This is a genomic window from Bradyrhizobium sp. HKCCYLRH2047 (assembly GCF_051168175.1).
GTDB lineage: Bacteria > Pseudomonadota > Alphaproteobacteria > Rhizobiales > Xanthobacteraceae > Bradyrhizobium.
In genome coordinates, this window is record NZ_JBNPUM010000006.1 from 397,642 (window position 1) to 445,499 (window position 47,858).

The following is a 47,858-nucleotide window of genomic DNA, read 5'->3' on the forward strand; positions in this document are numbered from 1 at the left end:
GCCGGCTGCCCGAACATCGGCGAGTGCTGGGACAAGAAGCACGCCACCTTCATGATCATGGGCGACACCTGCACGCGGGCCTGCGCCTTCTGCAACGTCAAGACCGGCCTTCCCGCCGCCCTCGACGCCGGCGAGCCCGAGCACGTCGCGGAGGCGACCTTCAAGCTCGGCCTGACCCATGTCGTGGTCACCTCGGTCGATCGCGACGATCTCGCCGACGGCGGCGCCGCCCATATCGCCGCGACCATCCGCGCCATCCGCGCGAAATGCCTGACCACCACGATCGAGGTGCTCACCCCCGACTTCCTGCGCAAAGAGGGAGCGCTGGAGCAGGTCGTCGCGGCCAAGCCCGACGTCTTCAACCACAATCTCGAGACCGTGCCGTCGCGCTACCTCTCGGTCCGCCCCGGCGCGCGCTACTTCCACTCGATCCGGCTGCTGCAGCGGGTCAAGGAGATCGATCCCACCATCTTCACCAAGTCCGGCATCATGGTCGGCCTCGGCGAGGAGCGCCACGAGGTGCTGCAGGTGATGGACGATCTGCGCTCGGCCGAGGTCGATTTCCTCACCATCGGGCAGTATCTGCAGCCGACCAGGAAGCATCACGCCGTGATGCGCTTCGTCACGCCGGAGGAATTCTCCGGCTATGAGACCGTCGCCTACACCAAGGGTTTCCTGATGGTGTCGGCGAGCCCGCTCACGCGCTCCTCGCACCATGCCGGTGAGGATTTCGCCAGACTGAAGGCCGCGCGCGACGCGCTCGCGCGCTGATCGAGACCAGATGCCGAGATTTTCCAACAAGCGCCGCGTCGCGCACACGGCCGACCAGATGTTCGACCTCGTCGCCGATGTCGAGCGCTATCCGGAGTTCGTGCCGCTGTGCGAGAAGCTGGTGGTGCGCCAGCGCAATCCGAAGCCTGACGGCACCGAGGTCGTCGTCGCCGACATGACGGTCTCGTTCAAGCTGGTCAAGGAGACCTTCACCAGCCGCGTCACGCTCGACCGCGCCGGGCGCAAGATCCTGGTCGAATATGTCAGCGGACCGTTCTCAAGCCTGGAGAACCGCTGGAGCTTCGAGCCAACAGAGCAGGGCGCCTGCGAGGTGACGTTCTTCATCGCCTACGAGTTCAAGAGCCGCATGCTGGCGATGCTGATGGGCTCGATGTTCGACACGATCTTCGCGCGCATGTCGGCGGCGTTCGAGAAGCGCGCCGACGCGATCTACGGCCGCAAGCCCGCGGTGTCGTCGACCTAAGTCTTTCTCGAGGCCTACCGGTGGTAGACGACAGAGGGCGCCTCACCCTCAGTCGTCATCCCCGCGAAAGCGGGGATCCATAACCACAGGATCGCGTGTGGCGGCAGGCAGGTAACTCCGAGCCCGTCTCACCCCATCTGCTGCGGCGTATGGATCCCGGGTCGGCGCCTCCGCGGCGCTTTGCGCCGCTGCGGCTTGCCCGGGATGACAGCGGGGGGAGGCTGGCGGTATGCCAACCATACAGGGACGGCGCCGTGCCGATCGCGTCGTTCCAAAAATCCTATCCACGTTTCAAACAGCCGCTCCGCGACATCGTCGCGGAGCCCATCTGATCGCGGACCGTCAGCCTGCGATCGTTCCTACGCCGCCTGCACGGCGGTCAAGAAGTCCTTCACCTTGCCGCGCAGCTCGTCGGCATGCTTGGCGAGCTGGCCGGCTGCACCCAGCATCTGCCGCGCGGCGCCGCCGGCCGATTCCACCGTCTGGCTGACGGAGCCGATGTTGGTGGCGACCTCGCGGGTGCCGCTGGCGGCCTGGCTGACCGAGCGGGCGATCTCCTGCGTGGCATGGCCCTGCTGGTCGACCGCGGTGGCGATCGTCTTGGCGATCTCGCTGATCTGGCCGATGGTGCCGCCGATGCCCTGGATCGCCGCCACCGTATCGCTGGTGGCGCGCTGCATCGCGCTGATGTGGGCGCTGATCTCGTCGGTCGCCTTTGCGGTCTGGCTCGACAGGCTCTTCACCTCCGAGGCGACGACCGCGAAGCCGCGGCCGGCATCGCCGGCGCGGGCGGCCTCGATGGTCGCGTTCAGCGCCAGCAGGTTGGTCTGGCTCGCGATCGCGTTGATCATGTCGGTGACGGCGCCGATCTTGGCCGCAGCGTCCGCCAGGCTGTTGACGAGGTCGTTGGTGCGCGAGGACGCCTCGACCGCCTCGGCGGCGATGGTCGAGGAGGTCGCGACCTGGCGGTTGATCTCGCTGACCGAGGTCGACAGCTCCTCGGTGGCGCCGGCCACCGACTGGACGTTGGACGAGGCGGAGTTGGACGCCGACGCCACCAGCGCCACGCGCTGCGCGGCCTGATCCGCGGTCGTCGTCAGCGAGGCCGCCGTGGTCTCGACCTCGCGCGAGGCGCCGGAGATGGCGTTGGCAATGGCGCCGACGCTGGTCTCGAAATCCTTGGCGATCCGGTCGAGCGCGCGCTTCTTCTCCTCGCGTGCGGCGATGAGGTCGGAAAGGTCGCGGCGGAAGCTGATGACGTAGGTCTGGCCCTCGACCTGGGTCGGCACCAGCGTGATCTGCACCAGCGCCGGGCTGCCGTCCGCGCGCTTGGTGGTCCACTCGAATGTCGCGTGGCCCTCGCGCCTCGCCTTGGCGTCCATCTCCTTCACCACATCGGCGGAGCGCTTGCCGCTGGGCTGGAACTCCGGCGCCATGGTCGCCGGTGAACGCGACAGCAGGTCCTGCTTGCTGCGGAAGCCGCCGAAGCGGACCGCGGTCTCGTTGCAGGCGATGATCTTGCCGTCGGACATCACCAGGATGGCGTCGCGATGGCGTTCGAACAGCTCGGTCATCAACAGGTTATGCGTGCGATCAGCCGACTTGCCGGAGAAGAAAGCCATGGGGTCCCGAATCCACTGTCAGAGAAGAATGCGCGAGACGTAGCAGGACAAAATTAACCAAAACCTTTAGGCTAGGACGGTGCGTACGATAATCGTCGGCGATCCGGATGACGGGGACGGCATCGAGCGGACAGGCAGCCGCATCCTCCGCGGCGCGATCGCGCCCGGGCTGTGCCTGTCGATGGACCCTCTGAAATCACGAGGGCGCAGGGAATGCCGGGAGCTCGCCGCCCCCATGGCCCGCCTGCGGAAAAAAATGCAGGCGGCAGGTACCACAGGTGCAGCCGAGACATCCCGGCATTCCCCGCGCGACGGTCTTCACGCTTATACGCAGTCTCCCCGGGGACCGGCTGTCTTGCCCCCGTGACCGGCGGGTCATCATCACCACCGGCGTGACACCAGCTTCGGGGTGTCAGGACGCCGCGACTTCACGTCCGCCCACTGCCGTTCGTCGGCACGTCTCAAGACGCGTTGCGGCTTCTCGGCGGCCATCGCCTCCCCACCTCGCGTGTCGTGACGATCGCGATACGCCCCTCGTGTCGAGGCGGGATGAGGGATAGGAAACATGAATTCTGCAAAAACGAAAGACAAATATTTTCGCAAGAAGGACTGGACAGTGAGTCGGACATTGAAAGCATTGAAGAAGTTCGTAGCGCGGCGCATGGGCTGGAGTGCGCTTTCGGCGGTTGGAAGGACTGGGCAACCCGCCGGGCGCAAACCCGCAAGAGGGCTGATTTGCCCGACGGGTCAGCTATCATGATGCTCAAGGGACAATCTGAAGAAGAAAGCAGGCTGATGTCACTCTCTCAACGCTACGACAGCGCGCTGGTCTATGCGGCGCAGCTGCACCGCACCCAAGTCCGCAAGGGCAGCAACGTGCCCTACATCGCGCATCTGCTGGGCGTCTCCAGCCGCGTGCTGTCGGCGGGCGGCAGCGAGGTGCAGGCCATCGCCGGCCTGCTGCACGACGCCGCCGAGGATCAGGGCGGACAGGCCACGCTGGACGAGATCCGGCGGCGATTCGGTGATGGCGTCGCAGAGATCGTCGCGGACTGCACGGACTCCTGGGTCGATCCGAAGCCTGAATGGCGGCCGCGGAAGGAAGCCTATCTCGCCAAGCTGCCGCACAAGCCGGCGTCATCGCTCTTGGTGTCGCTCGCCGACAAGGTCGACAATGCCGAAGCGATCGCGCGCGACCTTGATGAGGTCGGCGACGCGGTGTGGCAGCGCTTCACCGGCGGAAAGGATGGGACGATCTGGTACTACCGCACGCTGAGCAGCATCTTCGATCAGGCGTTGCCGGGATCGTTGGCGCGGCAGCTAGCGCAGACGGTGGGCGCTTTTCCGTCCTGACACTTTGGACAGCGCGGGCGCTGATCTTTCACCGGATTGGCAGATGACAACTTCAGATCTATCAGCTATAGACCAGCCATGATCACCGTCGCCACCCATCGTTTTGGTCGTTGGACGCACCGTAGCTTGCGGGCGGCGGGAGGATCACGCGCAATCTGATGATGTGCAGTCTTTGATCCGAACAGCCGCCAGGAACCTGGCGGCTTTTTTATTGCCGGCAGGTTCTTTCTTTTCAAGGGAGCCCGCCATGCCGAGCACGACCGACGAGCAGAGTGTCAGCGCCATCGGGGCGCGTGGATTGCGTGGTGTCGCGCATGCGCCGCGGATCTTCGAGCGCGGTCGCGATCACTCGGCGCGACGTCCTGCTCCGCCGAAGCCTGGGGCAAACGTCTACTACTTGCCGCAGTCAATTACCGAGCGCGGCGGCGTTGCGCCCGAATCAAAATCGCTGCTTCGGCTCTGGTGGGCGCGCTGGCGCGAGCGGCGCAGCTTCGCCAGGGAGCTGCCCTGGCTCGCCGACGAAGTGCTGGAGGACTACGGCCTCACGCGCGACGAAGCGCGACGGTCGTGCCGGCGGCCGTTCTGGCGGGCATGAAGACTATTGGGACCGAGGCGTCGGCCCACCCACAACTGTCATCCCGGGCAAGCCGGAACGGCGCAAGGCGCCGTGGAGGCGCCGACCCGGGATCCATACTCCGCAGCAGGTGTGGTGGAATGAGATCCGAGCCACCGACGTGCCGCTACACGACGTGCTGTGGCTATGGATCCCCGCTTTCGCGGGGATGACGACTGAGGGTGAGGCGGCGAGGGAGCTTGAAAATGCTCTCGACTATATCGCCGCTCAGTCTCCAAGTGGCGCTCGGCGGGGTGACGTTCGGATCAGATCCGTTCTTGGATTTGCCGCGTAGTATTGTCTGGCGTTGAGCAGTGCCCGCCGCTCATCAGCCGTCATCCGACCCGCCTCAGAATCCGCGGACGTGCGGCAGCGTCGATCGTAGCTGAGCAACGTGTCGCAAATGCTCTCCGGAAGCGGTGCGACCGAGTCGATCGTGCAGACGGCGCCATCGGCTTCAGGAGGGATGCTCACACCGCTGCTCCGGTCGAAGCGGAATACTTCCTGGGTCGTCAGCGCTCGTGCTGTCAGGCTGCTGTCATCCAGCGATGTCACGATGCAAATGCGGACAGCGTCGTTCGGAAACGCTGCGTGGAATAAATCGTTGACCACCAGGTCGGAGACAGATGTCCTGCGCTCTTTCACTACGATTAGGCCGGGACGTTCATTTGAATGAGATCTACCACTTTATCTCAGACTGGATCCATTCGCTCGCGGTGTGGTGAGAGCAGAAGCATCGAGATCAATTAAGTCGGCGGCCGGCGTGGCGGCCTTTTCACCGGATGCAGCCTTGGCGCCCGTACCGCGCGCCGGCGCAATCGCGTCGCCGCCGCGCGCTTCGGCTTGGCCGGCACTTGCGGCCTTGCCAGCTCCATCAGCATTCGCAACGCCTCCAGCACCGAACGTGTCCGCACCGTGCTGCGGCCGATGGCGCCGAAGCGGTGTTCGCGATGGGTGATGCGGCCGTCGCGAGCGGCGACGGCGAAATGGACCAGGCCGACCGGCTTGCCGGGGGTGGCGCCGCCGGGGCCGGCGATGCCGGTGATGGCCACCGCGAGATCGACGTCGGCGCGTTCGAGTGCGCCGACCGCCATCTGGATCGCGGTCTCCTTGGAGACGGCGCCGAAGGTCTGAAGCGTCGAGGCCTCGACGCCGAGCATCGCGCGCTTGGCCTCGTTGGAGTAGGTGACGAAGCCGCGGTCGATGACATCGGAGGAGCCGGGGATGTCGGTCAGGGCCGCGGCGACCAGGCCGCCGGTGCAGGACTCCGCAGTCGCGATCATCAGCTTGCGCGACCGGCAGAGGTCGAGCAGCGAGCGGGCCAGCGCGCTGGTAGAGCCGATTTGACGTTCGCTCGCCATGGCTGCGTTGTCCTCATCCGACCGTCAGATCGAAAGCTCCATGAGCGGTGACAGGGTGGTGCGCCTCTAGGCGTTCCACGGCAGCCGGATCGTCGCGCTTGCGGTGGCCGCGATGCCTTCCTCGCGGCCGGTGAAGCCGAGCCGCTCGCTGGTGGTGGCCTTCACGGCGATGCGCGAGATGTCGACGCCGGTGATCTCGGCGATGCGGGCGCGCATCTGGTCGCGCAGCGGGCCGATCTTCGGCCGCTCGCAGATCATCGTCACTTCGAGATTGGCGATGCGGCCGCCGCGCGCGGTGACGCGCTCGATGGCGTATTTGAGGAACTGGTCGGAGGCCGCGCCCTTCCACTTCATTTCCGAGGGCGGGAAGTGCGAGCCGATGTCGCCATCGGCCAGGGCGCCCAAAATTGCATCAACCAGAGCGTGCAAACCGACGTCGCCGTCGGAGTGGGCCAGGAAGCCCTTGCTATGCGGCACACGCAGGCCGCACAGCCAGACATGGTCGCCTTCGCCGAAGGCGTGCACGTCGTAGCCGGTGCCGGTCCGGATGTCGCCGAGCTGCGCGGCAAGGCGCGCTTCCTCGCGCACGAAATCTTCCGGTGTGGTGAGCTTCATGTTGGCAACATCGCCCTCAAAGGTCGCGACGGTCAATCCCGCCCATTCCGCAATCGCCGCATCATCTGTGAACTCGGTGAGGCCCTCGCGCGCGGCGCGGCGATGCGCCTCGAGGATCGTCTCGAACTTGAAGGTCTGTGGCGTCTGCGCGATGCGCAGCTTCGCGCGCTCCGGCGTCGCGGTGATGTCGCCGCCCGTTCCGACCTCCTTGATGGTGTCGGTCACCGGCACGACGGGAATCGCCGCACCGGTCTTGCCGGCCGCGACAATCGCGCGCGAGATCACGGCCGGCGTGACGAACGGACGCGCGGCATCGTGGATCAGCACGATGTCGGGCTTGTGCGGCGCCAGCGCTTCCAGGCCTGCCAGCACCGAGGCCTGGCGCGTTGCGCCACCATGTGCGGGGACCTCGTGGCGCAGGCCTGATACGGCAGCATTGAAGATGTCGATGTCATCGGGATTCACCACCGGCTGGACCACCGCCACCTCGGGATGATCGGCGAAGGCGGCGAGCGCGCGATGGATGACGGTACGGCCGCCAATCGTGCGGTACTGCTTCGGACCACCGGCGCCGGCGCGCAGGCCGCGTCCGGCCGCGACGAGGATGGCTGCAGTCCGCTGAGAAGTCGTCATGGGAACAGGATATCGATGCTGATGAATGACCAGGGTGAGGAGATTTGCCGGCTTCTTACATCTGCAGAGGATGTTAAGCGAGCGGGATCACACATGACTCGAGCGGCGACTGCGACCGCGACGCGTTCGTAAGGCGCCGTGAGGCACTTGAAGGCCGATCCGCTGCTGCGAACCGCCGTGGAGCCATGCAAAAATCCGGCGGCTCAAGGGTTTACCATGACTGCCGAACAAGCATATTTTGCTGCACTGCACTTGAAATACTGATCGTTTTGGCTAAAGTGTAGGCATGACGCTTGACTGCCCAAGATTTGTGCTTGAGAGTGCAGCGCAGACGCGATGATGCGTCCAAAGAGCTTTAAGAGTCGTTCGTGACCGGTCCGGCCAAACCACCAGCCAAAGCCTTGAAGATAGGCGACGTTTCGCTCGCCAACCGGGCCATTCTGGCGCCGATGTCGGGCATCACCGACGCGCCGTTCCGCCGACTCGCGGCCGAGCTCGGCGCCGGTCTGGTGGTGTCCGAGATGACCGCGAGCGACGATCTCGTGCGCGGGCGGTGGATATCCCGGTTGCGCTGCGAGGCCAGCGGCATCGGGCCACATGTCGTGCAGCTCGCCGGCTGCCAGGCGCATTGGATGGCGGAGGGCGCCAGGGTCGCCGAGGACGGCGGCGCCGATATCATCGACATCAACATGGGTTGCCCGGCGCGGCATGTCACCGGCGGCCAGTCCGGCTCGGCCCTGATGCGCGATCTCGATCATGCGCTGACCTTGATCGAGGCGACGGTCGAGGCCGTCGATGTGCCCGTGACCCTGAAGATGCGGCTCGGCTGGGACGAGCGCAGCCTGAACGCGCCGGAGCTGGCGCGCCGCGCGCAGGCCGCGGGCGTGCAGCTGATCACGGTGCATGGCCGCACCCGGCAGCAGTTCTACAAGGGCGAGGCCGACTGGAGCGCGGTGCGCGCGGTGAAGGACGCCGTCGATCTGCCGGTCGTCGTCAACGGCGACATCACCACCTACGAAGACGCGCGCAAGGCGCTCGACGCCTCCGGCGCGGATGCCGTGATGATCGGCCGCGGCGCGCAGGGTCAGCCCTGGCTGCCGGGCCAGATCGGCCGCCGGCTCGACGGCGGTGCCGAAGAGGGTGCGCCCGAGCTGGCGCAGCAGCTCGCACTGCTCACGGCGCTCTATGACGAGATCTGCCGCCACTATGGCGCGCGTGTCGGCCTGCGCCACGCCCGCAAGCATCTCAGTTGGGGGCTCGACGTCGCCGCCGAGCATGCCCGCGCGCCGGCCGAAAAACTGAAGGCCTGGCGCGACCGTATCCTGACGTCCGAGCAGCCGTCTTTGGTGCATCGGGCGCTGCGTGACGCTTTCGACGATTTTGCCTGGAGTGCAGCCGCATGAGCTCAGCCGCAGAACAGCGCAAGCGACTTCCGTCGGATGGCGACGCCATCCTCAACGCCTTGCCCAATCCGGTTCTCGTCATCGGCCCGGACGGCATGATCATGGACGCCAACATGGCGGCGGAATCGTTCTTCGATTCCTCGACGCAGTTTTTGCAGCGGCAATCGCTGAAGAAGCTGGTGCCGTTCGGCAGCCCCTTGCTGGCGCTGATCGACCAGGTCCGAACCACGAGCGCGCCGGTCAACGAGTACAAGGTCGATCTGGGCACGCCGCGCACCGGCGCCGATCGCCTCGTCGACCTCCACGTCGCGCCGCTGCCGGAGCGGCCCGGCCACATCGTGGTGATGCTGCAGGAGCGCACCATCGCCGACAAGATGGACCGCCAGCTTACCCATCGCAGCGCCGCGCGCTCGGTGATCGCGCTGGCCGCGATGCTGGCGCACGAGATCAAGAATCCGCTGTCGGGCATCCGCGGCGCCGCGCAGCTCCTGGAGCAGCAGGCCTCCTCGGAGGACCGCATGCTGACCCGGCTGATCTGCGACGAGGCCGACCGCATCGTCACTTTGGTCGACCGCATGGAGGTGTTCGGCGACGACCGCCCGGTGGCGCGCGGGCCGGTGAACATCCACTCCGTGCTCGACCACGTGAAGCGGCTGGCGCAATCCGGCTTTGCCCGCAACATCCGCTTCGTCGAGGATTACGATCCATCGCTGCCGCCGGTGCTCGCCAACCAGGACCAGTTGATCCAGGTGTTTCTCAACCTGGTCAAGAATGCCGCCGAAGCGGTCGTCGACCTCGGCTCGGATGCGGAGATCCAGCTCACCACCGCGTTCCGCCCGGGCGTGCGACTGTCGGTGCCCGGCAAGAAGTCGCGGGTGTCGCTGCCGCTGGAGTTCTGCGTCAGGGACAACGGCCCCGGCGTGCCGGAAGACCTGATGCCCAACCTGTTCGATCCGTTCGTGACCACCAAGCCGACCGGAAGCGGCCTCGGACTTGCATTGGTCGCGAAGATCGTCGGCGACCATGGCGGGATCATCGAGTGCGAGTCGCAGCCGCGCAAGACGACCTTCCGGGTGCTGATGCCGATGTACAGCGCAACCAAACAACCAGACCAAAGCAATCGCGATGACGTTTCGGGGACGCCGTTGCATGCCTCACAGGGATCAAATTGAGGACCACCTATGCCTGCAGGTAGCATTCTCGTTGCCGATGACGATACGGCCATCCGCACGGTCCTGAACCAGGCGCTGTCACGCGCCGGCTATGAGGTGCGGCTGACCGGCAATGCCGCCACCTTGTGGCGCTGGGTGAGCCAGGGCGAGGGCGATCTCGTCATCACCGACGTGGTGATGCCGGACGAGAACGCGTTCGACCTCTTGCCGCGCATCAAGAAGATGCGGCCGAACCTGCCGGTCATCGTGATGAGCGCGCAGAACACCTTCATGACCGCGATCAAGGCCTCGGAGCGCGGCGCCTATGAGTATCTGCCGAAGCCGTTCGACCTGAAGGAGCTGATCGCGATCGTCGGCCGCGCCCTGGCCGAGCCGAAGGAGCGGGCGGCGAGCCAGCCCGACGACGGCGAGTTCGAATCGATCCCGCTGGTCGGCCGCTCGCCGGCAATGCAGGACATCTACCGCGTGCTGGCGCGGCTGATGCAGACCGATCTGACCGTGATGATCTCTGGCGAGAGCGGCACCGGCAAGGAGCTGGTGGCGCGCGCGCTGCACGACTACGGCAAGCGCCGCAACGGCCCGTTCGTCGCGGTCAACATGGCGGCGATCCCGCGCGACCTCATCGAGTCCGAGTTGTTCGGCCATGAGCGCGGCGCCTTCACCGGCGCCAACACCCGCGCCTCGGGCCGCTTCGAGCAGGCCGAGGGCGGCACCTTGTTCCTCGACGAAATCGGCGACATGCCGATGGAGGCGCAGACGCGGCTTTTGCGCGTGCTGCAGCAGGGCGAGTACACCACCGTCGGCGGCCGTACCCCGATCAAGACCGACGTGCGCATCGTCGCGGCCTCCAACAAGGATCTGCGCATCCTGATCCAGCAGGGGCTGTTCCGGGAAGACCTGTTCTTCCGCCTCAACGTCGTGCCGCTGCGGCTGCCGCCATTGCGCGAGCGCATTGAGGACCTGCCGGATCTGGTCCGGCACTTCTTCGCGCTGGCTGAGAAGGACGGGCTGCCGCCGAAGAAGCTCGATGCCGCCGCGTTGGAGCGGCTCAAGCAGCACCGCTGGCCGGGCAACGTCCGCGAGCTGGAGAACCTCGCGCGGCGCCTGGCGGCGCTGTATCCGCAGGACGTCATCACCGCCTCGGTCATCGACGGCGAGCTGGCCCCGCCCGCGGTGACCACCGGCTCCAACGCGCCGACCTCAATCGACAATCTGGGTGGTGCCGTGGAGGCCTATCTGTCCTCGCACTTCCAGGGCTTTCCAAACGGCGTGCCGCCGCCGGGCCTCTATCACCGCATTCTCAAGGAGATCGAGATTCCGCTGCTGACGGCAGCGCTCGCAGCGACGCGCGGCAACCAGATCCGCGCCGCCGATCTGCTCGGTCTCAACCGCAACACGCTGCGGAAGAAGATTCGCGACCTCGACATCCAGGTGTACCGCAGCGGCGGCTGACGGTGCTTTGATACCTTCGCGGCTGGCTCAAGCCCGCCTCAGGTGAGAATTATTGTAGACAAATCCGCGTCGCGCTTCCGCGCCGCGGATTTGTCGCAATTTGGCAACAGCGTGGTAGGAATGCATCAGTCCGATTCCCGGACGTGCCGCGTTCAGCATCACCCACCTTGCCGGAATGACCAGCGCAGAGACCTCGGCCACCCCCTTCGATTCCTCGTCCGCCGACGGCCGGCGCTGGACCTGGCGCACCTGGCTCGCGCCGGTCGCGGTTGCGCTGGCGCTGCTGTCGGCCTTCCTCACCTTCATTGTGCTGGTCGGGCTGACCCCGGTTGAGCCGACGACGGACGTCGTCAAGACCTTCTACTTGATCGATGCCGGAACGATCCTGGTCCTGGTCGGGATCATCATCCGCGAGGTCTGGCAGGTGGTGCAGGCCCGCCGCCGCGGCCGGGCGGCGGCACGGCTGCACGTGCAGATCGTCAGCCTGTTCTCGGTGATCGCGGTCCTGCCGGCGGTGCTGGTCGCGGTGGCCGCCAACGTCACCATCGATCGCGGCCTCGACCGGCTGTTCTCCGGACCGGCCAAGGTCGCGATCCAGAACTCGCTGACCATCGCGCGCGCCTACATGCAGGAGCACGCGCAGTTCATCCGCGGCGACATCATCGGCATGGCCAATGACATCGCCCGTGCGCGGCCGCTGTTCGATCAGGATCGCGCCAGCTTCCGCGATCTGCTGACCACCAGCGCCGCCTCGCGCAATCTGCCGGGCGCGATGATCATCGACAAGAACACCAATCCGATCGTCTGGGCCGAGTCCGGCGGGGTGCAACTGGCCTATTCGCCGCCGGCACCCGACTTCCTGAACAATGTCCGGGAGGAGGAACCCGAGATCGCGGTGCTGCCGGAGTCGAACTACGTCGCTGCGGTGATCCGGCTGCGCGCGTTTAACGACACCTTCCTCTACGTCGCGCGTCCGCTCGATCCGCAGGTCGTCGAGCAGCTCAAGCAGACCGAGCTGTCGGTCGCCGAATACGCCCAGGTCGAGGCGCGCCGCTTTGGCATCCAGATCGCGTTCGCGCTGATGTTCGCGGTGATCGCGCTGACCATCCTGATGGCCTCGGTGCTGATCGGGCTGAACTTCGCCAACTGGCTGGTGGCACCGATCCGGCAATTGATGAATGCGGCCAACACCGTGTCGACCGGCGATCTCAACGTCCAGGTGCCGGTGCATCGCTCGGAGGGCGATCTCGCCCAGCTCGGCCAGACCTTCAACAAGATGACGCAGGAGCTGCGCACGCAGCGCGACGAGCTGGTCAGCGCCAGCGATTTGATCGACAGCCGGCGCCGCTTCATCGAGGCGGTGCTGTCGTCGGCCTCCGCCGGCATCATCGGTGTCGATGCCTCCGGCAGCGTCGGCATCCTCAACCGCTCGGCCGAGAAGCTGATCGGACATGCCGAGCAGGAGGTGCTCGATCATCCGCTCTCCGACGTGCTGCCCGAGCTCGACGACATGATGAAGACCGCGCGCGAGGGCAAGCAGCGGCTGGTGCAGGGCCAGATCACGATCCAGCGCGACGGCCATGAGCGCAATCTGTCGGTGCGCGTCACCGCCGAGCAGACCAACCAGGCGCGCGACAGCTACATCATCACGCTCGACGACATCACCGAGCTGGTGTCGGCGCAGCGCACCTCGGCGTGGGGCGACGTCGCGCGCCGCATCGCACACGAGATCAAGAATCCGCTGACGCCGATTCAACTCTCGGCTGAACGCATCCGCCGCAAATTCGGCAAGGTCATCACCGAGGACAAGGCGGTATTTGAGCAATGTACCGAGACGATCGTGCGGCAGGTCGACGACATCAGGCGAATGGTCGACGAGTTCTCGCGGTTCGCGCGGATGCCGAAGCCGGTGATGGAAGGCGAGGACGTCGCCGACACCGTGCGGCAGGCCGTGTTCCTGATGAAGGTCGCGCATCCCGAGATCGACATCGAGACCGAGATCAAGCAGGACCCCTTGCGCGCGCAGTTCGATCGCCGCCTGATCTCGCAGGCGCTGACCAACATCATCAAGAACGCCACCGAGGCGATCGAGGTGGTGCCCGAGGCGGAGCTCGGCAAGGGCCGAATCGATGTCGTCGCCTCGCGCGAGGGTGAGGACGTGCTGATCGACGTCATCGACAACGGCATCGGCCTGCCGAAGGTGGCGCGGCAGCGGCTGCTCGAGCCCTACGTCACGACGCGCGCCAAGGGCACCGGCCTCGGGCTCGCGATCGTCGGCCGCGTGCTGGAAGACCATGGCGGCAAGCTCGAGCTGAAGGACGCATCCGATTTTCGTCCCGGCCAGCGTGGCGCCTGGATGCGGCTGCGCTTTGCCGTCTCCGGCCAGGCCGCCAAGACGGGCGCGAAGGAGCAGGCGGCGGCGTCTGACAATGCGCAGAAGACCGAGGCCGGCGGCGAAACCGCCGACACGGTTCAAACGACCAATGATGAACCAAAAATCCAAGCCGCAACCGGCAGCTGACGAGACAGGCGTGACCCATGGCGAGTGATATTCTGATTGTCGACGATGAAGCCGATATCCGGGAGCTGGTCGCCGGCATCCTGGACGACGAAGGCTTCACGACGCGAACCGCGCGCGACAGCGATTCGGCGCTCGCGGAGATCACGAGCCGCCGTCCCAACCTGGTGTTCCTGGACATCTGGCTGCAAGGCTCCAAGCTCGACGGTCTGCAGCTCCTCGAGCAGATCAAGAAGGACCATCCCGACCTGCCGGTGGTGATGATCTCCGGCCACGGCAACATCGAAACGGCGGTCGCCGCGATCAAGCGCGGCGCCTATGACTTCATCGAGAAGCCGTTCAAGTCCGACCGCCTGATTCTGGTCGCGACGCGTGCGCTGGAGAATTCGCGGCTCAAGCGCGAGGTGCGCGAGCTGAAGCAGCTGGCGCCGACCGCGAGCACCATGACCGGTCGCTCGCCATCGATGAACCAGCTGCGCCAGACCATCGAGCGCGCCGCCAAGGCCAACAGCCGGATCCTGATCGTCGGCCCTCCCGGCTCGGGCAAGGAGCTCGCCGCGCGGTCGCTGCACGCGCAGTCGCCGCGCTCCGAAGGCCCGTTCGTCGTCATCAACGCTGCCGCGATCACGCCGGAGCGGATGGAGGAGGAGCTGTTCGGCATCGAGCAGTCCAATGGCGAGCAGGCGCGCAAGACCGGCGCGCTCGAAGAGGCCCACGGCGGCACGCTGTTCGTCGACGAGATCGCCGACATGCCACGCGAAACGCAGAACAAGATCCTGCGCGTGCTGGTCGACCAGACGTTTCAGCGCGCCGGCGGCACCACCAAGGTGCACGTCGACGTGCGCATCATCTCCTCGACCGCTCGGAATCTCGAGGAGGAGATTGCCGCCGGCCGTTTCCGCGAGGATCTGTATCACCGTCTGTCGGTGGTGCCGATCCGGGTTCCGCCGCTGTCGGAGCGCCGCGAGGACATTCCCGAGCTGATCGACTATTTCATGGACCAGATTTCGGTCACGACCGGCCTGCCGAAGCGGCAGATCGGGCAGGACGCCATGGCCGTGCTGCAGTCGCATGTGTGGCCCGGCAACGTCCGTCAGCTCCGCAACAACGTCGAGCGCGTGATGATTCTGGCCGCCGGTGGACCGGAGGTGATCATCACCGCGGACATGCTGCCGCCGGATGTGGGATCGATGGTGCCGGCGATGCCGACCAGCAACAATGGCGAGCACATCATGGGACTGCCGTTGCGCGAGGCACGCGAGGTGTTCGAGCGGGACTATCTGATCGCCCAGATCAGCCGCTTCTCCGGCAACATCTCGCGCACCGCCGAGTTCGTGGGCATGGAGCGGTCCGCCCTGCATCGCAAGCTGAAGGCGCTCGGCGTCGGCTGAGGCCTTCGGCTCGGCCAAACTTGCCGACTGGACGAATTTACATTGGAAAATTCGGCCAGTTCCGGAATTTTACGGATGAATCCGGGTCTTTTGGAACCGGCTTCCCTGCAAGCGGCTTGCCTAATATGCTCGCCTGTCTTCTAATCCGGCATCCCGTGGTCCCTCGAGGGGGATCTCAATGGACCATGGGTCACCTCGATGAATCCGGGGCCTGCGATCGGGTCGTCGAAGGTTCAATAAGAAAAAGCACAAGACTGCGAGATAACAACAATGGCGGCCGACCGCGCACAAAACCTACAAGACACCTTTCTCAACCATGTCCGCAAAACCAAGACGCCGCTCACGATCTTCCTGGTCAATGGCGTGAAACTGCAGGGGATTGTCACATGGTTCGACAATTTCTGCCTGCTGCTCCGGCGCGACGGTCACTCGCAGCTCGTCTACAAGCATGCGATCTCCACCATCATGCCGGGAGCGCCGATCCAGCTGTTCGAGGGTGGCGAGGACGCGTCTGCGTAAGTCTGACCTGACGTGAGAGTGACCTGATTGGAACCCCGCGATCGCGAAGGGACCATCGGCCTGTCGAGGCCGGATGACAACAAGGGGACCGGGCTCGTCATCGTGGTCGGCCCCTACTTGCGAGCGCGCCGCGGCGACGATGGCGCGCAAGCAGGCCAATCCGACATGCGTGATTTCGAGGCGCGGATCGACGAGGCCGCCGGCCTCGCGCGGGCCATCGAGCTGACCGTGGCCGAGGCCATTCTCGCGCCGATCGGGCAGATTCGCCCCGCGACCTATCTCGGCAAGGGCAAGGTCGAAGAGATTGCCGGCGTGATCGCCGGCCATGGCGTCGAGCTGGTGGTGATGGATTGCGCGCTCTCGCCGATCCAGCAGCGCAACCTGGAGAAGGCCTGGAACACCAAGGTGCTCGATCGCACCGGCTTGATCCTCGAGATCTTCGGCCGCCGCGCCAAGACCAAGGAGGGCGCGCTGCAGGTCGAGCTCGCGCATCTCAACTATCAGCGCAGCCGTCTGGTGCGGTCCTGGACCCATCTCGAACGCCAGCGCGGCGGCTTCGGCTTCATGGGCGGTCCCGGCGAGACCCAGATCGAGGCCGACCGCCGGTTGATCGGCGACCGCATCACGCGGCTCGAGAACGAGCTGAAGAAGGTCCAGGCGACGCGGCGGCTGCATCGCGCCGGACGCCAGCGTGTGCCGTATCGCGTCGTGGCTCTGGTCGGCTACACCAATGCCGGCAAGTCGACGCTGTTCAATCGCCTGACGCGCGCCGACGTCCAGGCCGCCGACATGCTGTTCGCGACGCTCGATCCGACCTTGCGGGCGATCACGCTGCCGCATGGCGGCAAGGCGATGCTGTCGGACACCGTGGGCTTCATCTCCAACCTGCCGACGCAGCTCGTTGCCGCCTTCCGCGCCACGCTCGAGGAGGTGCTGGAGGCCGACGTGATCCTGCACGTCCGCGACATGTCGCATGAGGATGCCGAGGCGCAGCAGCACGACGTCGAGCTGGTGCTGAGCCAGCTCGGCATCGATCCCGAGGCCACCGACACCATCATCGAGGTCTGGAACAAGATCGACCGGCTCGATGCGGCTGCGCGCGAGAACCTCGCCAACATCGCCGCGCGCCGTCCGCCGGAGCGGCCCTGCCTGCTGGTCTCGGCCGAAACCGGGGAGGGTGTCGACGCGCTGCTGCAGACCATCGAGGACCGGCTCGCGGCGGCGCGCACCACGTTGGACCTCACCATCGACGCCGCCGACGGCGCCGGCATCTCCTGGCTGCACCGCAACGCCGAGGTGCTGGCCAAGGAGCTGCACGAGGGCCATTACGACATGACCGTGCGCGTCGACGCCACCAAGCGCGACATCGTGGTGGAGCGCTATCACGGCGTGCCCCGGGTTGCGTAGAATAGTAAAGGTATCCAACCACTATCGATTGCCACTCGATCGAGTGCGCAACCATCCAAATCAACTGATTTGAGCGCTTATTCGCTATATTCTTTGAGCGTCTCCGGCGGCCGCTTAGTGGGCCACCATCAGCTTCATCGCGCAGCAAAATCAAACAGATGCAGCCGATTCAACGGCTCTAACAGCCATCTCGGCTCACAGACGCGGATGACTTTACAGACAAAAAAATTACAACTAAAACGTGTCAATCATAATATTGATTTGTATCAATAGCGGCCGACGGCCACGCCGTTCAGAAGTGCCTTTCGTTCAAATGAGATTATTTTGTCGAGCGACATGCGGGTTGCGCGTATGGCCTCAAGAGAAAAAATCCGACAGAGTGTCCGAACCTCGATCTTTATGAGATCGATTGGTCACTGTGAGTACGGTGCTTGTGGGGAAATCGCTGCAAGATGGTCCAATGGGCACATCGAGATGATCGGCGAACTCTGCCACATCCTGCCGGTGAATGATGGCAGTCGATCCGAATTCAAAGCATCGTTTCCGCACGTCGATCTCGATTCTGAAAACAACTTGATGCTGCTTTGCCGAAAGCACCATCACCTGATCGATCAGGAAAAACCGAGCGAATACCCGCCGGCGATCCTCTTCCAGATGGTCATGAACAAAGCTCGTCACGTCGCTAGATTCGTAGATGACTTGTTTCAGAGCAGTCCATTCAGGTTCGACCACCACGAGTTGGCGCAAGATGTCAGGGTCGGTCGAATCTATGACCTGATGAATGAGGCGACCCTGAGCGGACCAAAAGAGGGGCGCAGTCTTCTCCGGGAGGCAGAGCGTGTTCTAGGCGATATTGCGCTCAACCCGTTGGTCGAAACTGCCGTGCAATGGGTGGAGTTGGCGCGACTTGAACTCAAGACGACGTCGTTGGAGAACGACTATTCTTCGTCTCGATGGGAGAAGGGTCTGCAGGCGAGCACCGCTCTGCTGAGAAAGATAGCAGACGCGCGAAAGGTGCCCGTCGCGGTTTCGCTTATGCTGCTTTTCTTAAGGGATGAGTACAGCGTATTCGATACGCAAAAGAAGCTCACATTGGCAAAGGCTCTGAACGACAAGCTCGATTCAGTTAGTGCTTCAGCTGAAGATCAGGACGCCTTGGCCTATATCTTAATAGTGAAGTCAGCCGTCGTCAGGTGGCGAGGCCGCTTGCAGCGACTTCAATCACACCAAGAGAGTTCGTTCAGCGAAGCTGAACGCTGCGCGAAACGTAGCCTGTCTCTCGTCAGATCCTCGTCGGCGTTGCTGCAGTCTTTGCTCGTGGAATACTCGAAGGCAAGATTGCTCCCGCTGAGGTCGGTTGCGGAGTATGATGAACGGATAGCCGCTATAGGCCAGAGTTTGGAGGGCCCCGAACTTCTAGAATACGGCGCGTCTGCAAAATATCGTCCAATCTTCTATCGGCAGACATTTCAATATACCAAGTCGATAGACGCATTTTGGAAGGGCATCGATTTCGGATTTCGTCCTTCGTTGAGCCGAGTGGCGTACATCATAGGCGAGGCGTCGACTGCTGCATATTCGCAAGATCGAAGCAGGGGATTGACCATTGTGAATGACGCGCTCTCGTTTCTTTCGGAGTCATTGCGTCAGGGCTTCGACCATGCCCACAATTTCAAGGCTTGGATTGCTTGCAGGTCCATCGTGGATGAAGAGTGGTTCGATGTTAACCTGTTATCTAAGTTTGAGACTGACCTCGAAGCTCCAAACCAACTCGCAAACATCTTGACTGATGCGCGACGGCGTTTTTTTGGGCAAGACGCATTCGGCCACGACGTGCTCTTCGGTGTTGATGAAGCGGAGTTCTGGACGATGCTAGGTACCTTAACTGCTCGTTGTAGATCTGATCTGGATCTCGCAATGCGGTTTTTCGAACGCGCCAATCGCTATGGAGGGCATAAGTTTCCGATACATGCTGCACGTGTGCGGGCCTGCTTGCATGTAAAGCGTCTGGAGGAAGCACGGGCGCACCTAGTTAGGGCACGGAGCGTGGCAGGCGCGCGATATGGGAGCGCGATCGCCGATCTGGAAGCGTCCCTCGCCAGATTGGAAGAATTACCGGGTCTGTCCCGAAGCTCGGCATGATTCATTTCATACTTCATGTTCGACTGGCCTTCTCCGTGTCGTTCCATAGTTGTCGACATCTTCAGGCAAGGACCACTTCCAGAGTGGCCCCGTCAGCAGGGACGAGCTCGATGTAGGCAAAGAGAACTGACCGCCGCGCCGGGTCAGACCGCGCCGTTTGGTCGCGCCCGATCGAACTAAAGCGGCGTGATGTCCACATGCAGCACCGCGGCGCGACCGCCATCGACGGCTGCGACGCAGCGCTCGATCGCCGCATCGAGGGCATCGGGATCGTCGACCCGCTCGCCATGGGCCCCAAATGCGCTGGCGATGTCGGCGAGACGGCGCTGCTCGTCCTGACGGCCGGTGCAGAGCCGGGACAGAAACGAGTCCGTCCGCTGGGCCGTGCCATCGGGATAGACGCGCTGAACCGACGCCTTCACCGCCTGCCATCCGTTGTTGTCGAGGATCACGGTCAGGATCGGGAGCTGGTATTGCTGCGCTACGGCGTAGACGGAATCCGGTGCGGCGAAATGGTAGGCGCCGTCGCCGACGATCTGCACCACGCGTGTCGAGGGATTGGCGAGCTTGAGCCCGAGCGCCATGCCGCCGCTGAAGCCGAGGCCGCCGCCAGCGAGGCCCACATAGGTCATCGGCCTGGTGCGGCGAAGCTGCTGCTGCAGGAGCGGCGCATTGCGGACCGCCTCGTTGACGACGATGTCGTCCTCCGACAGATGCGCCTGCAGCCGCGCGAACAGATAGGCCGGGTTGATCGCGCCGGTCCGGCCCTTCTGGCCCGCCGCGGACGTGCGTTTCGCCTGTGCCGCCTCGCGGGCGGACTGCCAGCTCGTGATCCGATCGCGCACTTTTCTCAGATACGCATCGTCGGCACGGGCGACGACGATCTCCAGGACCTGGCGGAGAATGACGGCCGAATCGCCCTGAATGCGAAGGTCGGTGGCAAATCCCCACATCGGGATGTCCGCCTTCAGGGCGTCGATGTCGATCTGGATCCAGCGCAGCCGATCGGCCGCCTTCAGCATCTGTGGAATGAAGGGCACGTCGATGTCGATGAGCAGTCCGAGGTCGGCGCCTGCGATGAGCGCGGCGGGGTCGGCGCCCGCAAAGCAGGGGGAGTCCTGGCAGATGTTCATCGTGACGGGATTGAACTCGGCGACGCGGATGCCGCACACCAGCGCCAGCCGCTCCATGACGGAAACCGCCTCGGCGCTGCGGCCGAGATAGGCGGTCAGCGCGATCGGATTGTCCGCCTTCATCAGCGCGTCCGCGATCGCCTGCGCCCGTTCCGGCTCGATGCCTCCCGCTTTGACGCTGCCATAGCGCGCGGCCGGGTAGGCCGGCATCGCCTGCTCGTCCCAGGTCTCGGCCAGGGTTTCCCGCGGCAGCATCATGTAGACCGGGCCGGGCGGATCACTGTGCATGAATGCGGCGGCGCGGGCCACCGCCTCCTTGACGACGACGCCCGACGGCAGCGTGTATTCCCATTTGACATAGGGCCTGATGACGCTGCCCTGATCGAAACTCTCCTGCACGAAGTGGACGTAGGTGTCACGTCCTCCCGGCAGCTCGCCATGCAGCGCGAACGGAGCCCGCCCCGCGAACAGCAGCACCGGAAGCCGGTAGCGAAAGGCATTCTGAATGGCCATGCACGCGTTCGCCGTGCCGGCATCGACGTGGACGAACACGGCCTGTCCGCGGCCGGTCGCACTCGCATAGCCCATCGCCATGTGCACCGCGACCACCTCGTGGGGGCACAGGATCACCTCTGGGTGCCGTCGGCCTTCGCTGTCCCAGCGCGCAAGTTCCTCGATCAGCGAGACATGATCGGTGCCGAGATTGGCAAAGATGTAGTCGACGCCCATCTCGACGAGCGCCTCGAGGAAGTAGTGCGCGGTGGTGTGGCGGGTCATGGCGCGGTGGCAAGGATCAGGCGACGACGGCATTGTCACGGCGCACGGCCTCAGGCTGGGTTGTGAGGCCGCGCAGGCGGCCCAAGAGGTCGTCGGGCTCTTTCGGTGCGGCCATGCCACGCCAGGCGATGTGGGAATCCGGCCGCACCAGCAGCAGGCTTTCGGCAAAGCCATAGCCGGCCGCGGCCCGGTCGACGTCGACCACAGTCAGGGGAACGCCATGCCGAGCTGCGGCCTCGACGAGCGCCGTGACATCGACGGCCGGATCGAACCGGACCAGCGTGTAGGCCGGGCCGAGCGCATCCAGCAGCGATCGGCCATCGGCGAGCCACACATGAGGGGCGCGTGCGCCCGGCACCGTGGACGCAGTGAAATGGCCCATGCCGTAGGGCGGCGGCGTCTCGCCATCGTACGAAATGGCCGGTGACCGGTCATAGTAGTAGCCGAAGTTCAAGCCGGCGCAGCAATATTGCTGCACGTTGAGATCGTAGGCGGCCTTGCCGACCTTGCTACGCGCCGCGTCGCCGACGGGGCCCTCCATTTCGACCTCGGCAGGCACGGCGCGCCGCTGGCTCATCACGGCGAGCGCATGGTTCATCGCGAAGTGCGACACCTGCTCGGTAATCGGCTGACGCTCCGCCTCATAGGCGTCCAGCAGGGCGGGGGCAGCCCAGCCGTGCAGCACGCCGGCGAGCATCCAACACAGGTCGACCGCATCGGCGATCCCCGCATTCATGCCGTAGCCGGCATAGGGAATCCACAGATGCGCGGCATCGCCACAGATGAAGGTGCGGCGATCGCGGAAGCGGTCCGCCACCAGGCGGCGTCCGATCCAGTCCTCCTTGCTGATGATCTCATACTGGAAACGGTCGTCGACGCCGAGAATGGTGCGCAGCGCCCAGTCGCGATCGACACTGTCGAATTCGACTTCCTCGGCCGCGAGGTGGTTGTGGATCAGCCAGTTGTCGCGGCCGTCGATGGAGACGGTAGTGCCGCAGCGCCGCGGGTTGAGCGACATCGTCATCCAGGCCGGCTTCTGGGTGATCAGGTCCTTCAGCGCGGGGGCACGGATGTAGGTCGACTGCACCCGCTGTACGACATCGGTGCCGCCGAGCCGTGCGCCGATCAGCTTGCGCACCGCGGAGCGGCCGCCATCGCAGCCGATCAGATAATCGGCCGAAATGGTGATGTCCTGGCCGGTGTCGAGATCGCGCGCCCGCGCGATCACGCCGTCTTCATCCTGGTCGAACCGATCGACCTCGACGCGGTTGAGAATCGTGATGCCGCGTTGCGCCTCGGCGCAAGCGAACAGGATGGGCTCGAGATAGATCTGGTTGATGCGATGGGGCGGCTCGGGCGTCGGCCAATCGGTGTCGGGTCCACCGGTCGCCGTATAGCGATCCTGGCGGGACGGAATCGGAATGCGGGTCAGCTCGCGGCCGACGACCGCGGTGCGATAGGCGCAGTCGTTGGGAAAGTCGGCCGGCAGGCCGCCTTCGCGCACGTGTTGGACGATACCAAGGCGGCGGAACACCTCCATGGACCGCGCGGAAACGTGGTTGCACTTCACGTTGGGCGGCTCTCCGGCGCGCCTGATCTCGGCGACGACGACGTCGATGCCGCGCGAGGCAAGGTCCATGGCGGCGGTCAGCCCGACCGGGCCGGCACCCACGATGAGCACCTGGGTTTGAATCGTCTTCATGTCAGTTCTCTTTTTAATTTGAACCTAGGCACGCTCGGCTGTCGAAAGCGTGTCCCGCTGCGCGTCGCCGGCGCTCGGAAGACTGCCGCGCATGCCAAGGACGGCAAGGCCGAGGATCACCAGTGCCGAGAACAGCTGCGGCACCGCGCTCGCCTGAAACAGCGAGGACACGTCCCATTTCGCCGCGAGCATCAGCCCGCCGAGCGTGACGCCGAGGATCGAGCCGAAGCGGCCGATGCCGAGCGCCCAGCCGATGCCGGTGCCACGGATGTAGGTCGGATAGATCCGCGCCGCGTAGGCGTTGCAGCCGATCTGTCCGCCGATCACGGCGACGCCGGCGATGAAGACCGCGGGCACCAGGATCGGCAACGAGGCGCCGGCGATGCCGATGGTGACGATCGAGAGGAAGCCGGCGACGTAGGTCACGAACAGGACGCGATCGAAGCCGAACCGTTCGATCAGCAGGCCGAGCCCGACGGTGCCGAGCATGCCGCCGAGCTGAAAGGCGACGCCGACCGCGATCGCCGCCTGGACGTCGAGGCCGACACCATGCGTCAGCGTCGGCAGCCAGCTGTTGAGGAAATAGATGTCCATCATGTTCATGAAGAACATCACCCACAGCAGCAGGGTCGGGAGCAGGCGCCGCTTGGTGAACAACTGCGGCAGCAGGAAGCCCCTGCCGCTCTCCTCGACGATGGTGAACCGCGCATCGGCCGGAAGCTGGGCCGTGGGATCGATGCGCGCCAGCAGCGTGCGCACGCGTTCGCTGCTACGCGGATCGAGCGCCATCAGTGACAGCGATTCCGGCAGCCAGACGATCAGGACCGGACAGAGGATGAGCGGCAGAGCGCCGCCGATGACAAAGATGATCTGCCAGCCATAGGCGGTGATGAGCTTGGCCGCGACCGCTCCGCCGATCGCCGACCCCAGCGACACGGTCATGAACATCAGCATGATCAGCAGGGTCCGACGACGCTGCGGGGAATACTCGCCGGTCAGCGCGATGGTGTTGGGCAGGACGCCGCCGAGCCCGATTCCGGTGGCGAAGCGGAGGATGACGAGATCGGAGACGCTGGTGGCCTGCGTCGTCGCCAGGGAGCCGAGCGCGAACACGAGAACGCCGGCCACCACCAGCCATTTGCGTCCGAGATAGTCGGCCAGCGCGCCGAACACCAGCGAGCCGATCATCACGCCGAACAGGGACGCGCCGAACACCGGCCCCAACGCGCCCGGCGCCAGATGCAGATCCTTGCTGAGGGCAGGGGCGACGAAGCCGAGCGCCTGGGCATCGAAGCCGTCGAGCCCGACGACGAGCGCGCACAGGCAGATCACCCTGATCTGGAATCCCGACAGCGGCCGCTCGTCGACGTAGCGCGTGAGATTGATCGCTTGCGTCAAATGTCCCTCCCCATGTGCTTGTTGTTGCCGGGCCGCTTCGCCGCTCCGGCTGTTTGCAAATATGTTGCATGATCAAACTCTTTCGATTAGCCACAAAATTCTCATTCATTCATAAGGAAAGCTAATGCCCCCGACCCTGCGGCAACTGGAGGCCCTGGTCCTGGTGTATCGGCTCGGCAGCATCACCAGGGCGGCCGCCGAGCTGCGCGTCACGCAGTCGGCGATCAGCCTCTTGATCCGGCAGATCGAGGAGAACTTTCAGCTCAAGCTGTTCGAGCGCACGACGCGGGCGCTGCACCCGACGGCGGCCTGCCGCGAGGCGATCACCGCCGCCGAGCGCATCCTGGCGGGAGCGCAGGGGCTGTCGCAGCGGATGCGCGACCTTGCCGAGATCAAGGCCGGCCGGATTTCCATCGCGGTCTCAGCGGGCGTGGCGTCGGCGCTGCTGCCACGCGTGTTCGCGACCTTCCGGTCGCGCCATCCCGAGGTGAGGATCGACCTGCGTGATGTCGCGCCTGACGAGCTGCTCGCGATCGTGATGGCCGGGCAGGCGGAGTTCGGCCTCGGCAGCGTCGAGGACGAGGGCGAGCCGGAGGTCCGGATCGACACACTGATGCAGAGTCCGCTGTCGGCCATCGGCATCAAGGACGGCCGGTTCGAGAAGCACCGCCGCCTGACGTGGGACGGCATCATGAGCTCCGAGCTGATCACGATGCGTCACGGCACGCGGATCCGCAGTCAGATCGACGAGGCGCTGGCGCAGACGGGGCGGGCGCTGAAGCCGGCCTGGGAGGTGTCGCTGATCACCACCGCGCTGGCGCTCACGGCGGAGGGCGCAGGCCTGAGCATCCTGCCCGCGCACATGCTGCCGAAGGCACAATTTCCGACGCTCGTTGCCATCCCCCTGTCGCAGCCGACGATCCATCGGCACGTCTCGCTCTTGAGCCGCGCCGATTTCGGATTGTCGCCCGCCGCGCAGCGCTTCGTCGAGATCGCGAAGGCCGTGCTGTCGCGCAAGGGCGGCTGATCACGGCTTCGGAGACGGGGGACGCTCCTTCTCCAGTCGCTTCGCCTCGTTCCACAATTCGTCCATCTCGTCGAGCGAGGCTTCTTCGAGGCTGCGGCCCTTGGCCGTCAGCGCCTGTTCGATGTGCGCGAAGCGGCGCTCGAACTTGGCGTTGGTGCCGCGCAACGCGGTCTCCGGATCGACATCGGCATGGCGGGCGAGATTGACCAGCGCGAACAGGAGATCGCCGGTCTCTTCGGTCAGCTCGGTCGCATCTCTGTTGTCGAGGGCGGCCTCGATCTCGTCGGCCTCCTCGCGGATCTTCTGCAACACGGCACGCGGATCGTTCCAGTCGAAGCCGACGGTCGCGGCCTTGCGCTGCAGCTCCATCGCGCGCACCAGCGCCGGCTGTCCGGCCTTGATCCCTGCCAGCAGCGAGGACTTGCTCGTCCGCTCCTCGGGCGGGCGGCGCGCGGCGCGCTCGGCCTTCTCCTCGGCCTTGATGCGGTCCCAGGTGCCCTTGGTGGGCTGGGTGACGTTGCCGTCCTTGTCCGGGAACACATGCGGATGGCGGCGGATCATCTTCCTCGTGATGCCCTCGACGACGTCGCCGAACGCGAACGCGCCTTGCTCCTCGGCGATGCGGGCGTGATAGACCACCTGCAGCAGGAGATCGCCGAGCTCCTCGCGCAGATCGTCGATGTCGTCGCGCGTGATCGCGTCGGCCACCTCATAGGCTTCCTCGATGGTGTAGGGCGCGATCGTCTGGAAGGTCTGCTCGACGTCCCACGGACAGCCGGTGACCGGCGTGCGCAGCGCCGCCATGATCTCGATCAGGCGGGAGATGTCGCGGGAAGGGATCATGGGCAGGTCCTGACAGCATCGTTCGATCCTGTCCTGTATGCCCCAAGCGGCGCGCGGCTCCCAGCAAAAAGGCCATGACGCGGGATCGCTCCGCAGGTTGGCCCGACCCGTCGATGATGCTAAGCGGGAGCCATGAATGAGCAGGACACGACGGCCCTGGTGCTGTTCTCGGGCGGGCAGGATTCCACGACGTGCCTGGCCTGGGCGCTCGACCGCTTCGCGCGCGTCGAGACGATCGGATTCGCCTACGGCCAGCGCCATGCGATCGAACTCGCCTGTCGCGACCGGCTGGTCGAGGGCATCGTGCGCCTGCGTCCCGACTGGGCGGTCAAGCTCGGTGACAGCCACACGCTGGACATTCCGACGCTGGCTGCGATCTCGGAGACGGCGCTGACGCGCGACGTCGCGATCGAGATGGGCGCCGACGGCCTGCCCAACACCTTCGTGCCGGGCCGCAACCTGGTGTTCCTGACCTTCGCGGCGGCGCTCGCCTATCGCCGCGGCATCCGCCACATCGTCGGCGGCATGTGCGAGACGGACTATTCGGGCTATCCGGACTGCCGCGACGAAACCATCAAGGCGCTGCAGAACGCGCTGAGCCTGGGCATGGCGCGCGCGTTCGAGCTGCACACGCCGCTGATGTGGCTGTCGAAGGCCGCGACCTGGCAGCTGGCGCACGATCTCGGCGGCACCGGCCTCGTCGACCTGATCCGCGACCAGTCGCACACCTGTTATCTCGGTGAGCGCGGCGCGCGGCACGATTGGGGCCATGGCTGCGGGCAGTGTCCCGCCTGCGAGCTGCGCGCCAAGGGATGGCGCGAGTACATCGCGGCGGGCGGGCCATCCTGAATCGGAAGCGGGGCCCTCGAGCCCCGCGGAGAGTTGCGCGACAGACGAGCGCTCAGGCGGCTTCGGTGTCCGACGGCTCGCGCTGGCTGACGATGACGAGATCGGCATCGGCGACGTCGTGGCCGTCATCGGCCTGGTTAGCGGCAGCGGAGGCCGCCTGCGCAACGAGACGCGCGGTGATCTCGTCCTTGGCGTCCTTGCCGCTCTTCTCCCAGGCGGGTGCGTTCAGCACCACGATGTCGTCGTCCTCCGCGGCATCATCCTGATCGGCGGGCACGATCGATGGCGACTTCGCCGGAGTATCGACGACACGCAGGGTCGGGGCCCCGGCTTCGACCGGCTCGTCCTCGGCTGAAGCCGTTTCGTCTTCGGCCATTTCGGGCTGGGCCGGCTCGACGGGCGTGGCCTCTTCGGCGGAGGCGTCGGTTTCGGCGCTCGCCATTGCCTCAGCAGCTTCGGCGGGCTGCTCGGCGGCCGCGGCGGGGCTCTCTGCGGCAGGCGCCTCATCAGCCGGCGCGAGGCCGAGATGCTGCGAGATCTCCTTGATCATGCGGTCGATCGCCACCAGCACGCGATATTCCGGGATCGAGGCCATGTGCTGCTCGAACCGGTTGCGCGCATATTGCAGCGAGTCGATCACGTCGGTGGCGATGGAGGAGCCCGACGCCTCGGTGCCGTGCAGGGCGCCCGCGGCCTTCTCGGTCGAGCTTTCGATCAGCAGGAAGGCCTCGTATTGCGGAATCGATTTGAGCTTCTCGTGATAGTCCTGGCGCACGCCGGCGAGCGTGTCGACGATGGTGGCGAACTCTGGCGCGGGCATTTCGACGTCCCCCTCAACTTCAGCAAAGAAGATGCGGGACGCTACGGACGCACTGATGAATGTTCAATTTCGAACGAATACGGCTGTTCGCGGCATGAATAGCCGGCCGTTAAGATCGGCCCACCAAAAGCAGGATCGCCCGCTCACCGGGCATTAAGCATTCTTACGACGCGCACGAGGCCTCAACCGACGAAATCCTCGGGCTTGAGCTCGATCGGCCTGCCATGCGGGGTGCGATCGGCAGCGTGATCCCAGGCATTGCGGTAACGCGTCAGCGCGTCCGCGGAGGTGACGCCCTTCGCGGCGACGAGCCGCTCGAGCGTCGCCAGCCAGTGCCGGTAATAGGTATCGCCGCAATCGGGATCACCAGACGCTTGCGCGCGCGAAATCTCCTCGGCGAGCGCAGCCGCCCATTCGGGCCAGGTGAAGAGGCCGCGGGCGTGCAGCGTGACGGCCATCGCGAAGGCGTGCGCTTCCCACGGCTCGCGAAACACGGGCCCACTGTCATCGACGGGAATGCCGGGCAGGGCGCGCGTCGCCGCGACCGCCGCCTCACGGTCCGGTGTCATCGGGCTGGCTCCAGATAGGGCTCGAAGGCGTCGACCGTCACCTCCAGCAGCGGATCGGGCGCGTCGGCCCACAGCTCGACGCCGCTGAACGACACCGTGTAGAGCCATTGCGGGTCTTCGCCGCCGCCATGGGCGTTGCTGTCGGGAAACACGTGCACGCCCCGGATCGCCTCGATGCGGCCGAGATGGCCGCGCACATAGCGCGGCAGCCGCGTATGCGTCGCCGGATGGATGTCCTTGGCGCGCACGCGGTCGCCGACGGCGAACCGCGCCGGCTTGGTTTCCGCGCGTTCGGTCGGACCGCCGCGACGCAGGGTCGCCGCGACGGCATCTGCAGTGAGGATCCTGGCGACGGGCCTGGCCGGATGCAGCGCCTCGCCGGCGGCGATCTCATCGGCGTCGACCAGATGCCGCTCCTGCATCAGCCGTTCGATGCCCGCGAGCCAGATCTGGTAGTAGCTCATGCCGAGGTAATCGTCCGGCGGACGGTTCTCGCGCGCGAAGCGCGACATGTCGATGTTCCAGCCGCCGGGCGTCGCCATTGCCAGCGTCATGGCGAACGCACGACGCTCCCATTCGGCGTGAAACACCGGCTCGTTCGGCTCGGGGCGGACCGGACCGAAGCCGGCGACGCCGCCCATGTCATGCGCGCCATCCATCAGCTACCGACCTCATGCGGTTGCTTCGGCAGCCCGGTGCCGATCATGCTGTCGCGCGTGACGAGTTCGGCGAGCTGCTCCGCGCTCCAGCCGTCGGTCCCCGCGGGACGCATCGGCAGCACGAAATAGCGGACCTCGGCGGTCGAATCCCACACCCGGATCTTCGTCGTCGGCGGCAGCTCGAAGCCGAAATCCTTCAGGACGCCGCGCGGATCCTTCACCGCCTTGGCGCGATAGGGCGCCGATTTGTACCAGACCGGCGGCAGGCCGAGCACGGGCCACGGGTAGCAGGAGCACAGCGTGCACACGACCATGTTGTGCAGATCCGGCGTGTTCTCGACCGCCACGATGTGCTCGCCCTGGCGGCCGGCATAGCCGAGCTCACCGATCGCCGGCGTGGCCTCGGCAAGAAGGCGCGCCCGATAGGCGGGATCGGTCCAGGCCCGCGCCACGACCTGGGCGCCGTTGCGGGGACCGACCTTGCTCTCATAGGTCTCGATGAGCACGTCGAGCGCAGCAGGATCGATATACCCCTTCTCGGTCAGGATGCTTTCGAGCGCGCGAACGCGCAGATCGGTCTCGGACAGGTCCGAGTGATCGTGCGGATGGTCGTGATGGTGATCGTGATCCGTCATGACTCAACCATAGGCGTAATCGGGCACCGCTGTCGAGCCGAGGTGGCTCCCTCGGTGCGTGCCGCCGTGTTCAACGGCCGCCGCAGCCGTGCGGCGGTCAGAATGCCGAGCGTTGCGTCCTCGGCCGTTGACGCGACGGCGCGGGACGCAGATGTGATCGGGGTCGCTCCATTGCCGCCATCCCGGGCTGTTCAAATCGGGGCCCAGATATGGTTCGTAGGGCCTACGTTGTCCCGATCGGGCGCGAAAGCGACAGAGGTTTGAGGTTCATCAATGCCGAACGACGTCTCCCGCCGTGATCTTGCAAAGCTGGCCGGGCTGGCGGCCCTTGGGGCGGCCAATGGCCCGGCGCAGGCGGAGGAGAGCGCGGTGAAGGAGGATGCCGGGCGGCGGTTTCCCGCCGATTTCGTGTGGGGGACGGCGACGTCGTCGTATCAGATCGAGGGCGGGGCCACGGCCGATGGCCGCGGACCGTCGATCTGGGATGTGTTCACGCATCTGCAGGGCAACATCGAGGACGGCAGCACCGGCGACGTCGCCTGTGATCACTACAACCGCTACAAGGGCGACGTGAGGCTGATCAAGGAGCTCGGCTGCCGGGCCTATCGGTTCTCGATCGCCTGGCCCCGGCTGTTTCCCGACGGCGGGCTGACGCCCAATCCGAAGGGCCTCGACTTCTACAACCGCCTCGTCGACGAGCTCCTGGCCAACGGCATCACGCCGTACGCAACGCTGTATCATTGGGATCTGCCGCAGGCGCTGCAGGACCGGGTCGGCGGCTGGCTCTCGGCCGACACGGCCAGGGCCTTTGCGCATTATGCGGGCTACGTCGCGCAGCATCTCGGCGACCGTGTGAAGACCATCTTCACGATCAACGAATGCGGCCGCTTCATCCCGTTCGGCTATGGCCTCGGCGTCGACGCGCCCGGGCTGAAGCTGCCGCAGCAGCAGGTCAACCAGGCGCGCCATCACGTGGCGCTGGCGCACGGTCTCGCCGTCCAGGCCATCCGCGCCAGCGGGCAAACCGGCATGCGCGTCGGCATGGCCGAGAACATCACGGCCTGCCTGCCGGCGATCGACACGCCGGAGAACATCCGCGCCGCCGAGATCGCGACGCGCGAATTGAATGCGGGCTTCCTCAACGTCATCCTCGAGGGGCGCTACACGGACGGTTTCCTGGCGTGGTCCGGCAAGGATGCGCCGAAATTCACCGCCGACGAACTGAAGATCATTTCAGCGCCGGTCGATTTCGTCGGCCTCAACATCTACGCGCCGCAAGCCTATGTCGTCGCGTCGGACCGCGCGGCCGGCTTCGACGTGCTGCCGATGCCGTCCTCGTTCCCGCATATGAGCTCCCCCTGGCTGCAGGTCGGTCCGGAGACGGCCTATTGGGTGCCGAAGCTCGCCGCCAAGATCTGGAATCTCCAGACCATCTACATCACCGAGAACGGCACCTCATCGGACGACAAGCTGACCGCCGACGGCAAGGTCCACGACCTCGACCGCGTGATGTATCTGCGCAATTATCTCGCCCAGCTCCAACGCGCAACGTCCGAGGGCGTGCCCGTGAAGGGCTACTTCCTGTGGAGCCTGCTGGACAATTTCGAGTGGGTGTTCGGCTACAAGCAGCGTTTCGGCATCTATTACGTCGACTTCGACACCCAGGTGCGCACGCCCAAGCTCAGCGCGTCGTACTACCATCACGTGATCAGCCGCAACGCCGTGAGCGCGTGAAGCGCCGCGACGTCACCCGGGGGTCCAGCCGGACCCAGTCCACGCCATTCAGGCGGCCAATGTGCCCTCGGCACCCGACGCATTGAGTGTCGGCGCGCCGGACTTCACGCCGCGATTGCAAATCCATGATGCGGAAAGCACACCTTGTGCGACTCTTTTGCGCGCACGCAGTTTTCGTGGCGAAAGCTGGCTGCAGATGACTTAAACCGGCAATCTGCCGGCCCCTCAAGCGAGTTTTCCAGCATGCAAGTTTCCGTTGTCTGTCCGCCAGCCGTCCGCGCGGGCGTTCTGTTGTGCGTCCTCGGAGTGATCGCTGGCTCCAGCGCCTGGGCCCAGGGAGCCGCGAACGATGCGGCCAAGCCCGCCACGGAGCAGTCTGCCGCGCCGACGGCCGACAAGCCCGCAGAGCAGCCCTCGGACGCCGCCGGCAAGCCGGCGGCTGCGGCCGAGCCTGAGAAGACGGCCGAGAAGCCCGCCGAGCCGGCCGCTGTGGACACCAAGCCCGTTCAGTCCACTGACAGCGCCAGCCCGCAGCCGGCGGACAAAGTATCGACCGAAAAAACCGCGACGGATGTTGCGGCCGAGAGCAAGCCGGCCGAGGCCAAATCCGAGACCAAGGTCGAACCGAACTCCGCCACCGACGTCGGCCAGAAGCCGGCCGTGACCGAGTCGAAACCGGCAGAGCCCGCTCCGGCCGTTCAGCCCTCCGCCGTCGCCAAGGACGCGCCCGTACCGGAGAAGCTCGAAGGGAAGGCCGAGGAGAAGGCGGCGGAGAGCAAGCCGGCGGCCGCTGCGCCGGCGGAACAGCCGGCCACCGCTGCCGAGGCGAAGCCTGCGGTAGCGCCGGCCGAGCCCAAGACATCCGAGCCGCCGGCCGCGGCGCCTTCAGCGGCGGTACCGCAGACGGCGGCCGTGAAGCAGGATACCGCAGCCCCGTCGGCCAAACCCGAACGGCACGGCAAAGCGAACGCGCATGCTCATCACACCGAGGACGACGCCAAGCCGGCCAAGCGCAAGCTCCGCGCCCGCAGCAAGCCCGAGAGCGAAGCGAAGCGGGAAGCGAAGAGGGGTGGTGTCAGTTGCAAGAGCTTCCGCACCTACGATGCGGAGAAGGGCACCTATCGCGGCTACGACGGGCGCGTTCACACCTGCTCGTAAGGACCGGTCGGCAAATGGGCGCATCGGCAGCGGAAAGGCCGCTACCGATGGCCGCTGCCGATCACACCATCAACGCGGCATCGGCGGCTGAATGCCCGAGGTGTTGCGGGTAAAGAGTGTCCCGAACGTCGAACCCTGCGGCTGCGCCGGCTGCGGCCGGGCCATTCCCGTCGTGGTCCGCTGCTGCGGCGTGACGATGATCTGCTGGGGCGGGCCTGGGGGGACCGTGCCGCGTGCCTGCACCGCCTGGTTTGACATTCGTGACACCAGTCGCATCAGCTGATCCTGGCCGGCCTGTAGCTGCTCGATGGCGCGGGTGTGATCGCGGCTGGCCTGATCCTGTGTGGACTTGATCTGTTCGATGCCCTGCTGCAGATCGGCGATGTCGCGCGCCATCCTCTGCATCAACGTCGCGGGCTCGCGGGAGCCGGTGGTGTCTTCCGCTCCCCTCAGCGAGGCATTCGACATCATGGCATCCTCGCTGCCCTGCTGAGCCGTCGCCTCGTCCTGCGTCGCTTCGCTGGCGCCCGGCATCCAGCGGTCCATCAGTGACGTGCCGACGTCGCGCTGCGACCAGGCGACCGAGCCGCCGACCAGCACGACCAGCAGCGCGAGACCCACGGCGTTGCGCCCGCGCAGCCTGCCGAGGGGGGCCTTCACCCGCGCCCAGCGGCTGGCCCCGGCGTCTGCCGCCCCGCTCGTGCTCGCTGCCGCCGCGGCATCCGCCGCCATGCCGGGCTTCTCGATCGCCGCGAGCCGCGTATCGATCCGGGTCAGCACCTCGCGCAGGACCCGCCGGTACAGTTGATCGTAGCTCGCCTTCTCGGGCTTCTCAGGGGCGAGGCCGATCTCGCTCTGATCAATCTGTTGCACGTTCTGTGTGGACTGCATTGCTGATCCCCAAACCCTTGGCCCGCCGCCGACGCCGATGTTCTCTTTGAATTTTCAAACGTGACTCGACCCGCCGCTTTGGCCGAAAGCAAGACAGCGTCGTGACGAGGAGAGGGCCTTTTCGGACCATCTCTCCCTCGCTGCAGCGCCAGTCGATCGCTTCGAGAGGCATCAATCGGCCTTTGGTTGCGCGCTGCCGAGCCTTCGAGGTACTATCCGACCGATGTTTTTGGGGGATTGGGGCCGGTGCAAAGCTTGATTGTCATTGCGCGCGCAGTGTTGTGCGCAGCGTTCGTCGTTCTGTCTGCTCACGCGCAGGCCGTGCCCTTGGATGAGGCCACGCGCAAGGCTGAACTGATGGCCGCCTGGCAGGCAGCGAGCCAAGCGGGCACCGACGGACCAAGCGACATCGTGCTGATCGACCAGGGCACGCTGAAGCTTCCGGCCGACTACTTCTACGTCCCGAAGAACGAAGGCCTGCGGGTCCTTCGCGCGCTCGGCAACGTCGTCAACGACGCGACCTTCGTCGGGCTGGTCGTCGGCAGGCGCCAGAACGACGACTGGATGGTGGTCATCAAGCACATCAAGGAAGGCTACATCAAAGACGACGATGCCAAGAGCTGGAACGCGGACGATCTCCTGAGCAACCTCCGCGCCGGCGCCGAAGAGGCGAACAAGGACCGTGCGGCGCGCGGATTTCCGGAAATGGCCGTGATCGGCTGGGTCGAGCCGCCGGCCTACGATGCCACGACGCATCGTCTCGTCTGGTCGCTGCTCGCCAAGGAGAAGGGCCAGCCCGACGATGCGCCGAAGAACGTCAACTACAACACCTACGCGCTCGGGCGTGACGGCTATTTCAGCCTGAACCTGCTGTCCGGCTCGGAGCGGATCGCGGGCGACAAGGCTGTCGCGCACGAACTGCTGTCCGATCTCTCCTACAATGCCGGCAAGCGCTATGAGGATTTCAGCGCCGGCACGGATCGGATTGCCGAATATGGCTTGCTGGCGCTGGTCGGCGGCGTTGCCGCGAAGAAGCTCGGGCTGCTGGCGCTGGCCGGTGCGTTCGTCCTGAAGTTCGCCAAGATCATCATCTTCGCCGTCGTCGGCGCCGGGGCCGCGGTCATGAACTTCCTGCGCCGCAAGCCGCGCGGCGACAACGCGGGCGGGCCCGCGTGAAGGCACTCCTGCTGATCCTGTTCTCCGGCCTGAAATGGGGGAAGCTCGCCATGAGCGGCGGCACGATGCTGCTGTCGCTGGTCGTGTATGCGGGCATCTGGGGCTGGCGCTACGCGGCGGGTTTCATCGCTCTGCTGTTTGCTCATGAGATGGGGCACTACGTCGCCGCGCGCCAGCGCGGTCTCGACGTCGGCGCTCCCGCCTTCATCCCGTTCGTCGGCGCCTGGATCGCGCTCAAGGAGAGCAGCCGGTCGACGTCGAGACGGAGGCCTATGTGGCACTCGCCGGTCCGCTGGTCGGGACCGCCGCGGCGCTCGCGGTCTATTTGTTGGCAAGATCGGAAGACAGCAATCTGCTGCTCGCGATCGCCTATTCCGGCCTGTTCCTCAACCTGTTCAACCTGCTGCCGATCTCGCCGCTGGACGGCGGCCGCATCACCAGCGTGCTGAGCCCGCGCATCTGGCTGCTCGGCGTTCCCTTGCTGCTGGCCTTGATGCTCTATCGGCCGAGCCCGATGCTGTTCATCATCGCCATCCTCGCAGCCCCGCAACTGATGAAGGCCTGGCGCTACGATCCCGGCGCGCCCGAGAACGTTGCTTATTACGGCACAACGCTGCAGACGAAGCTCGAATATGCCGGGACGTATCTCGCGCTCGCGGCGCTGCTCGCCGTCATGACCTACGACGTGCACGAGATGCTTGGACACTTGCGCCAGTTTGGCTGAGTTGAGGTCGCCGCTTCAGACGAGAAGCTTCATGTAGATCGAGGGCACCGGCACCGCCTGGTCGTAAGGACGTGGGCCTTCTGCGACTCGGAATATCCGTTGCTGCAATGCAGCGGATGTGTCTGGGCGGCGCGCAGGAACGAGGCAGTCTTGTAAGATGTTCCATGAGCCATGAGCGCGGCGCGCTATCACAATGCGCTGAGCGCAGAGCACGTTGCCGGATGTTCCCTTGCCCACTGGCATATCGGAGACCAAAGTTGGGCCTGCCCGTCAGAGGCATAAGGATTCGGGAGGTTTCATGATTTCGCTCAAGTCCATCTTGCTTGCGAGCTGCGCAACTGCGCTCGTCTCCTCGGCCGCCATGGCCGCCGATCCCATCAAGATCGGCGTCATCGCAGAAGCCCAGGCCGTCGCCGGCTCGTCGATCGCCCCCGCCGCTCAACTGGCCGCCGAGGAGATCAATGCCAAGGGCGGCGTCGACGGGCGCAAGATCGAGATCGTCGTCTACGACAATCACTCCTCCTCGGCGGAATCGGTGCGTGCCTTCCAGCGCGCCGTCAGCGAGGACAAGGTCAACGCCGTCATTGCGAGCTACATCTCCGAGGTCGTGCTCGCCCTGGAGCCGTGGGCCGGGCGCCTCAAGACGCTGATGATCACGCCCGGCGCCGCTTCCGACGTCATCACCCAGAACATCGCCAAGAACTACGACCAGCTCAAATACACCTTTCATGGCTATCTGACCTCGACCTCGCTGGCCGGCCTCGTCTGCGACGCCGCCAAGGATCTGCTGGTCGAACCCTACAAGATGAAGACCGCGGTAATCATGAGCGAGGATGCGGCGTGGACGACGCCGCTCGACGCCGGCTACGAGAAGTGCCTGCCGGAGATCGGGCTGAAGGTCGTCGACCATATCCGCATGTCGCCTGATACCACCGACTTCACACCGATCTTCAACAAGATCGAAGGCCTGAAGCCGGACGTCATGATCACCGGCATCTCGCATGTCGGCACCCAGCCGACCGTGCAGTGGAAGAGCCAGCAGGTGCCGATCCCGATGTTCGGCATCTCCTCGCAGGCGACCAACTCGACCTTCTGGAAGGACACCAACGGCGCCGTCGAGGGCGTCATGTACAATGCCGTATCGGGGCCGGGCGTCGCGGTGACGCCGAAGACACTGCCGTTCGTGGATGCCTATCAGAAGAAGTTCGGAAACTTCCCATCCTATGCCGGCTACACCTCCTACGACGAAGTCTACATGATCGCGGACGCGATCCATCGGGCCGGCGGCACCGATCCCGACAAGATGGTCGAGGCGATGGAAGCGACCGACTATGTCGGCACGATTGGCCGCATCGCCTTCAAGCCGAAGGGCGATCCGAACCCGCATGCGCTGCGGACCGGCAAGGGCTACATCACCGGACTGATGCTGCAATGGCAGAGCGGCAAGCAGGTCAACGTCTGGCCCAAGGAGCTCGCCGCCGGCACCGCCACGTGGCCGTCCTTCATCAAGCTCAAGGCGGCCAGCAACTGACGCATCGCGGGGCCGCTCCTTCAAGGAGCGGCCCATTTTCTTGGTGCCTCAGTCTGACGTTGCGGATCGATTTTCAATGCTTTTCTGGCAGATCTTGATCGATGGCTTTGCCATCAGCGCGCTGTATGCCCTCGGCGCGACAGGTTTCACGCTGATCTTCGGTGTCTCGGGCGTACTCAACCTTTCCCACGGCGCCATCATGGTCGGCGCTGCGGTCGCCGCCTGGGCCGCCGCCAGCGAGCTCGGCGTCGGGCCCTATACGGGAGCGCTGATCGGCGTCCTCGCCGGCTTCATCCTGGCGTTTGCCACCTACTTCATCGCCGTCAGGCCGATCCAGCGATCGAAGGTCATCGCCGAGTCCGAGAAGGAGATCTTCATCCTGACCGCGACGCTGCTGTGGGGCATCATCATCCAGGAGGCGATCGCGTATCTGTTTACCAACAACGCCAAGACCGTGCTGCCCATCGTCGAGGGCGTGACCACGGTGTTCGGCGTGCGTACGCCGAAGAACGAGTATTTCACCGCCGTGATCTGCTGGGTCGCGATCGGGCTGCTGTGGTTCCTGGTCAACCGCACCAGGCGCGGCAAGGCCGTGATGGCGGCGTCGATGAACCCGCGCGGCGTCACCTTGCTCGGCATCGAGCTGTCGTCGATCTATCTCACCGTCTGGGCGATCTACGGCCTGCTGGCGGGAGTGGCCGGGATCCTGCTCGGCATGTTCCTGGGCGTCAGCTCCTACAGCGTCGGACCGCTGACGGCGAGCGCGTTCTCGATCGTCGTGCTCGGCGGTCTCGGCAGCGTGTCAGGCTCGCTGATCGCGGCCTATGTCGTCGGCTATCTCGAGACCGGAACGGCCTATCTGATCTCGCCGGCCTACCGGACGATCCCGGCGCTGCTGCTGCTCGTCATCGTCATGTATTTGCGCCCGCAAGGGCTGTTCGGACGGAGGTGAGCATGCCTGCATTCGTTATGTCGCGGCTGTTCTGGATCGCGCTCCTGACGGTGATCGTGGCTCTGATCCTGCCAACCTACGTCTCAGGCTACGTCCTCGGGCTGCTGACGGTCGCGTACTACACGGCCGTGTTCGCGATGTCCTGGGACCTGCTGTTCGGCTTCGCCGGCGAGGTCAATTTCGGACCGACCTTCCTGATCGGCGTCGGCGCCTATACGGCCGGCATTCTCGATGCGCACTTCTCGCCGGGCCTGTCGATCTGGCTGTGCATCGCCGCCGGCGCACTGGCGGCGGTCGTCGGCGGCGTCGTGCTGGCGCTGCCGGCGCTGCGCGTCAGCGGGCCTTATTTCGGCCTGACCACGCTGGTGGCCGTGCTGATGTTGCAGAACTTCATCGTCGTTGCCGCAGGGCTGACCGGCGGCGAGATCGGCCTCGCCGTGCCGGACGTGATCTCGATCGATGCCAGGACCAACTACTGGATCGCGCTCGGCTTCATGCTGGTGAGCGGAGCGATCCTGTTCGGCTTGTCGCGCAGCGCCATCGGGCTGATCCTGCAGGCGAGTGGCCAAGACAAGATCCAGGCCGGCGCGCTCGGCTTCAATGTCACCAAGCACAAGCTCGCCGCCTTCGTCGTCAGCGCGTTCTTCTCCGGGCTCGCCGGCGCGCTGATGGTGTTCTACATGGGCACGGCCTCGGTCTCGACCTTTGTCGATGTCGGCGTCGGCGTGCAGATCATCATCGCCGCCGTGCTCGGCGGCCGGCGCACCGTCATCGGCGCCGCGATCGGCGCGATCTTCCTGATCGGCATGGGCGAGCTGCTGCGGCCGCTCGGCGAGCTCGCGACCCTCATCGTCTCCGTGATTGCGCTCGTGGTCATCCTTTTCTTCCCCGACGGCTTCCTCGGCATGATCAGGGGAGGGGCCAAGGCATGAGTGGCGCTCCGATGCTGGAGGTCAACGGCCTCACCAAACGGTTCGGCGGCCTCGTCGCCGTCAAAAATTTGAGCTTCTCGATCCGGCCCGGTGAGATCCTCGGCCTGATCGGGCCGAACGGCTCGGGCAAGTCGACCGCGATGAAGAGCGTCATGGGCGTCGAGCGGCCGACCGCGGGCTCGGTCAAGCTCGACGGCGTCGAGCTCGCGGGCCTGCCGTCGCATCGCATCGCGCGCATGGGCGTCGGGCTGGTGTTCCAGCATTCGCGACCGCTGGCGCGCCAGACCGTGCTGGAGAACATCAAGGTCGCGCTGCTGCCGGACAAGCTGACGCGGCTGTTCGCCGACAAGGACGTCGATGCGCGCGCACGGGCCATTGCGGAGCGCGTCGGCCTCGGCGGCGTCATCGACCGGCGGCCGCCGACACTGGCGTTTGCCGATCTGCGCCGGCTCGAGCTTGCGAAGGCGGTGGCGCGCAGCCCGAAGCTGGTGCTGGTGGACGAGCCTTTCGCCGGCCTCACGGCGTCCGAGGTCGCCGACTTCTCCGAGCTCATCCGCGAATTCCGCGACGACGGCCACGCCGTGCTGCTGGTCGACCACAACGTCAAGAGCGTGTCGGCGCTGGTCGACCGCGTGCTGGCGATGTATCTCGGCGAGAAGATCGCCGAGGGCAGGGCGACCGAGGTGATGCAGGACGAGACGGTCCGGCGCGTCTATCTCGGCGGCGCGCTGGTCTCGACCGCGCGGCCGGAGGCGAGCTTCAAGGACGTCACGCCGGCGCTGCAGGTCGACAAGGTCGGCGTGCTCTACGGCAAGGCGCAGGCGCTCCAGGACGTGTCGCTGCACGTCCATGAGGGCGAGTTCGTCTCGGTCGTCGGCCTCAACGGCGCCGGCAAGACGACGCTGTTCAACGCCATCTCGGGCCTGGTGCCATATTCGGGCGAGGTGAAGTGGGCAGGGCGCAGCCTTGCCGGCGGCACGGCGGCGCAGATCGCCCGCTCAGGCATCGTGCAATGTCCGGAGACGCGCGAGTTGTTCGGCGACATGAGCGTGCGCGAAAATCTCGAGCTCGGCGGCAATGCGCTGGCCGACACCGAGCGTGCCGAGCGGCTCGAATGGCTGTTCGGGCTGTTTCCGATCCTCAAGTCGCGGCAGCCGCAGCTGGCGCGCACGCTGTCCGGCGGCGAGCAGCAGATGCTGGCGATCGCGCGGGCGCTGATGATGAAGCCGAAGCTCCTGATCCTCGACGAGCCGACGCTCGGGCTCGCGCCGGTCATCCTGGAGACGCTCTCGAAGGCGCTCGACCGACTGCGCGAGACCACCAAGATCACGGTGCTGCTCGGCGAGCAGAACGTCACCTTCGCGCTCCCGCACGCCGACCGCGTCTACGTGCTGGATCACGCCAAGATCGTCTGGGAGGGCCCGCCGGATCGGTTCGAGGCCGAGGCTGCGGCGAACTATCTGTGAGGGGTGAGCGGAGAGTGTGGGGGTGAAGCGGGAGGACCACGCACCAGCCGCTGACGTCGCGGCCTATCGCGCCGTCGAGCTGATCTATCACTCCTACCTGACCGGCCTCATCCTGATGCTGTCCTCGCGAGCCGGCGCACAGCGTGCCGCGGAGATCGTCTTCCGGACCTTCCGCCGCCAGCAACTGGCTCGCTTCCTGCCGGGGTTGACCAAGCTCGGTCTCGACGGTCTGCCGCACGCGGTGGCATGCGCGCAGTACCATTACCTGTCCAACCAGGTTGGCGGCGTGAAGGTCGAATACGTCTACGAGAACGATCGCAAGGCGTGGGTGCGCTATCCGCCGCCGCGCTGGATCTGGTCGGGGACGGCGATCTGCGGCATTCCCTCGGAGGTGTCGCGCGCGATGCTGCGCGGATGGCACGCCAACAATGGCGTCGTCCTCGGCAATCCCAGGCTCGGCTTCGTCTGCACCGGGCAGACCGTCGACGGCCAGCCCGGCCTCGAAGGCTACTACAAGGAATGGGATCACGATCTCGCGCCGGACGAACGTCTTCAGTTCTCGCCGGGCGAGCGTTGCCCGGCTTTCGATCCGGCCCGCGCTCCCAAGCTCGCGGAGAATGCCTGGCCCGAAGAACGGCTCCTCAAGGTGCTCCGCAACTATGCGATGGAGTATATCACCTCGATCGTGCCGGAGACGGTGGCCGTGCTCGGCCCGGAGGAAGGCGGCCATCTGGCCGGCGCCGCGGCGAGGCTGATCGGCATGCATACGTTCGACGAGGTCGCAGCGCTTCTTGGCGGCGTCGAGCCTGGCGCCGCAGGGTTCGCAAAGGCGTTCGCGCGACTGGCCCGCGGCCAAGGCGACGACGCAGAGCTGTCGCCGGATCGCGACTCGATCCTCGTACGCCAGACGTCCTGGCGTCTGATGTCCGAGCGGGACAACCTCCCGCCAGCCGTGTTCGAGGCCTGGAGCGAACTCTGGGTCGGCACGGCGCTCGCGCACGACCGATTCATGAGGATCGACATCGTCGAGCGGCGCGACCGGGGCGACGCGCACTGGGCCTGGCGATTTCGCTGATCGCAAAGTCCGCACATGCCTGCGCGTCCGGGAGAACCGTGCCGGAACTTCTTAGAAGCGAGGCGGGCGGGCCTGAGGCGGCCGGGGTGGGAGGCGCACGGCTGCGCCAACCGTCGTGGCCTCGGTCTTCGCCCCCCGGACCGCGCGCACCAGCTGGTCCTGGCTTGCCTGCAGCTGTTCGATCGCCCTGGCCTGATCGCGGTTAGCTTGCTCCTGGCTGGACTTGAACTCCTGGAACCCGCTCTGCAGTTCGGCGACATCATGCGCGATCTTCTCGATCAGTGGCATAACGTCCCGGTCGGGAGCGGGCGGCATGTCACGCTCCGACGTTGCCTCCGCCATCGCGGAGGATGGATCGCTGGAGCGCGTTGATGATGCTGACGGTGACGTCTCCGGTGTTGGCGAAACGGATGGTGATACGGATGGTGATGGTGAGGCAGGGGCCGTCTCGGCCACACTCGATCCGTTCGCCGCCGTCTCCAGCGTCACGGCTGGATTCGCCGTCTGAGCGTTCTCGCGCCGGATGGATTGAACCGCCGCTTCGATCCGGTCGGTGACGGAGGTGATGGTCTCGGTATGGTCCCGCGCCAGGGTGATGGCCGCGCCGACGAGCCCGGCCGACGCCATCAGCGTGATCATGGCCCGCAATACGGGCCGGCGCCGGGCCGGAGGAGGCGTTTCCAGGTGCTCGATGCCTGCAGCGGGTTCGGCAGCCTCGACAGCATCTGCGGCGGCCTGGGCCTCGATGGCGGCGATCCGCTGATCGATACGTGCGCGCACCTCGGCCAGCACCCGCTGATAGATCTCCTCGCAGACAGCGTCGTCAGGCGGCAGCGCGACATCACCCGGATCAACTTCCTTCGACGTCGACTGAACTGGCATGTCTTCGGATCCCATTCACGATACGCCCGTGCCCAATCCTGAAGGATGCGGTTTTGACCTCTGGGCTTTGACCAAACGAAGACTGCGGGGTGACGAGGCGGGGGCGATTTCGCACAGGCGCCGACGTGCGCTTGGCGGGCCGATGTGCGGCTTCCACCGTCAGGCAACCGCCCATAGCCAATTCGCATAAGGTATATTATGGAATATTTATATGCTGAGGGAGTTCAATGGCTTGGCGCCGAATCCTCGAATTTACGGCAGCCGCGGGCCCTTAAGACCCCCCCGGCCAGCCCAAGCTGATGGGCGCTCGCCATCGCCGAGACTCGCGCTGCGCATGGGGCCTGCTGCGAACGCCGATATTGCTGCTGCGGCCCATCGCTGCAATAAGCGCAGGCGACGTCGCTGATGTCGCAGGATTCGTCCGGCGATGCTTGCGGCGGCGCGATGCAACGAGAAGAAGCTTCTCCAGGGAGAAACGAGAATGAGCCTGTCACGACGCGCGCTGTTGAAGGCCTCCGCGGCGTCAGCCGTACTGGGTGGAATTGGCACCGTCGCAGCGCCGCATGTGGCGCGCGCTGAGAGCGCCGAGTTCACGTACAAATACGCCAACAACCTCCCCGACTCCCATCCGCTCAACGTCCGCGCCAAGGAGATGGCGGCGGCGATCAAGGCCGAGACCAACGGCAAGTTCGACCTGCAGATATTCCCGAACAACCAGCTCGGTTCCGACACGGACATGCTGAGCCAGATCCGCTCCGGCGGCGTCGAGTTCTTCACGCTCTCGGGCCTGATCCTCGCGACCTTGGTGCCAGCCGCGTCGATCAATGGCATCGGCTTCGCGTTCCCGGACTACGACACGGTCTGGAAGGCCATGGACGGCGATCTCGGCGCCTATGTGCGCGGCCAGATCAACAAGGCCGGCCTGGTGGTCATGGACAAGATCTGGGACAACGGCTTCCGCCAGACGACGTCGTCGACCAAGCCGATCAACGGTCCGGATGACCTCAAGGGCTTCAAGATCCGCGTGCCGGTGTCACCGCTGTGGACCTCGATGTTCAAGGCATTCGAGGCGGCGCCCGCCTCGATCAATTTCAGCGAGGTCTATTCGGCGCTGCAGACCAAGGTGGTCGAGGGCCAGGAAAACCCGCTGGCGATCATCTCCACCGCCAAGCTCTACGAGGTGCAGAAGTACTGCTCGCTGACCAATCACATGTGGGACGGCTTCTGGTTCCTGGCGAACCGCCGTGCCTGGGAGGCCGTGCCGGCCGACATGCGCACGATCGTCGCCAAGCACATCAACGCGGCCGCCGTGAAGGAGCGCGAGGACGTCGCCAAGCTCAATGCCGGCCTGCAGGCAGAGCTCGCGTCGAAGGGCCTGACGTTCAATCAGCCGACCGTCGCGCCGTTCCGCGACAAGCTGCGCACCGCCGGCTTCTATGCCGAGTGGAAGGGCAAATACGGCGACGAGGCCTGGGCGCTGCTCGAAAAGGCCGTCGGCAAGCTGTCGTAGCCCCCCCGAGCATGATCCGGAAAAGTGGAGACCCGGTTTTCCGAAAAGATCATGCTCAAAACAAGAATGGCGTAGGGCGCGTTCGGGTGACGTCATGGCGCATGCCGAGTTCACGGAAATTGCGATCAGCGAGGTGATCATCGAGACCCCTCGCCGCCGGTCCTGGCTCGACGGCCTGGAGGCCCTGCTCGGCCTCCTCGTCGAGATCCCCGCCGCGCTGCTCGTCGTGGCCGAGATCGTCATCCTGTTCGCGGGCGTCGTGGCGCGCTACGTCCTGCACCAGCCGCTGATTTGGTCGGACGAGCTGGCCTCGATCCTGTTCCTGTGGCTCGCAATGCTCGGCGCCGCGGTGGCGTTCCGCCGCGGCGAGCACATGCGGATGACGGCAATGGTGGCGCGCGCCAGCCCCGGCTTGCGCGCCTATCTCGATCTGGTCGCGACGAGCGCGGCGCTGGCGTTCCTGGTCATGATCGCCTGGCCGTCCTGGGAGTACGCCTACGAGGAAAGCTTCATCACCACGCCGGCGCTGCAGATCGAAAACATCTGGCGCGCCGCCGCACTGCCGGTCGGCGTCGGACTGATGGCGCTGTTCGCCCTCATCCGTCTCGCCCGCACGGCCAGCGTCAGGACGATGCTGCTGGCCGTCGTCTCCGTCGTAGCCATCATCGCGCTGTTCTGGGTGGCGCAGCCGCTGCTGAAGCCGCTCGGCAACATCAACCTCGTGATCTTCTTCGTCGGCGTGGTCGGCTTGTGCGTCTTCGCCGGCGTGCCGATCGCGTTCGCTTTCGGGCTCGCGATCTTCGGCTATCTGGCGCTGACGACGCGCACGCCGCTGATGGTGCTGGTCGGGCGTATGGACGAGGGCATGAGCCACCTCATCCTGCTGTCGGTGCCGCTGTTCGTCTTTCTCGGATTGCTGATCGAGATGACCGGCATGGCCCGCGCCATGGTCGCGTTCCTGGCAAGCCTCTTGGGGCACGTCCGCGGCGGGCTGCATTACGTGCTGGTCGGCGCGATGTACCTCGTCTCGGGCATTTCCGGCGCCAAGGCCGCCGATATGGCCGCGGTCGCGCCGGTGCTGTTTCCGGAGATGAAGGCGCGCGGCGCCAGGCCCGGCGATCTCGTCGCCCTGCTCGCCGCCACCGGCGCGCAAACCGAGACCATTCCGCCGAGCCTGGTGCTGATCACCATCGGCTCGGTCACCGGCGTGTCGATCGCGGCGCTGTTCACCGGCGGCCTGCTGCCGGGCGTGGTGCTGGCGATCACGCTGTGCACGCTGGTGTGGTGGCGCTACCGCAACGAGGACATGAGCGGCGTCCGCCGCGCCAGCGGAGCCGAGATCGGCAAGGCCTTCATCGTCTCGCTCCCTGCCCTGGCCCTGCCCTTCGTGATCCGCGCGGCCGTCGTCGAGGGCGTCGCGACGGCGACGGAGGTCTCGACCATCGGCATCGTCTATGGCGTGCTGGCGGGCCTCCTGGTCTATCGCCGCTTCGACTGGCGCCGGCTGATGCCGATGCTGATCGAGACGGCGGCGCTGTCCGGCGCCATCCTGCTGATCATCGGCACCGCCACCGGCATGGCCTGGGGCCTGACGCAGTCCGGCTTCTCGCGCGCGCTGGCGGCCGCGATGACCGGGCTGCCGGGCGGCCCGGCGACGTTCATCGCGGTCTCGATCGTCGCCTTCACGATCCTCGGCAGCGTGCTCGAGGGCATTCCGGCAATCGTGCTGTTCGGGCCGCTGCTGTTTCCGATCGCGCGTGCCGTCGGCGTGCACGAGGTGCATTATGCCATGGTGATCATCCTGGCGATGGGCATTGGCCTGTTCGCACCGCCGTTCGGGGTTGGATATTACGCCGCCTGCGCGATCGGTCGGGTCGATCCCGCCGAGGGCATCCGCCCGATCTGGGGCTACCTGCTGGCGCTTCTCATCGGCCTCATCGTGGTTGCGATTTTTCCGTGGATTTCGATCGGGTTCCTGTAAACTCTTCAGATGACGAGGGAGGGTGGTGATGAGCACGAACCAGTACAAGCTCGGCCTGGACAAGACGCCGGCCAACTACGTGCCGCTGACCCCGCTCAGCTTCCTGGCGCGCAGCGCGGCCGTCTATCCCGACCACGTCAGCACGGTCTATGAAGGCCGCAGCTTCACCTGGCGCCAGACCTATGAGCGCTGCCGGCGCTTCGCGTCCTATCTCGCGGGACGCGGCATCGGCACCGGCGACACCGTGGCGGCGATGCTGCCGAACATCCCGGCGATGAACGAGGCGCATTTCGCCGTGCCGATGGCCGGCGCCGTGCTCAATACCCTCAACATCCGCCTCGATGCATCCTCGATCGCGTTTCAGCTCGATCACGGCCAGGCCAGGATCATCCTGGTCGATCCCGAATTCTCTGCCGTGATCAGCGAGGCGCTGAAGCTGATGAGCGGCGCCAAGCCGTTCGTGATCGACGTCGATGACGCCTCCTATGCCGGCGGCAGCCGCATCGGCGAGATCGAGTACGAAGCCGCGGTCGCATCCGGTGATCCGAGTTTCGAGCCGCGCCGTCCCACTGATGAGTGGGACGCGATCGCGATGAGCTACACCTCGGGCACCACGGGCAATCCCAAGGGCGTCGTGACGCATCACCGCGGCGCCTATCTCAACGCCGTCAGCAACATTCTCGCCGGCGGCCTCGGCCAGCACCCGGTCTATCTCTGGACCCTGCCGATGTTCCACTGCAACGGCTGGTGCTTCCCCTGGACCATGGCGGCCGCGGCCGGCGTCAATGTCTGCCTGCGCAAAGTCGAACCGACGAAGATCTTCGAATTGATCAAGACCCACGGCGTCACCCACATGTGCGGCGCGCCGATCGTGTACAACGTGCTGATCAACGCACCCGACGCTCCCAAGGGCAGGCGAGAGAAGCCGGTGGTCGGCCTGATCGCCGGCGCCGCGCCGCCGGTCGCCGTGCTCGAAGGCGCCGAGAGCATCGGCATCAAGCTGACGCATGTCTACGGCCTCACCGAGGTCTACGGCCCCGCCTCCGTCTGCGCCGAGCAGCCCGGCTGGGATGACCTGCCGGCGCCGGAGCGCGCGCGGCTGAAGCGTCGGCAGGGCGTGCCTTATCCGTTGCAGGAAGCCGTCACGGTGCTCAATCCCGAGACGATGCAGGAGGTGCCGCGCGATGGCGAGACCATCGGCGAGGTCATGTTCCGCGGCAACATCGTGATGAAGGGCTATCTCAAGAACGAGAAGGCCACGCAGGAAGCCTTCGCCGGCGGCTGGTTCCATACCGGCGACCTCGGCGTGCTCGACGAGCACGGCTACGTCATCATCAAGGACCGTTCCAAGGACATCATCATCTCCGGCGGCGAGAACATCTCCTCGGTCGAGGTCGAGGACATCCTCTACAAGCACCCCGCCGTGTTGTTCGCCGCCGTCGTCGCCAAGCCCGATCCGAAATGGGGCGAGGTGCCCTGCGCCTTCATCGAGCTCAAGGACGGTGCTGAAGCCACCGAAGCCGAGATCATCGCCTATTGCCGCAGCCACATGTCCGGCTTCAAGACGCCGAAGGTCGTCGTGTTCGGCCCGATCCCGAAGACGTCCACCGGCAAGATCCAGAAGTTTTTGCTGCGCAACGAGGTCAACTCGGCCAAGGCGATCTCGGCGTAGGTGCCTCTGAGTAGGGCGGGTTCGCCGCAGGCGTAACCCGCCGTGCCAGTGCTGGAGGCTATGGCGGATTACGCTGCGCTAATCCGCCCTACGCGCGGCCAATGAACTGATGAGCTGCATCGACACGCGCGGTGCCCCCTCTCCCCTTGGGGGAGAGGGTGGTTTCGATGCAAAGCATCGAAACCGGGTGAGGGGTCGCCACGAACTCAGAGCGGAATGTGCGGCACGAACCCCCATTGGCGCTAACTTACCATTTTGCTGCCGGAAATGGATGATTCCTCGGTCGAGTGACTGACGAATCGCTTT

39 protein-coding genes (1 of these 39 running past the window's edge) are annotated in these 47,858 nt (G+C 65.6%); 26 read left to right on the plus strand and 13 right to left on the minus strand.

Annotation, left to right across the window (positions count from 1 at the left end; genetic code table 11):
- Together lipA and ACQR1D_RS17480 are read left to right on the plus strand one after the other, a co-directional pair.
- A protein-coding gene (gene lipA, locus ACQR1D_RS17475; protein ID WP_434839883.1) for a lipoyl synthase crosses the window boundary here: on the plus strand, window positions 1-771 show its 3' portion. Its footprint begins 189 nt before the window's first position; 771 of the gene's 960 nt are visible here — the last part of the coding sequence; its start codon lies beyond the left edge, outside the window; it ends in the stop codon at window positions 769-771.
- A 10-nt stretch (window positions 772-781) separates the two neighbouring features.
- Window positions 782-1,255, plus strand: a complete 474-nt coding sequence (locus tag ACQR1D_RS17480) for a type II toxin-antitoxin system RatA family toxin (protein WP_315799937.1) — start codon at window positions 782-784, stop codon at window positions 1,253-1,255.
- 359 nt (window positions 1,256-1,614) lie between these two features.
- On the opposite strand, the gene ACQR1D_RS17485 is transcribed toward ACQR1D_RS17480, so the two are convergent.
- Window positions 1,615-2,877: a methyl-accepting chemotaxis protein gene (locus ACQR1D_RS17485; protein WP_315799938.1), complete on the minus strand. Its 1,263-nt coding sequence runs from the start codon at window positions 2,875-2,877 to the stop codon at window positions 1,615-1,617.
- A gap of 549 nt (window positions 2,878-3,426) precedes the next feature.
- Here ACQR1D_RS17485 and ACQR1D_RS17490 point away from each other — a divergent pair.
- Entirely contained in the window at window positions 3,427-4,230 is an 804-nt protein-coding gene (locus tag ACQR1D_RS17490) for an HD domain-containing protein (RefSeq protein ID WP_434839884.1), read from the plus strand.
- Between the two features lie 247 nt (window positions 4,231-4,477).
- A complete protein-coding gene (locus ACQR1D_RS17495) occupies window positions 4,478-4,825 on the plus strand; it encodes a DUF1127 domain-containing protein (RefSeq protein ID WP_316178700.1) in 348 nt (115 codons plus the stop codon).
- A 764-nt stretch (window positions 4,826-5,589) separates the two neighbouring features.
- Here ACQR1D_RS17495 and ACQR1D_RS17500 read toward each other — a convergent pair.
- Window positions 5,590-6,204: a CinA family protein gene (locus ACQR1D_RS17500; RefSeq protein WP_316178702.1), complete on the minus strand. Its 615-nt coding sequence runs from the start codon at window positions 6,202-6,204 to the stop codon at window positions 5,590-5,592.
- A gap of 66 nt (window positions 6,205-6,270) precedes the next feature.
- Entirely contained in the window at window positions 6,271-7,452 is a 1,182-nt protein-coding gene (locus ACQR1D_RS17505; RefSeq protein ID WP_316178705.1) for a bifunctional 2-C-methyl-D-erythritol 4-phosphate cytidylyltransferase/2-C-methyl-D-erythritol 2,4-cyclodiphosphate synthase, read from the minus strand.
- Between the two features lie 449 nt (window positions 7,453-7,901).
- Here ACQR1D_RS17505 and dusB point away from each other — a divergent pair, with 449 nt between their 5' ends.
- The 8 genes from dusB (at window position 7,902) to ACQR1D_RS17545 (ending at window position 19,456) form a co-directional block, all read left to right on the plus strand.
- Complete coding sequence (dusB, locus tag ACQR1D_RS17510; RefSeq protein ID WP_316178954.1) at window positions 7,902-8,855, plus strand: tRNA dihydrouridine synthase DusB; 954 nt, start codon at window positions 7,902-7,904, stop codon at window positions 8,853-8,855.
- On the plus strand, window positions 8,852-10,027 hold the full coding sequence (locus tag ACQR1D_RS17515) for a two-component system sensor histidine kinase NtrB (protein WP_315799943.1): 1,176 nt from the start codon (window positions 8,852-8,854) through the stop codon (window positions 10,025-10,027). Before dusB ends, ACQR1D_RS17515 begins: the two co-directional genes overlap by 4 nt.
- A gap of 9 nt (window positions 10,028-10,036) precedes the next feature.
- Window positions 10,037-11,479, plus strand: coding sequence for a nitrogen regulation protein NR(I) (gene ntrC, locus ACQR1D_RS17520; protein ID WP_315799944.1), 1,443 nt, complete (start codon window positions 10,037-10,039; stop codon window positions 11,477-11,479).
- Between the two features lie 175 nt (window positions 11,480-11,654).
- The gene (locus ACQR1D_RS17525) at window positions 11,655-14,000 is read left to right on the plus strand and encodes a sensor histidine kinase NtrY-like (protein WP_315799945.1); all 2,346 of its coding nucleotides are present in this window, start codon (window positions 11,655-11,657) and stop codon (window positions 13,998-14,000) included.
- A gap of 17 nt (window positions 14,001-14,017) precedes the next feature.
- On the plus strand, window positions 14,018-15,388 hold the full coding sequence (locus ACQR1D_RS17530) for a sigma-54-dependent transcriptional regulator (protein ID WP_315799946.1): 1,371 nt from the start codon (window positions 14,018-14,020) through the stop codon (window positions 15,386-15,388).
- Window positions 15,389-15,658: 270 nt separating this feature from the next.
- Window positions 15,659-15,907 (plus strand): RNA chaperone Hfq, encoded by a 249-nt coding sequence (hfq, locus tag ACQR1D_RS17535; RefSeq protein ID WP_006613906.1) that lies wholly within the window; start codon window positions 15,659-15,661, stop codon window positions 15,905-15,907.
- A 27-nt stretch (window positions 15,908-15,934) separates the two neighbouring features.
- Entirely contained in the window at window positions 15,935-17,314 is a 1,380-nt protein-coding gene (hflX, locus tag ACQR1D_RS17540; protein ID WP_315799947.1) for a GTPase HflX, read from the plus strand.
- A 474-nt stretch (window positions 17,315-17,788) separates the two neighbouring features.
- Window positions 17,789-19,456: an HNH endonuclease signature motif containing protein gene (locus tag ACQR1D_RS17545; protein WP_315799948.1), complete on the plus strand. Its 1,668-nt coding sequence runs from the start codon at window positions 17,789-17,791 to the stop codon at window positions 19,454-19,456.
- 176 nt (window positions 19,457-19,632) lie between these two features.
- On the opposite strand, the gene ACQR1D_RS17550 is transcribed toward ACQR1D_RS17545, so the two are convergent.
- The 3 genes from ACQR1D_RS17550 to ACQR1D_RS17560 are packed head-to-tail and all read right to left on the minus strand — an operon-like array spanning window position 19,633 to window position 24,466.
- Window positions 19,633-21,366 carry a thiamine pyrophosphate-requiring protein gene (locus ACQR1D_RS17550; RefSeq protein WP_434839885.1) on the minus strand — a complete coding sequence of 578 codons (1,734 nt, stop codon included), beginning with the start codon at window positions 21,364-21,366 and terminating at the stop codon, window positions 19,633-19,635.
- Window positions 21,367-21,382: 16 nt separating this feature from the next.
- Complete coding sequence (locus ACQR1D_RS17555) at window positions 21,383-23,068, minus strand: FAD-dependent oxidoreductase (protein ID WP_434839886.1); 1,686 nt, start codon at window positions 23,066-23,068, stop codon at window positions 21,383-21,385.
- 24 nt (window positions 23,069-23,092) lie between these two features.
- The gene (locus ACQR1D_RS17560) at window positions 23,093-24,466 is read right to left on the minus strand and encodes an MFS transporter (protein WP_434839887.1); all 1,374 of its coding nucleotides are present in this window, start codon (window positions 24,464-24,466) and stop codon (window positions 23,093-23,095) included.
- A 124-nt stretch (window positions 24,467-24,590) separates the two neighbouring features.
- Here ACQR1D_RS17560 and ACQR1D_RS17565 point away from each other — a divergent pair, with 124 nt between their 5' ends.
- A complete protein-coding gene (locus ACQR1D_RS17565; protein ID WP_434839888.1) occupies window positions 24,591-25,493 on the plus strand; it encodes a LysR family transcriptional regulator in 903 nt (300 codons plus the stop codon).
- On the opposite strand, the gene mazG is transcribed toward ACQR1D_RS17565, so the two are convergent.
- Complete coding sequence (gene mazG, locus ACQR1D_RS17570; protein ID WP_434839889.1) at window positions 25,494-26,336, minus strand: nucleoside triphosphate pyrophosphohydrolase; 843 nt, start codon at window positions 26,334-26,336, stop codon at window positions 25,494-25,496.
- Window positions 26,337-26,468: 132 nt separating this feature from the next.
- Between mazG and queC the strand changes: the two genes are divergently transcribed.
- A complete protein-coding gene (gene queC / locus ACQR1D_RS17575) occupies window positions 26,469-27,185 on the plus strand; it encodes a 7-cyano-7-deazaguanine synthase QueC (protein ID WP_316178718.1) in 717 nt (238 codons plus the stop codon).
- Between the two features lie 52 nt (window positions 27,186-27,237).
- Here the strand turns inward: queC and ACQR1D_RS17580 are convergent, their stop codons facing one another.
- From ACQR1D_RS17580 to nthA, 4 genes are all read right to left on the minus strand, one after another.
- Window positions 27,238-28,005, minus strand: coding sequence for a hypothetical protein (locus ACQR1D_RS17580; protein ID WP_434839890.1), 768 nt, complete (start codon window positions 28,003-28,005; stop codon window positions 27,238-27,240).
- Between the two features lie 182 nt (window positions 28,006-28,187).
- Window positions 28,188-28,574, minus strand: a complete 387-nt coding sequence (locus ACQR1D_RS17585; RefSeq protein WP_434839891.1) for a nitrile hydratase accessory protein — start codon at window positions 28,572-28,574, stop codon at window positions 28,188-28,190.
- Window positions 28,571-29,233 (minus strand): nitrile hydratase subunit beta, encoded by a 663-nt coding sequence (gene nthB, locus ACQR1D_RS17590; protein WP_434839892.1) that lies wholly within the window; start codon window positions 29,231-29,233, stop codon window positions 28,571-28,573. Before nthB ends, ACQR1D_RS17585 begins: the two co-directional genes overlap by 4 nt.
- A complete protein-coding gene (gene nthA / locus ACQR1D_RS17595) occupies window positions 29,233-29,868 on the minus strand; it encodes a nitrile hydratase subunit alpha (protein WP_315799958.1) in 636 nt (211 codons plus the stop codon). Before nthA ends, nthB begins: the two co-directional genes overlap by 1 nt.
- A 273-nt stretch (window positions 29,869-30,141) precedes the next feature.
- Here nthA and ACQR1D_RS17600 point away from each other — a divergent pair, with 273 nt between their 5' ends.
- Together ACQR1D_RS17600 and ACQR1D_RS17605 are read left to right on the plus strand one after the other, a co-directional pair.
- Window positions 30,142-31,602 carry a GH1 family beta-glucosidase gene (locus ACQR1D_RS17600; protein WP_316215822.1) on the plus strand — a complete coding sequence of 487 codons (1,461 nt, stop codon included), beginning with the start codon at window positions 30,142-30,144 and terminating at the stop codon, window positions 31,600-31,602.
- A 243-nt stretch (window positions 31,603-31,845) separates the two neighbouring features.
- Entirely contained in the window at window positions 31,846-32,760 is a 915-nt protein-coding gene (locus ACQR1D_RS17605) for a hypothetical protein (RefSeq protein WP_434839894.1), read from the plus strand.
- Window positions 32,761-32,829: 69 nt separating this feature from the next.
- On the opposite strand, the gene ACQR1D_RS17610 is transcribed toward ACQR1D_RS17605, so the two are convergent.
- Window positions 32,830-33,651, minus strand: coding sequence for a hypothetical protein (locus tag ACQR1D_RS17610; RefSeq protein ID WP_316215820.1), 822 nt, complete (start codon window positions 33,649-33,651; stop codon window positions 32,830-32,832).
- A 321-nt stretch (window positions 33,652-33,972) separates the two neighbouring features.
- Between ACQR1D_RS17610 and ACQR1D_RS17615 the strand changes: the two genes are divergently transcribed.
- From ACQR1D_RS17615 to ACQR1D_RS17645, 7 genes are all read left to right on the plus strand, one after another.
- On the plus strand, window positions 33,973-34,827 hold the full coding sequence (locus ACQR1D_RS17615; protein WP_434839903.1) for a DUF2167 domain-containing protein: 855 nt from the start codon (window positions 33,973-33,975) through the stop codon (window positions 34,825-34,827).
- A 274-nt stretch (window positions 34,828-35,101) separates the two neighbouring features.
- Window positions 35,102-35,551 carry a site-2 protease family protein gene (locus tag ACQR1D_RS17620; protein WP_434839895.1) on the plus strand — a complete coding sequence of 150 codons (450 nt, stop codon included), beginning with the start codon at window positions 35,102-35,104 and terminating at the stop codon, window positions 35,549-35,551.
- A gap of 298 nt (window positions 35,552-35,849) precedes the next feature.
- On the plus strand, window positions 35,850-37,082 hold the full coding sequence (locus ACQR1D_RS17625; RefSeq protein ID WP_315799963.1) for an ABC transporter substrate-binding protein: 1,233 nt from the start codon (window positions 35,850-35,852) through the stop codon (window positions 37,080-37,082).
- A gap of 76 nt (window positions 37,083-37,158) precedes the next feature.
- Window positions 37,159-38,034, plus strand: coding sequence for a branched-chain amino acid ABC transporter permease (locus ACQR1D_RS17630; protein WP_315799964.1), 876 nt, complete (start codon window positions 37,159-37,161; stop codon window positions 38,032-38,034).
- Window positions 38,035-38,036: 2 nt separating this feature from the next.
- The gene (locus ACQR1D_RS17635; RefSeq protein WP_315799965.1) at window positions 38,037-38,966 is read left to right on the plus strand and encodes a branched-chain amino acid ABC transporter permease; all 930 of its coding nucleotides are present in this window, start codon (window positions 38,037-38,039) and stop codon (window positions 38,964-38,966) included.
- Complete coding sequence (locus ACQR1D_RS17640; RefSeq protein ID WP_316215817.1) at window positions 38,963-40,432, plus strand: ATP-binding cassette domain-containing protein; 1,470 nt, start codon at window positions 38,963-38,965, stop codon at window positions 40,430-40,432. Before ACQR1D_RS17635 ends, ACQR1D_RS17640 begins: the two co-directional genes overlap by 4 nt.
- Before the next feature lie 22 nt (window positions 40,433-40,454).
- Window positions 40,455-41,507: a hypothetical protein gene (locus ACQR1D_RS17645; RefSeq protein WP_434839896.1), complete on the plus strand. Its 1,053-nt coding sequence runs from the start codon at window positions 40,455-40,457 to the stop codon at window positions 41,505-41,507.
- Between the two features lie 51 nt (window positions 41,508-41,558).
- Here the strand turns inward: ACQR1D_RS17645 and ACQR1D_RS17650 are convergent, their stop codons facing one another.
- On the minus strand, window positions 41,559-42,389 hold the full coding sequence (locus ACQR1D_RS17650; protein WP_316215815.1) for a hypothetical protein: 831 nt from the start codon (window positions 42,387-42,389) through the stop codon (window positions 41,559-41,561).
- 481 nt (window positions 42,390-42,870) lie between these two features.
- On the opposite strand from ACQR1D_RS17650, the gene ACQR1D_RS17655 reads away from it, so the two are divergent.
- From ACQR1D_RS17655 to ACQR1D_RS17665, 3 genes are all read left to right on the plus strand, one after another.
- Window positions 42,871-43,899, plus strand: a complete 1,029-nt coding sequence (locus ACQR1D_RS17655) for a TRAP transporter substrate-binding protein (RefSeq protein WP_316236482.1) — start codon at window positions 42,871-42,873, stop codon at window positions 43,897-43,899.
- A 94-nt stretch (window positions 43,900-43,993) separates the two neighbouring features.
- A complete protein-coding gene (locus ACQR1D_RS17660) occupies window positions 43,994-45,880 on the plus strand; it encodes a TRAP transporter large permease (RefSeq protein ID WP_434839897.1) in 1,887 nt (628 codons plus the stop codon).
- 28 nt (window positions 45,881-45,908) lie between these two features.
- Window positions 45,909-47,552, plus strand: coding sequence for an acyl-CoA synthetase (locus tag ACQR1D_RS17665; protein WP_434839898.1), 1,644 nt, complete (start codon window positions 45,909-45,911; stop codon window positions 47,550-47,552).
- The last annotated feature ends 306 nt before the right edge of the window (window positions 47,553-47,858 follow it).

Coding starts and splice junctions, on each gene's coding strand:
- ACQR1D_RS17585 (WP_434839891.1), bottom strand. CDS start 28,574: ATGACACCGGACCGTGAGGCGGCGGTCGCGGCGACGCGCGCCCTGCCC.
- ACQR1D_RS17610 (WP_316215820.1), bottom strand. CDS start 33,651: ATGCAGTCCACACAGAACGTGCAACAGATTGATCAGAGCGAGATCGGC.
- queC (WP_316178718.1), top strand. CDS start 26,469: ATGAATGAGCAGGACACGACGGCCCTGGTGCTGTTCTCGGGCGGGCAG.
- ACQR1D_RS17625 (WP_315799963.1), top strand. CDS start 35,850: ATGATTTCGCTCAAGTCCATCTTGCTTGCGAGCTGCGCAACTGCGCTC.
- ACQR1D_RS17650 (WP_316215815.1), bottom strand. CDS start 42,389: ATGCCAGTTCAGTCGACGTCGAAGGAAGTTGATCCGGGTGATGTCGCG.
- ACQR1D_RS17555 (WP_434839886.1), bottom strand. CDS start 23,068: ATGAAGACGATTCAAACCCAGGTGCTCATCGTGGGTGCCGGCCCGGTC.
- mazG (WP_434839889.1), bottom strand. CDS start 26,336: ATGATCCCTTCCCGCGACATCTCCCGCCTGATCGAGATCATGGCGGCG.
- ACQR1D_RS17655 (WP_316236482.1), top strand. CDS start 42,871: ATGAGCCTGTCACGACGCGCGCTGTTGAAGGCCTCCGCGGCGTCAGCC.
- ACQR1D_RS17640 (WP_316215817.1), top strand. CDS start 38,963: ATGAGTGGCGCTCCGATGCTGGAGGTCAACGGCCTCACCAAACGGTTC.
- ACQR1D_RS17665 (WP_434839898.1), top strand. CDS start 45,909: ATGAGCACGAACCAGTACAAGCTCGGCCTGGACAAGACGCCGGCCAAC.
- hfq (WP_006613906.1), top strand. CDS start 15,659: ATGGCGGCCGACCGCGCACAAAACCTACAAGACACCTTTCTCAACCAT.
- ACQR1D_RS17490 (WP_434839884.1), top strand. CDS start 3,427: ATGAGGGATAGGAAACATGAATTCTGCAAAAACGAAAGACAAATATTT.
- ACQR1D_RS17630 (WP_315799964.1), top strand. CDS start 37,159: ATGCTTTTCTGGCAGATCTTGATCGATGGCTTTGCCATCAGCGCGCTG.
- ACQR1D_RS17480 (WP_315799937.1), top strand. CDS start 782: ATGCCGAGATTTTCCAACAAGCGCCGCGTCGCGCACACGGCCGACCAG.
- ACQR1D_RS17580 (WP_434839890.1), bottom strand. CDS start 28,005: ATGCCCGCGCCAGAGTTCGCCACCATCGTCGACACGCTCGCCGGCGTG.
- ACQR1D_RS17545 (WP_315799948.1), top strand. CDS start 17,789: ATGATCGGCGAACTCTGCCACATCCTGCCGGTGAATGATGGCAGTCGA.
- ACQR1D_RS17605 (WP_434839894.1), top strand. CDS start 31,846: ATGCAAGTTTCCGTTGTCTGTCCGCCAGCCGTCCGCGCGGGCGTTCTG.
- ACQR1D_RS17600 (WP_316215822.1), top strand. CDS start 30,142: ATGCCGAACGACGTCTCCCGCCGTGATCTTGCAAAGCTGGCCGGGCTG.
- dusB (WP_316178954.1), top strand. CDS start 7,902: ATGTCGGGCATCACCGACGCGCCGTTCCGCCGACTCGCGGCCGAGCTC.
- ACQR1D_RS17635 (WP_315799965.1), top strand. CDS start 38,037: ATGCCTGCATTCGTTATGTCGCGGCTGTTCTGGATCGCGCTCCTGACG.
- ACQR1D_RS17565 (WP_434839888.1), top strand. CDS start 24,591: ATGCCCCCGACCCTGCGGCAACTGGAGGCCCTGGTCCTGGTGTATCGG.
- ACQR1D_RS17530 (WP_315799946.1), top strand. CDS start 14,018: ATGGCGAGTGATATTCTGATTGTCGACGATGAAGCCGATATCCGGGAG.
- ACQR1D_RS17515 (WP_315799943.1), top strand. CDS start 8,852: ATGAGCTCAGCCGCAGAACAGCGCAAGCGACTTCCGTCGGATGGCGAC.
- ACQR1D_RS17500 (WP_316178702.1), bottom strand. CDS start 6,204: ATGGCGAGCGAACGTCAAATCGGCTCTACCAGCGCGCTGGCCCGCTCG.
- ACQR1D_RS17505 (WP_316178705.1), bottom strand. CDS start 7,452: ATGACGACTTCTCAGCGGACTGCAGCCATCCTCGTCGCGGCCGGACGC.
- ACQR1D_RS17660 (WP_434839897.1), top strand. CDS start 43,994: ATGGCGCATGCCGAGTTCACGGAAATTGCGATCAGCGAGGTGATCATC.
- ACQR1D_RS17485 (WP_315799938.1), bottom strand. CDS start 2,877: ATGGCTTTCTTCTCCGGCAAGTCGGCTGATCGCACGCATAACCTGTTG.
- nthB (WP_434839892.1), bottom strand. CDS start 29,233: ATGGATGGCGCGCATGACATGGGCGGCGTCGCCGGCTTCGGTCCGGTC.
- ntrC (WP_315799944.1), top strand. CDS start 10,037: ATGCCTGCAGGTAGCATTCTCGTTGCCGATGACGATACGGCCATCCGC.
- ACQR1D_RS17550 (WP_434839885.1), bottom strand. CDS start 21,366: ATGACCCGCCACACCACCGCGCACTACTTCCTCGAGGCGCTCGTCGAG.
- ACQR1D_RS17495 (WP_316178700.1), top strand. CDS start 4,478: ATGCCGAGCACGACCGACGAGCAGAGTGTCAGCGCCATCGGGGCGCGT.
- nthA (WP_315799958.1), bottom strand. CDS start 29,868: ATGACGGATCACGATCACCATCACGACCATCCGCACGATCACTCGGAC.
- ACQR1D_RS17525 (WP_315799945.1), top strand. CDS start 11,655: ATGACCAGCGCAGAGACCTCGGCCACCCCCTTCGATTCCTCGTCCGCC.